This is a genomic window from Sphingomonas sp. 1185 (genome assembly GCF_040544655.1).
Lineage (GTDB): Bacteria > Pseudomonadota > Alphaproteobacteria > Sphingomonadales > Sphingomonadaceae > Sphingomonas.
The window spans coordinates 1-56013 of the sequence record NZ_JBEPKL010000014.1 but is presented as its reverse complement, the minus strand read 5'-3'; the positions used below and the strand labels follow the sequence as shown (position 1 = coordinate 56013).

54 protein-coding genes and 1 tRNA gene are annotated in these 56013 nt (G+C 67.9%); 24 read left to right on the top strand and 31 right to left on the bottom strand.

All coding sequences use genetic code 11. The features are described 5' to 3' along the window. Positions 1-17 precede the first annotated feature (17 nt). Positions 18-1511 carry a replicative DNA helicase gene (locus ABIC44_RS11180; protein ID WP_307100268.1) on the bottom strand — a complete coding sequence of 498 codons (1494 nt, stop codon included), beginning with the start codon at positions 1509-1511 and terminating at the stop codon, positions 18-20. 97 nt (positions 1512-1608) lie between these two features. On the opposite strand from ABIC44_RS11180, the gene ABIC44_RS11175 reads away from it, so the two are divergent. From ABIC44_RS11175 to ABIC44_RS11165, 3 genes are read left to right on the top strand one after another with little or no spacing between them, the layout of a single operon-like run. Then, entirely contained in the window at positions 1609-2091 is a 483-nt protein-coding gene (locus ABIC44_RS11175) for a UPF0262 family protein (RefSeq protein ID WP_307100270.1), read from the top strand. After that, positions 2091-2765 carry a GH25 family lysozyme gene (locus tag ABIC44_RS11170; RefSeq protein WP_309696864.1) on the top strand — a complete coding sequence of 225 codons (675 nt, stop codon included), beginning with the start codon at positions 2091-2093 and terminating at the stop codon, positions 2763-2765. Before ABIC44_RS11175 ends, ABIC44_RS11170 begins: the two co-directional genes overlap by 1 nt. Continuing rightward, positions 2762-3220, top strand: a complete 459-nt coding sequence (locus ABIC44_RS11165) for a cytidine deaminase (RefSeq protein ID WP_307100274.1) — start codon at positions 2762-2764, stop codon at positions 3218-3220. The genes ABIC44_RS11170 and ABIC44_RS11165 overlap by 4 nt, the downstream gene beginning before the upstream one ends. A 122-nt stretch (positions 3221-3342) precedes the next feature. Here the strand turns inward: ABIC44_RS11165 and ABIC44_RS11160 are convergent, their stop codons facing one another. After that, entirely contained in the window at positions 3343-4122 is a 780-nt protein-coding gene (locus ABIC44_RS11160) for a MerR family transcriptional regulator (protein ID WP_354295456.1), read from the bottom strand. A gap of 113 nt (positions 4123-4235) precedes the next feature. Between ABIC44_RS11160 and dcd the strand changes: the two genes are divergently transcribed. Both dcd and ABIC44_RS11150 read left to right on the top strand, forming a co-directional pair. Then, complete coding sequence (gene dcd / locus ABIC44_RS11155) at positions 4236-4790, top strand: dCTP deaminase (protein ID WP_007405039.1); 555 nt, start codon at positions 4236-4238, stop codon at positions 4788-4790. 74 nt (positions 4791-4864) lie between these two features. After that, positions 4865-5773, top strand: a complete 909-nt coding sequence (locus ABIC44_RS11150; RefSeq protein WP_354295455.1) for a LysR family transcriptional regulator — start codon at positions 4865-4867, stop codon at positions 5771-5773. A gap of 5 nt (positions 5774-5778) precedes the next feature. Here ABIC44_RS11150 and ABIC44_RS11145 read toward each other — a convergent pair whose 3' ends face one another. From ABIC44_RS11145 to ABIC44_RS11085, 13 genes are all read right to left on the bottom strand, one after another. Beyond that, on the bottom strand, positions 5779-6777 hold the full coding sequence (locus ABIC44_RS11145; protein WP_354295454.1) for a bile acid:sodium symporter family protein: 999 nt from the start codon (positions 6775-6777) through the stop codon (positions 5779-5781). Positions 6778-6805: 28 nt separating this feature from the next. Beyond that, positions 6806-7147: a hydroxyisourate hydrolase gene (gene uraH / locus ABIC44_RS11140; RefSeq protein WP_307100282.1), complete on the bottom strand. Its 342-nt coding sequence runs from the start codon at positions 7145-7147 to the stop codon at positions 6806-6808. Further along, positions 7144-8565, bottom strand: coding sequence for an FAD/NAD(P)-binding protein (locus tag ABIC44_RS11135; protein WP_354295452.1), 1422 nt, complete (start codon positions 8563-8565; stop codon positions 7144-7146). The genes uraH and ABIC44_RS11135 overlap by 4 nt, the downstream gene beginning before the upstream one ends. Next, the gene (gene uraD, locus ABIC44_RS11130) at positions 8562-9053 is read right to left on the bottom strand and encodes a 2-oxo-4-hydroxy-4-carboxy-5-ureidoimidazoline decarboxylase (protein ID WP_354295450.1); all 492 of its coding nucleotides are present in this window, start codon (positions 9051-9053) and stop codon (positions 8562-8564) included. Before uraD ends, ABIC44_RS11135 begins: the two co-directional genes overlap by 4 nt. Continuing rightward, positions 9050-9430 (bottom strand): oxalurate catabolism protein HpxZ, encoded by a 381-nt coding sequence (gene hpxZ / locus ABIC44_RS11125; RefSeq protein ID WP_309698226.1) that lies wholly within the window; start codon positions 9428-9430, stop codon positions 9050-9052. The genes uraD and hpxZ overlap by 4 nt, the downstream gene beginning before the upstream one ends. Positions 9431-9438: 8 nt before the next feature. Then, the gene (gene puuE / locus ABIC44_RS11120; protein ID WP_354295449.1) at positions 9439-10341 is read right to left on the bottom strand and encodes an allantoinase PuuE; all 903 of its coding nucleotides are present in this window, start codon (positions 10339-10341) and stop codon (positions 9439-9441) included. Next, positions 10338-11519 (bottom strand): pyridoxal-phosphate-dependent aminotransferase family protein, encoded by a 1182-nt coding sequence (locus tag ABIC44_RS11115; RefSeq protein WP_354295513.1) that lies wholly within the window; start codon positions 11517-11519, stop codon positions 10338-10340. Before ABIC44_RS11115 ends, puuE begins: the two co-directional genes overlap by 4 nt. Positions 11520-11556: 37 nt before the next feature. Then, the gene (locus tag ABIC44_RS11110) at positions 11557-12813 is read right to left on the bottom strand and encodes an allantoate amidohydrolase (RefSeq protein ID WP_354295447.1); all 1257 of its coding nucleotides are present in this window, start codon (positions 12811-12813) and stop codon (positions 11557-11559) included. Further along, on the bottom strand, positions 12807-14390 hold the full coding sequence (locus ABIC44_RS11105; RefSeq protein ID WP_502959843.1) for a gamma-glutamyltransferase family protein: 1584 nt from the start codon (positions 14388-14390) through the stop codon (positions 12807-12809). The genes ABIC44_RS11110 and ABIC44_RS11105 overlap by 7 nt, the downstream gene beginning before the upstream one ends. Beyond that, positions 14387-15745, bottom strand: coding sequence for an AtzE family amidohydrolase (locus ABIC44_RS11100; RefSeq protein WP_354295446.1), 1359 nt, complete (start codon positions 15743-15745; stop codon positions 14387-14389). Before ABIC44_RS11100 ends, ABIC44_RS11105 begins: the two co-directional genes overlap by 4 nt. Then, complete coding sequence (locus tag ABIC44_RS11095; RefSeq protein WP_354295445.1) at positions 15742-15906, bottom strand: hypothetical protein; 165 nt, start codon at positions 15904-15906, stop codon at positions 15742-15744. The genes ABIC44_RS11100 and ABIC44_RS11095 overlap by 4 nt, the downstream gene beginning before the upstream one ends. A gap of 30 nt (positions 15907-15936) precedes the next feature. Then, positions 15937-18270 (bottom strand): TonB-dependent receptor, encoded by a 2334-nt coding sequence (locus tag ABIC44_RS11090; protein ID WP_354295444.1) that lies wholly within the window; start codon positions 18268-18270, stop codon positions 15937-15939. A 173-nt stretch (positions 18271-18443) separates the two neighbouring features. Beyond that, the gene (locus ABIC44_RS11085; protein WP_354295442.1) at positions 18444-19991 is read right to left on the bottom strand and encodes an adenosine deaminase family protein; all 1548 of its coding nucleotides are present in this window, start codon (positions 19989-19991) and stop codon (positions 18444-18446) included. Between the two features lie 208 nt (positions 19992-20199). Here ABIC44_RS11085 and ABIC44_RS11080 point away from each other — a divergent pair, with 208 nt between their 5' ends. The 6 genes from ABIC44_RS11080 to ABIC44_RS11055 are packed head-to-tail and all read left to right on the top strand — an operon-like array spanning position 20200 to position 28638. Then, positions 20200-21555, top strand: coding sequence for an NCS2 family permease (locus tag ABIC44_RS11080; protein WP_354295441.1), 1356 nt, complete (start codon positions 20200-20202; stop codon positions 21553-21555). Positions 21556-21559: 4 nt separating this feature from the next. After that, positions 21560-22963 (top strand): xanthine dehydrogenase small subunit, encoded by a 1404-nt coding sequence (gene xdhA / locus ABIC44_RS11075; protein ID WP_354295439.1) that lies wholly within the window; start codon positions 21560-21562, stop codon positions 22961-22963. Continuing rightward, positions 22963-25275, top strand: coding sequence for a xanthine dehydrogenase molybdopterin binding subunit (gene xdhB, locus ABIC44_RS11070; protein ID WP_354295437.1), 2313 nt, complete (start codon positions 22963-22965; stop codon positions 25273-25275). The genes xdhA and xdhB overlap by 1 nt, the downstream gene beginning before the upstream one ends. A gap of 11 nt (positions 25276-25286) precedes the next feature. Continuing rightward, a complete protein-coding gene (gene xdhC / locus ABIC44_RS11065) occupies positions 25287-26222 on the top strand; it encodes a xanthine dehydrogenase accessory protein XdhC (protein ID WP_354295436.1) in 936 nt (311 codons plus the stop codon). 2 nt (positions 26223-26224) lie between these two features. Beyond that, positions 26225-27514, top strand: a complete 1290-nt coding sequence (gene guaD / locus ABIC44_RS11060) for a guanine deaminase (protein ID WP_354295434.1) — start codon at positions 26225-26227, stop codon at positions 27512-27514. Further along, positions 27487-28638, top strand: coding sequence for a nucleoside hydrolase (locus tag ABIC44_RS11055; RefSeq protein WP_354295432.1), 1152 nt, complete (start codon positions 27487-27489; stop codon positions 28636-28638). Before guaD ends, ABIC44_RS11055 begins: the two co-directional genes overlap by 28 nt. Here ABIC44_RS11055 and ABIC44_RS11050 read toward each other — a convergent pair. Then, the gene (locus ABIC44_RS11050) at positions 28620-29540 is read right to left on the bottom strand and encodes a LysR family transcriptional regulator (RefSeq protein WP_354295431.1); all 921 of its coding nucleotides are present in this window, start codon (positions 29538-29540) and stop codon (positions 28620-28622) included. The genes ABIC44_RS11055 and ABIC44_RS11050 overlap by 19 nt on opposite strands. A gap of 336 nt (positions 29541-29876) precedes the next feature. On the opposite strand from ABIC44_RS11050, the gene ABIC44_RS11045 reads away from it, so the two are divergent. After that, a complete protein-coding gene (locus ABIC44_RS11045) occupies positions 29877-32264 on the top strand; it encodes a TonB-dependent siderophore receptor (RefSeq protein ID WP_354295430.1) in 2388 nt (795 codons plus the stop codon). Between the two features lie 59 nt (positions 32265-32323). Continuing rightward, positions 32324-33415: a purine nucleoside permease gene (locus ABIC44_RS11040; protein ID WP_354295428.1), complete on the top strand. Its 1092-nt coding sequence runs from the start codon at positions 32324-32326 to the stop codon at positions 33413-33415. 26 nt (positions 33416-33441) lie between these two features. Here ABIC44_RS11040 and ABIC44_RS11035 read toward each other — a convergent pair whose 3' ends face one another. Beyond that, on the bottom strand, positions 33442-34806 hold the full coding sequence (locus tag ABIC44_RS11035; RefSeq protein ID WP_354295426.1) for a nucleobase:cation symporter-2 family protein: 1365 nt from the start codon (positions 34804-34806) through the stop codon (positions 33442-33444). Between the two features lie 278 nt (positions 34807-35084). On the opposite strand from ABIC44_RS11035, the gene ABIC44_RS11030 reads away from it, so the two are divergent. Both ABIC44_RS11030 and ABIC44_RS11025 read left to right on the top strand, forming a co-directional pair. Further along, positions 35085-36098, top strand: coding sequence for an adenosine deaminase (locus tag ABIC44_RS11030; RefSeq protein ID WP_354295424.1), 1014 nt, complete (start codon positions 35085-35087; stop codon positions 36096-36098). Positions 36099-36197: 99 nt separating this feature from the next. Then, complete coding sequence (locus tag ABIC44_RS11025) at positions 36198-36749, top strand: phosphoribosyltransferase (protein ID WP_307100324.1); 552 nt, start codon at positions 36198-36200, stop codon at positions 36747-36749. A 43-nt stretch (positions 36750-36792) separates the two neighbouring features. Here the strand turns inward: ABIC44_RS11025 and ABIC44_RS11020 are convergent, their stop codons facing one another. From ABIC44_RS11020 to ABIC44_RS10990, 7 genes are all read right to left on the bottom strand, one after another. Next, on the bottom strand, positions 36793-37794 hold the full coding sequence (locus tag ABIC44_RS11020; RefSeq protein WP_354295422.1) for an MBL fold metallo-hydrolase: 1002 nt from the start codon (positions 37792-37794) through the stop codon (positions 36793-36795). Positions 37795-37796: 2 nt separating this feature from the next. After that, complete coding sequence (locus ABIC44_RS11015) at positions 37797-38423, bottom strand: SOS response-associated peptidase family protein (RefSeq protein WP_354295421.1); 627 nt, start codon at positions 38421-38423, stop codon at positions 37797-37799. Between the two features lie 785 nt (positions 38424-39208). Further along, entirely contained in the window at positions 39209-39553 is a 345-nt protein-coding gene (locus ABIC44_RS11010) for a tetratricopeptide repeat protein (protein ID WP_502959842.1), read from the bottom strand. A 362-nt stretch (positions 39554-39915) separates the two neighbouring features. Beyond that, positions 39916-40341: an ExbD/TolR family protein gene (locus ABIC44_RS11005; protein WP_307100333.1), complete on the bottom strand. Its 426-nt coding sequence runs from the start codon at positions 40339-40341 to the stop codon at positions 39916-39918. A gap of 34 nt (positions 40342-40375) precedes the next feature. Continuing rightward, complete coding sequence (locus tag ABIC44_RS11000) at positions 40376-40849, bottom strand: ExbD/TolR family protein (RefSeq protein ID WP_307100335.1); 474 nt, start codon at positions 40847-40849, stop codon at positions 40376-40378. A gap of 102 nt (positions 40850-40951) precedes the next feature. After that, on the bottom strand, positions 40952-41743 hold the full coding sequence (locus ABIC44_RS10995) for a MotA/TolQ/ExbB proton channel family protein (RefSeq protein WP_307100337.1): 792 nt from the start codon (positions 41741-41743) through the stop codon (positions 40952-40954). A gap of 51 nt (positions 41744-41794) precedes the next feature. Continuing rightward, on the bottom strand, positions 41795-42475 hold the full coding sequence (locus tag ABIC44_RS10990) for an energy transducer TonB (protein ID WP_307100339.1): 681 nt from the start codon (positions 42473-42475) through the stop codon (positions 41795-41797). 214 nt (positions 42476-42689) lie between these two features. Between ABIC44_RS10990 and ABIC44_RS10985 the strand changes: the two genes are divergently transcribed. Next, positions 42690-43583, top strand: coding sequence for a hypothetical protein (locus tag ABIC44_RS10985; RefSeq protein WP_354295419.1), 894 nt, complete (start codon positions 42690-42692; stop codon positions 43581-43583). On the opposite strand, the gene ABIC44_RS10980 is transcribed toward ABIC44_RS10985, so the two are convergent. Both ABIC44_RS10980 and ABIC44_RS10975 read right to left on the bottom strand, forming a co-directional pair. Next, the gene (locus ABIC44_RS10980) at positions 43559-43846 is read right to left on the bottom strand and encodes a Rossmann fold domain-containing protein (protein WP_354295418.1); all 288 of its coding nucleotides are present in this window, start codon (positions 43844-43846) and stop codon (positions 43559-43561) included. The two genes, ABIC44_RS10985 and ABIC44_RS10980, sit on opposite strands and share 25 nt — an antisense overlap. 7 nt (positions 43847-43853) lie before the next feature. Then, complete coding sequence (locus ABIC44_RS10975) at positions 43854-44222, bottom strand: dihydroneopterin aldolase (protein ID WP_307100345.1); 369 nt, start codon at positions 44220-44222, stop codon at positions 43854-43856. A 134-nt stretch (positions 44223-44356) separates the two neighbouring features. Here ABIC44_RS10975 and ABIC44_RS10970 point away from each other — a divergent pair, with 134 nt between their 5' ends. The 4 genes from ABIC44_RS10970 to ABIC44_RS10955 are packed head-to-tail and all read left to right on the top strand — an operon-like array spanning position 44357 to position 47226. Beyond that, a complete protein-coding gene (locus tag ABIC44_RS10970; protein WP_354295416.1) occupies positions 44357-44869 on the top strand; it encodes a GNAT family N-acetyltransferase in 513 nt (170 codons plus the stop codon). Positions 44870-44915: 46 nt separating this feature from the next. After that, on the top strand, positions 44916-45488 hold the full coding sequence (locus tag ABIC44_RS10965; protein ID WP_354295414.1) for a DUF1285 domain-containing protein: 573 nt from the start codon (positions 44916-44918) through the stop codon (positions 45486-45488). Further along, complete coding sequence (locus ABIC44_RS10960) at positions 45485-46078, top strand: CoA pyrophosphatase (protein WP_354295413.1); 594 nt, start codon at positions 45485-45487, stop codon at positions 46076-46078. The genes ABIC44_RS10965 and ABIC44_RS10960 overlap by 4 nt, the downstream gene beginning before the upstream one ends. Further along, positions 46066-47226, top strand: coding sequence for a CCA tRNA nucleotidyltransferase (locus tag ABIC44_RS10955; protein ID WP_354295509.1), 1161 nt, complete (start codon positions 46066-46068; stop codon positions 47224-47226). Before ABIC44_RS10960 ends, ABIC44_RS10955 begins: the two co-directional genes overlap by 13 nt. Here ABIC44_RS10955 and ABIC44_RS10950 read toward each other — a convergent pair. The 3 genes from ABIC44_RS10950 to ABIC44_RS10940 all read right to left on the bottom strand — a co-directional run bounded on the left by ABIC44_RS10950 (position 47217) and on the right by ABIC44_RS10940 (position 51798). Next, positions 47217-48893, bottom strand: coding sequence for a putative bifunctional diguanylate cyclase/phosphodiesterase (locus ABIC44_RS10950; RefSeq protein WP_502959841.1), 1677 nt, complete (start codon positions 48891-48893; stop codon positions 47217-47219). The genes ABIC44_RS10955 and ABIC44_RS10950 overlap by 10 nt on opposite strands. Before the next feature lie 111 nt (positions 48894-49004). Beyond that, entirely contained in the window at positions 49005-51257 is a 2253-nt protein-coding gene (parC, locus tag ABIC44_RS10945) for a DNA topoisomerase IV subunit A (RefSeq protein WP_354295411.1), read from the bottom strand. A gap of 151 nt (positions 51258-51408) precedes the next feature. Then, complete coding sequence (locus ABIC44_RS10940) at positions 51409-51798, bottom strand: hypothetical protein (protein WP_354295409.1); 390 nt, start codon at positions 51796-51798, stop codon at positions 51409-51411. A 299-nt stretch (positions 51799-52097) separates the two neighbouring features. On the opposite strand from ABIC44_RS10940, the gene purC reads away from it, so the two are divergent. The 3 genes from purC to purQ are packed head-to-tail and all read left to right on the top strand — an operon-like array spanning position 52098 to position 53775. Continuing rightward, a complete protein-coding gene (purC, locus tag ABIC44_RS10935; protein ID WP_007405170.1) occupies positions 52098-52877 on the top strand; it encodes a phosphoribosylaminoimidazolesuccinocarboxamide synthase in 780 nt (259 codons plus the stop codon). Continuing rightward, positions 52877-53107 carry a phosphoribosylformylglycinamidine synthase subunit PurS gene (gene purS / locus ABIC44_RS10930; protein WP_042486357.1) on the top strand — a complete coding sequence of 77 codons (231 nt, stop codon included), beginning with the start codon at positions 52877-52879 and terminating at the stop codon, positions 53105-53107. The genes purC and purS overlap by 1 nt, the downstream gene beginning before the upstream one ends. Next, positions 53107-53775, top strand: coding sequence for a phosphoribosylformylglycinamidine synthase subunit PurQ (purQ, locus tag ABIC44_RS10925; protein ID WP_354295407.1), 669 nt, complete (start codon positions 53107-53109; stop codon positions 53773-53775). The genes purS and purQ overlap by 1 nt, the downstream gene beginning before the upstream one ends. A gap of 269 nt (positions 53776-54044) precedes the next feature. Here purQ and ABIC44_RS10920 read toward each other — a convergent pair whose 3' ends face one another. After that, a complete protein-coding gene (locus ABIC44_RS10920; RefSeq protein WP_354295405.1) occupies positions 54045-54779 on the bottom strand; it encodes a queuosine precursor transporter in 735 nt (244 codons plus the stop codon). An 83-nt stretch (positions 54780-54862) separates the two neighbouring features. Here ABIC44_RS10920 and ABIC44_RS10915 point away from each other — a divergent pair. Next, positions 54863-54939: transfer RNA gene (locus ABIC44_RS10915), tRNA-Arg, on the top strand. On the opposite strand, the gene ABIC44_RS10910 is transcribed toward ABIC44_RS10915, so the two are convergent. Further along, the gene (locus tag ABIC44_RS10910) at positions 54898-55998 is read right to left on the bottom strand and encodes a recombinase family protein (RefSeq protein ID WP_354295506.1); all 1101 of its coding nucleotides are present in this window, start codon (positions 55996-55998) and stop codon (positions 54898-54900) included. The two genes, ABIC44_RS10915 and ABIC44_RS10910, sit on opposite strands and share 42 nt — an antisense overlap. Positions 55999-56013: the final 15 nt, after the last annotated feature.

Here is a 56013-nt window from a genome sequence, read left to right as displayed (position 1 = left end):
CTGAACGGAGGTTGGAATCAATACCCCGCGAAGTCGGTGAACCGCGTGATCGTCGGGTCGAACTTCATCACGACCTTGCCGGTCGCGCCGTGACGCTGTTTCGCGACGATCAGTTCGGCCAGGCCGTAGACCCGCTCCACCTCGGTCGCCCATTTCGCGTGGTCCTCGAAGACCTTGCCATCATCGCCTTCCATCGGGCGCTTGGGCTCGCGCTGCATCATGTAATAGTCTTCGCGGAACACGAACCAGACCATGTCGGCGTCCTGCTCGATCGAGCCCGATTCGCGAAGGTCGGACAGCATCGGCCGCTTGTCCTCGCGCTGCTCGACCGCGCGGGACAGCTGAGACAGCGCCAGCACCGGCACGTTCATGTCCTTGGCCAGCGTCTTGAGCCCGCGCGAAATCTCCGAGATTTCCTGCACGCGGTTGCCCTCCGACGACTTGCCCGATCCGGTCAGCAGCTGGAGATAGTCGACCACGACCAGCCCGATCTCGTTGTTATGCCGCCGCTGCAACCGCCGGACACGGGTGTGCAGCGCGGAGATGGACAGGCCGCCGGTATCGTCGATGAACAGCGGCAGCTGCTCCAGCTCGGCGGCGGCGGCGGCCAGCTGCGCGAACTCGTTGCGGCTGATCTTGCCCATGCGCAGCGCCTCGGAGCTGATCCCCGACTGTTCGGCCAGGATACGCGTCGCCAGCTGGTCGGCGGACATTTCGAGGCTGAAGAAGGCAACCTTGGCGCCGACCGACTCGGACGGCGGGATGCCGTCCTGCATGTCACGCATCCAGCGCCGCGCGGCGTTGAACGCGATGTTGGTGGCGAGCGAGGTCTTGCCCATGCCCGGACGGCCCGCCAGGATCATCAAGTCGGAGCGGTGCATACCGCCGATCTTGGCATTGACCGAGTCCAGGCCGGTGGTGATGCCCGAGACATGGCCGCCCGAATTCAGCGCGCGCTCGGCATTCTTGACCGCCATGGTAGTGGCCTGGGCAAAGCTCTTCACCGCATTTTCGGAGCCGCCGTCCGCCGCGACCTTGAACAGCTCGTTTTCGGCCAGTTCGATCTGCGCGCGCGGATTGACCTCTTCGGAGGTATCCATCGCCCGATCGACCAGCGTCCGCCCCACCGTCACCAGCGCACGGAGCATGGCCAGGTCGTAGATCTGCGTCGCGAACTGCCGCGCGCCGATCAGGCCCGCGCCCGACCCGGTCAGCTGGGCGAGATAGGCCGGGCCGCCCAGCGCCTTCATCCCCTCGTCCGCTTCGAACATCGGGCGCAGCGTGACGGGGGTCGCCAGCATGTCGGTGGCGCGCAGATTCTTGATCGCGGCGAAGACGCGGCCATGGACCGGCTCGAAGAAATGGTCCGGGTCCAGCCGGTCGACCAGATCGTCGGCCAGCCGGTTGTCGATCATCATCGCGCCCAGCAGCGCGGCCTCCGCCTCGATATTGCGGGGGAGCTGCTGCGGCTCGGCGGCGGCAGCGGTGTTCGGAAATGCGAGGGTGGCCATTTCTTCGGCGTTAGCGCGGAGTGGCGCCGGATGAAAACGCATTGCGTCGATCAGCGGGGGATTTGCGGCGCACGCGCTTCGCGACTATCCCTGCCAGATGGCCGATCCGCGGATCATATCCATCGATCTCGACGAACGCAGCCTCGGCTGGCGGTCGGCCGATGTCGAGCAGGAGCGGCGGATCGCGATCTTCGACCTGATCGAGGAAAATTATTTCGCGCCGCAACGGCCGCAGGCGGACGGCTATGCCGGGCCCTATCGGATCAAGCTGGAGTCCGAGGAAGGTCGCCTGGGCATCCATATGTACCGCGAGGACGGCACACATATCGAGACGCTGGTGCTGGCGCTCGGCCGGTTCCGGCGGCCGATCAAGGACTATTTCGCGATCTGCGACAGCTATTACCAGGCGATCCGCGCCGCCACGCCGCAACAGATCGAGACGATCGATATGGCCCGGCGCGGCATCCATAACGATGCCGCCGAAATGCTGAAGGACAGGCTGACCGGCAAGATCGAGGTGGACTTCGATACCGCACGCCGCCTCTTCACACTGCTGTGCGTCCTGCATATCCGCAACTGATGGCGATTCTCTGGAAAATCGGTGCCGGGCTGCTCGCGCTCGGTGCGGCGGGCATGGGCGGCTGGCACTGGGCGACGCATTGGCGCCCCTCGGCCGACCATTATGCGTTGCAGGGCATCGACCTGGCCGAGAATCCGCCGCCGGTGGAGTGGCGGACGCTGCGCGCGGGCGGCGCCGACTTCGCCTATATCGTCGCCACCTCGGGCGCGGACCGCCGCGATCCCGCGTTCGAGGCGAACTGGGCCGCGCTGCCCGAGGCCGGGCTGCGGCGCGGGGCGGTCCATATCTATTCGCTATGCCAGCCCGCCGCGGCGCAGGCGGATGCCTTCAACATCTTCGTGCCGCGCGCCGGGGATGCGCTGCCCGCCGCGATCGACCTGTCCTTTCACGACGATTGCACCGCGCGGCCCGATCGCGCGACGCTGGTCGCCGACCTGACCCGGTTCGTGACGATGGTCGAGACGCATACGCGCAAGCCGGTGATGCTACGCGTCGCCAAGCCGTTCGAGTCCGAATACAGCATCACGACCGCGTTCGACCGCCCGATCTGGGCGGTCGGCAATATGTTCAAACCCGATTATGCCGCCCGCCCCTGGCGGATGTGGCGCGCGAGCGATTTCCGCCGGGTCGAGGGGGTGGAAGGCCCCGTCAACTGGGACGTCGTCACACCATGAGCCAGATCGATCCGACCGCCGCGCGCCTGATCGCCGCCGCCCGCGCCGCCGCGCGCCACGCCCATGCGCCCTATAGCCGGTTCGCGGTGGGCGCCGCCTTGTTGATGGAGGACGGGTCGGTCATCACCGGCGCGAACTTCGAAAACGCCAGCTATGGCCTGTCGCTCTGCGCCGAGACGGTCGCGATCGCCACCGCCTCGGCCGCCGGGCGGCTGCGCGAGATCGTCGCGGTCGGCGTGATCGGCGGCGCGATGGACGCGAACGGCGTGCCCACCGGTACCGCCCCGGTCGGCCCCTGCGGCCGGTGTCGACAGGTCATCAACGAGGCCGCCCAGATGGGTGGCCGCGACCTGCCCGTGCATTGCGGCGCGGCGGAAGGCGATGCGGTGCGCAGCTATCGGCTGTCCGAATTGCTGCCGGATGCCTTTGGTCCGGCGGATCTGGGGATCGGCTGAACTTCGCGCGACGCCGCGAAGACATGTTCACGCGGAGACGCAGAGAAGAGGTTCCGGCCTTGCCTGCCTCATCGCCATGAGCGGATGCCCCCTTCTTTTCGCCTCCGCGCAAACACATCGACTCAGTTGCCCGGCTCTTCTCCCCGCACCCGCATCGCGGCAGCGGCCGCCTGGATGAACTGCCACACATCGGCCGAAAAGCCCGGATCGGCCTGCCCATCCCACGCCGCCCGGTTTTCATGCAGCCGCGTCGCGCCCGCCCACATCTCCGGCGAGGCCACCGCGCGGAACGGCGCCAGCAGCGCGAACCACTCGCGCACAAAAGCCTGCGCCGCCTCCGAAACGGGACCGAGCGGCAATGCGGCGGCGATCCGCTGGCCCAGATCGGCCCATTGCGCCTGATAGGCGTCCTGATCGAAATCGGGGGCGAGCGCGGCCATCCGCTCGGCCCAATGGGCCTGTTCCTCCTTGGTGAAATGCTGGTCGGCCACGGCCTTCCATTGGGTCGTCGTCATGCTGTTTCCCTTTCGAATCAGCGAGCAGAGCGTCGCGACGTCGATGCGCTCGCCGGCATCGATGCGGGACTGGATGGAATGAAGCAGGGTCGCCGTATCGGCCAGCACGGCGGCTTGCGCCTCGACCACCGCCAGTTGCGCCGCGACCATCGGTCCCAGCCGTGCATCGGGCCGGTCGAGCATTCGCCCGATCGCCGCCAGCGTGAACCCGGCCCGTTTCAGCGCGACGATCGCGTGCAGCCGCTCGAGTTCCCCTGCACCGAAGATGCGCCGCCCGCCCTCGCTGCGCAGCGGCCGGATCAGCCCGCGCGCCTCGTAAAAGCGCAACGCCCGGCTGCTGAGCCCCGTGGCCTTCGCGATCTCGGCAATATCCAGCATCTTCGTCATGCGGGGCAGCCTACCGCTTGACGCAACGTCAACCGCAAGTCCCATTTTGCGTTTCCACGCTTGCCCTGTCCGGGCGATCCGGCAATGAGCGGCAACGCTTAAGGGGAATGAAGATGTCGATCCTGTCCGACCGCTGGATTCGCGAAGCCGCGCAGACCCAAGGGATGATCGAGCCCTTTGTCGAGAACCAGCGCCGCGACGGCTGTATCAGCTATGGCCTGTCCTCCTATGGCTATGACGCGCGGGTGGCGGACGAGTTCAAGATCTTCACCAATGTCGACAGCGCGGTCGTCGATCCCAAGGACTTCGCGTCGAACAGCTTCGTCGATCGCAAGACCGATGTGTGCATCATCCCGCCCAACAGCTTCGCGCTGGCGCGGACGGTCGAATATTTCCGGGTGCCGCGCGACGTGCTGGTCATCTGTCTGGGCAAGTCGACCTATGCGCGCTGCGGGATCATCGTGAACGTCACGCCGCTGGAGCCGGGTTGGGAGGGGCATGTGACGCTGGAATTTTCCAACACCACGCCGCTGCCCGCGAAAATCTATGCCAATGAAGGCGCCTGCCAGTTCCTGTTCCTGAAGGGCAACGAGCCCTGCGAAACCAGCTATGCCGACCGCGCGGGCAAATATATGGGCCAGCGCGGCGTCACCCTGCCCCGGCTGTGACCGGGCAACCGTAACGCTCCCAAAGCTCGCGGGCCTCGACCGTCGGTTGCGGCCCGGATGGCGATACGAGGACGATGATGGCCCTCATCAAGACCGGGTTGATCTATTTCGATCAGGCGATCCGCCACGGCTCGATCCGCAAGGCGGCGGAATCGCTCAACATCGCATCCTCGGCGGTCAACCGGCAGCTGTTGCAGCTCGAAGAGGAGCTGGACGTGCAGTTGTTCGTCCGCATGCCGCGCGGGATACGCCCGACCGCGGCGGGCGAGGCGTTGCTGGCCTATATCCGCCGCTGGAAGCGCGAGAGCGTCGCGCTGCGCCACGAGATGCTGCGGCTGCGCGGCGGGGAGCGGGGCCATATCCGGATCGCCGCCGCCGAGAGCCTGGCCGACGACCTCGTGCCGCGCACCATCGTCCGCTACAAGGAACGCTTCCCGCTGATCGAATTCTCGCTGCTGGCGGGCGACAATCACCGGGTGAAGGCGGAATTGCTGTCCAAGGAAGCGGATGTCATCTGCGCCTTCGACCTGACGAGCACTGCGCGCACCGCGACGGTGGCGCATGTCCAGACGCCGATCGGGGTCATCACCCCGCCGGGCCATCCCCTTTCCCTGCTCGACCGGGTGACCCTGTCCGACTGCGTTCCCCATGCGGTGGTGACGCCGCATGACGACTGGCTGAAGCAGAGCGTGCTGCACGATCTGTTCGACATGAGCGACGTGCCGCTCAAGCGGGTCGCCACGGTCGAGCGGATCGATACGCTGAAGAATCTGGTGCGCGCCGGGGTCGGCATCGCCTTCCTCTCGCGCATCGGGCTGGAGCGCGAGCTGGCAGCGGGCGAACTCTGCTGGGTTCCGCTGGCCGAGGGGATCGTCCGCCCGGCCAGCGTATCGATGCTGCTTCAGCGCGGCCGGGTGCTGCCCATCTATCTCAGCACCTTTGTCGACATGCTGAAGGAGGAGTTCGCCCGGCTGGGCGAATAGCCGACCTATCCCGACGCCACCGCGCGCGGCATGGTGGGCTCCGCCTCCACCGCGTCCGCCAGCCGCCGCGCGAGGAAGGCGCAGGCGATCAGCTGCAACTGGTGGAACACCATGACCGGCAGCAGGACGACGCCGACCTGCGCGGGCGGGAACAGCACGCCCGCCATCGGCACGCCCGTCGCCAGGCTCTTCTTCGACCCGCAGAAGCGCATCACGACCGCGTCCTCGGGCGCCAGCTTCATCGCCCGCGCCATCACGCCGGTCAGCACCAGCACCACCGTCAGCAGCAGCGCGCACCATCCGACGAGTTCCGCCAGCTCCAGCGCGCCGACCTGCGACCATAGCCCCTGGGTGACCGCCGCACCGAAGGCGGTATAGACGACCAGCAGGATCGATCCGCGATCGAGCGTCGTGACCAGCCGCTTGCGCGCCGCGATCCACGCGCCGATCCAGGGGCGCAGCATATGCCCCGCTGCGAACGGCACCAGCAATTGCAGGACGATCGCCCGCACGCTGTCGAACGACAGCTCGACGCCCCCGGTGCCCGGAAGCAGCAGGGCGGCCAGCGCGGGCGTGACGGCGATGCCCAGCAGGTTGGACAGCGAGGCACTGCACACCGCCGCCGCGACATTGCCGCGCGCGATCGCGGTGAAGGCGATCGAGGATTGAACGGTCGAGGGCAGCAGGGTCAGGAACAACAGGCCGGTGGTGAGGCTGGGCGACGGCAGGCCGCTGCCCGCGATGGCGAGCCCCAGCAGCGGGAACAGCGCGAAGCTGGTCGCCAGGATCGCCGCATGCAACCGCCAGTGCCGCGCCCCCGCCAGCAAGGCGCTGCGCGACAGTTTCGCGCCATGGACGAAGAACAGCGCGACGATCGCGGTATCGGCGGCAAGGTCGAAGACGCGCACGCCGACACCGCGCGGCGGCAGCAGCGTGGCGATCAGCACGGTCGCCAGCAGCATCAGGATATAGGGCTCGATCGTGGCGAGCAGGCGACGGATCATCGGGGCACTCCGGCGGGAAGGAACGGGATCAACTGCCCCGATAGGTGGAATAGCTGTAGGGCGAGACGAGCAGCGGCACGTGATAATGCCCCCCCTCCGGCGCGATGCCGAAATCGATCGTCACCCGGTCGAGAAAGGGCGGATCGGGCAGCTCCACCCCGGCGGCGCGAAAATAGTCGGCGACCGCGAAGCATAATGCATGACGTCCCGGCGAAACCGGCACGGCAGCCAGCGCGGGACAGCGCCCATCGGCATTGGTCACGCCGTCGAACAACCGCACCCCGTCGCCGTCGAGCAGCGTGACGGCGATGCCCGCCGCCGGCCGGCCATGCGCGGTGTCGAGGACATGGGTGGACAGGGTGGCGCTCATGCCACGGCCTCCGTGCGCGGCCATGCCCCGATGAATTCGGGCTCGTCATAGTCGAGATAGGCGGCGATCATCGCATCGCGGTCGTCGAGGAACAGCTGGTCGGCCACCCCCGCCACCAGCCGGGGCAAGGCGTGGCGCAGTCCCGACAGCGCGGAGGCCGACAGGCCGAGGCTGATGAGCCCCGAATAGTTGAACGCGAACAGCCCGTGCAGCGCCGCCGCGTCGTCGGGCGTGCGCGGCAACAGCTGGAATTGCGGCCCCAGATAGGGATGCGCATCGATCAGCGGATGCGACGCCTCCGCCGGGCGATAGCGGTCGGACCAGCGCGCGATGCCGTCGGCGACCAGCGCCAGTTCGGGGCGCAGTGCCGGATCGGTGACCAGCCCGGTCGACAGGACGAGGAAGTCGAACGTCTCGGTCCCGCGCGGGGTGGTGACCGCGACCGCGTCGCCGGTGTCCGCCACGTCCAGCCATGGCGTGCCGAGATGCAGGTGAAAGCCGGGCAGCGCCGACGCGCGGTCGAACGTGTCGTTGGTCGGCGGCTGGCTGCGGTCGAAAAAGGCGACCATCATCCGGTATTTGGCGGCATCGTCCAGCGCGGGGAAGCGGCCGATGATCCCGCTGCGCTCCATATGCCGGATCGGATTGACGCGCGGCAGTTCCGGGCGACGGACGAAGACATGCGCCTCGGCCACCCCAGCGGACAACGCGGCATGGGCATTGTCGAACGCCGAGGCCCCCGCCCCCAGCAGCGCGATGCGCTTTCCGGCCAGACCCGCATAGTCGATCGAAGCGGACGTATGGGCATAGCGGGTCGCGGGCAGCCGATCGCGCACCAGTTCGGGCACGTGCCAATTGCCGCCCCCCTGGATGCCGGTCGCCAGCACGACCTTGCGCGCGAACAGCGGCGCACCGTCCGCGAGATGGACGCGGAACCGCCCGCCCAGCGGCTCGATCAGCGTGACCCGCGCCTCGTTGCGCACCGGCAGGTTCAGGACGGCGCGATACCAGCGCAGATAGGCCATCCAGTCGCGGCGCGGAATCTTGTCCAGCGCCTCCCACCCGTCAGCGCCATGCTGCGCCTCCCAGAAAGCGCGGAAGGTCAGCGAGGGGATCCCCAGGTCGATCGCGGTCAGGTGCTTGGGCGTGCGCAGCGTCATCATCCGCGCATAGGTGTCCCACGGCCCCTCATAACCCGCCGGGTTTTCGTCGAGGACGAGGATATCCGACACGCGCTCGCGCAACAGCCCGAACGCCGCGCCCAAACCGCTCTGCCCGCCGCCGACGATGATGACGTCATGGACATGGCCCTCCGCCATGGGCTGCGGCACCGTCCAGGCGGGGCCGCCATGCGCCAGCCGTTCGAGATCGGTCGCGACCTGCTGGGCCAGGGCGGCCAGGCCGATGGGTTGGGTCATGCCAGGGTCTCCAGTCGCAGGCGGACGATATGGCCGATCTCGGCCAGCGCGGTTTCGACCTCGGGCTCGCGGTCGTTGGCCAGCCGCTCGGCCATGGCGCGCAATATGCCCGCCCGGTCGGTCCGCCGGACACAGATGACGAAGGGAAAGCCGAACCGCTCGCCATAGGCGGCGTTCAGCGCATGGAAGCGCTCGAACTCTTGCGGGGTCATGCGGTCCAGCCCGGCCGAGGCCTGCTCGCTGCGCGACTCCTCGGTCAGCGTACCCGCGATCGCCGCGCGCCCCGCCAGTTCGGGATGGGCGCGGATCACCGACAGCCGTTCCTCGGGCGTGGCGTCGGCGAGCACCGCCACGATCCCCTCCGCCAGATCGGCAAAGGGCCGCCGCGCCGCCGCACGTTCGACCACCCAGGGCGAATGCTCGACCACGCTCGCATAACGCGCGACGAAAGCATCGCTGGACATGGCATTGAAATCGCTATCGGTCATGATCCCGCCCCCTCGATCGAGACATGCGCGGCGACGACTTTCCACCCATCGGGAAAGCGCACCCAGGTCTGGCTCTGCCGCCCGCGCCGGGCATCGCCTTCGCGGAAGAATTCGGCGTTGGCGGTCGCATGGTCGCGGCCGAAGCTGTGGATCGCGACCGTTCCGAGCCGACGTTGCGGCGATCCGCCCCGCCCCTTGCGAAAGGCCCGAATGGCCTCCGCGCCATACAGCACCTCGCCCACGCCATAGCGGATCGTGGTCGGATGATCGTGGAACAGCCGGTCCATCGCGGGCACGTCATCGGCCATCAGCGCGGCTTCATAAGCGGTGAAGGCGGCCATGACCTCGGCCACCACCTGCGGATCGTCGATCATCATCTCGGGCGTCATGCCGGGTGCACCTGTTGCCAGTGTCGCGCGATATCGATGCGGCGGGCGATCCACGCGTCGCCGCTGGCGATCACATGGTCGACGAAGCGGGCCAGCGCCGCCGCGCGGGCCGGACGTCCCGCGATGCGCCCGTGCAAGCCCACCGACATCATCCGCCCGCCTTCGGCCCGCAACTGCTCGAACGTGTCGCGCAGATAGCGGAAAAAGGGTTCGCCATCGGCAAAGCCGTTATAGGCGACGAACTTCATGTCATTGGCGTCGAGCGTATAGGGCACGATCAACTGCGCCCGCCCGCCATTCGCCCCGGCATGGCGACGATCCCAATAGGGCAGGTCGTCGGCATAGCTGTCGGCGTCATAGACGAACCCGCCCTCCGCCGCGACCAGCGCGGCGGTCGCGGGCGAGGTGCGCCCCTGATACCAGCCCAGCGGGCGCGTGCCGGTCAGCCGGGTGTGCAGCGCGATCGCCTCGGCGATATGTGCGCGCTCCACCTCGGGCGGGACATATTGATAGTCGATCCAGCGATAGCCGTGGCTGGCGATTTCCCAGTCGGCGGCCAGCATCGCATCGACCGTCGCCGGATTGGCGGCCATGGCGGTGGCGACGGCAAAGGCCGTGACCGGCACCTGTCGCTCGGCGAACAGCCGGTGCAGCCGCCAGAAACCGGCGCGCGCGCCATATTCGTACAGGCTTTCCATCGCCATGGCGCGGGCGGGATGGCTGGCCGCGCCGACCATCTCCGACAGGAACGCCTCCGACCCGGCATCGCCGTTCAGGACGCTGTTCTCCGCGCCTTCCTCGACATTGACGACGAACTGCACCGCGACGCGCGCGCCACCGGGCCAGCGGGGATCGGGCGGCGACGCGCCATAGCCCAGCAGATCGCGCGGCGCGGTCATGCGGCATAGCTTTCGAGCGCGGCATCGACCCCGGCGCCGGAGGGCAATGTCATCCCCTCGGCCCGCAACACCGCCTCCAGAGCGGCGAGCGTCAGCAGCACCTTATGCTTCATGGCATTGTAGCCCATCGCGCCGATCCGCCAGACCTTGCCCTGGAGCGGACCGAAGGCGGTGCCGATCTCGATCTCGAAATCCTCGCGCATCCGGGCGCGCACCCGCTCGCCGTCGACGCCGGGCGGGATGACGATGCCGGTGACGTTGGTCATGCGGAAGCGATCGTCGCCGAACACCTCCAGCCCCAGCGCACGGGCCCCGGCCACCACCGCCCGGCCCGCCGCCGCATGGCGCGCGAACCGCGCCTCCAGCCCCTCACCGAGCGCCACGCGGGCGCATTCGCGCGCGCCGTAGAGCATCGTCGTCGCTTCGGTATGGTGGTTCAGCCGCTTCTCGGACCAATAGTCCATGATCATGGCGAGGTCGAAATAGTTGGTGCCGATCCGCACCCCGCCCGCATCGACAATATCGTCGCGGCGAATGCCCTTTTCGACATGACGACGCCCCAGGATGCGCTCGGCGGCGCGGGGCGAGACGGTGATCGGGGCCGATCCCGACGGACCGCCCAGGCATTTCTGCAAGCCGCCGGTGACGATGTCCGCGCCCCAGCGGTCGGCGGCGATCTCCATCCCGCCGATGGTCGCGGTCGCATCGACATAGAGATACGCGCCCGCCGCTTGTGCCAGCGCCCCCACCCCGTCGAGCGGCTGCGCCATGGTGGTCGAGGTGTCGCCATGGACGCAGGCGACCACCATCGGCGCGGTCCGCTCGATCGCGGCCGCGATGGCGTCGAGCGGCACCGTCTGCCCCCAGGGGACCGACAGCCGCTCGACCTGCGCGCCGATCCGCTCGCCAATCTCCTGCAACAACAACCCGAAGCGGCCGAAATCGACGACCAGCAGCCGGTCTCCCGGCGCGAGCAGCGACACCAAAGACGCCTCGATCGCCGCGCGCGCGGTGCCGTCGATCAGGAAGGTCCAGTGGTTCTCGGTCCCGAACACCGGCCGGTACAGCGCCATGACCTGGTTCATGTAACCGGTCATTTCCGGATCGAACTGGCCGAGCAGGTCCGCACTCATCGCGCGCAGCACGCGCGGATGGGCATTGACCGGCCCCGGCCCCATCAGCAGCCGCTGCGGCGGATCGATCTCGCCGAAAAGGTCAGGCGTCACGATAATCTCCTCCCAATCGGTCGATAAAGCCGCGCATTGCGGCAAAGGCGGCATCGGCATCGGCCGGGTCGACATGTTCGGCCGGGTTGTGGCTGATCCCCCCGGCACAGCGCAGGAACAGCATCGCGACCGGCCCCAGCGCGACCATCGCCATCGCGTCATGCCCCGCGCCCGACATCAGCCGACGCGAAACCTGTCCGGTGGCGACGACCGCCGCGTCGAGCAGATCCATCAGCCCCGGATCGCACGGGCATGGCGGCAGGTCGTGGACCGTCGCGACGGTGAGGGTCACGCCCCGATTGCGCGCGATGGCCTCCATTTCCTCACCGATCGCGGCGGCGGCGCGGTCGCGGCGGTCGGTCGCGCCTGCGCGAATGTCGACGGTGAAGCGCACCTCGCCCGCAATCACGTTCGCTGCCCCCGGCGCGACTTCGATCCGGCCGACCGTCGCGACCAGATCGGAGGCGGCGGCGACCGCGATGTCCTCGACCGCCGACACCATCCGCGCGGCGGCGGCCAACGCGTCGCGGCGCAGGGGCATGGTGACGGTCCCGGCATGGCCCGCGACGCCGTTCACCGTCACCTCGAGGCGGAGTTGCGCCGCGATGCCGGTCACGACGCCCAGCGCCAGCCCCTCCGCCTCCAGCACCGGCCCCTGTTCGATATGCGCTTCCAGATAGGCGAGCATCGTGTCCGGCGCGCGACGTGCCGTGGCGAGCGCGGCGGCCTGGCTGCCGAACTCACGCAGTGCGGTATCGACGCTGATCCCCGCCGCATCGGCCATATCGGCTGCGCCCGGCGCCAGCGTGCCCGCCACCGCGCGGCTGCCCAGCATCGCGGCGGGAAAGCGCGACCCCTCTTCGTCGCCAAAGCCGATCACCTCGATCGCGAAGGGCATGCGACGTCCCTCGGCATGAAGCGCGGCGACGCATTCGATGCCCAGCATCACGCCCAGCGGCCCGTCATAGGCCCCCGCATCGCGCACGCTGTCGAGATGGCTGCCGATCACCAGCGCGGGCGCGTCCGGGCGCGCGCCCTCATAGCGGCCGATCAGGTTGACGGCTGCGTCATGGCGGACCGTCATGCCTGCCGCCTCCATCCATACCCCGACGCGTTCGATCGTGGCGCGATAGGCGGGCGTCAGCCAGCCGCGAAACAGCCGGTCCGCCCGGTCGCTATAGGGCGCCCGCGACAGCTCGAGGCAGCGCGCCACCGCGCGCGCGCCGGACGCGCTCGTCGTCACCATGTCGCCACCATCCCGTCGCTGCGCGGATCAGCCGCGCCCTCGACCATCCCGCCGGGATGGCGCAGGATCGCCCCGGCATGACCCATCATCGACGACCGGCCGGGCACGCGTTCGACCGCATGGCCCGCCGCCGCCAGTTGGTCGTACAAGGCCGGGTCGAACCCCGCCTCGATCTTCAGCGTGGTGCTCTGGTCGCCCCAGGTCCGCCCGAGCAGCCAGCGCGGGGCATCCACCGCCGCCTGCAAAGGCTGGCCGAACAGCGCGTGGCGGGTGAAGATCGCCGCCTGGGTCTGCGGCTGTCCCTCGCCGCCCATCGTGCCATAAGCCATGACTCGGCCATCGTCGAACCGCGCCAGCGCCGGGTTCAGCGTGTGGAAGGGCCGCGCACCGGGTCGCAGCCGGTTGGGGCCGTCACCGTCGAGCGCGAAAGAACATCCCCGGTTCTGCCACACGATGCCGGTCCGGGGCAGGACGATGCCCGATCCAAACTCGAAATAGGTGCTCTGGATACAGCTGACGACCTGACCGCGCGCGTCGGCCGCGCCGAACCAGGTGGTGTCGCCCAGCGCCGGGGGATGCGGCCATGGCGCGGCGCGGTCGGGGTCGATCGCCCCGGCCATGCGGTCCAGCGCGGCGGTATCGCGCAGCAGCGCCTGCGCATCCTGCGTCATCGTCGCCGGATCGCCGACATGCGCGTCGCGCCAGCGAAACGCCTGCTTGGTCGCCTCGACCAGCCGGTGGATATGATCGAACCCGTCGGCCTCGGCCGCGCGCAGCCGGTCGAACAGTGCCAGGATCAGCAGCGATGCCACCCCCTGCGTCGGCGGCGGCAGGTTGAACAGCCGCGCCCCGGTGATCGCCACCTCCAGCGGCGTGACATTGCGCGCGTCGAAGGCGGCGAGGTCGGCCGCCGCAAGCGGACTGCCGAGCTGGGCGAGGTCGTCGGCGATTAGCTGTGCCAGCGCGCCGCGATAAAAGCCGTCCAGCCCCTCCCCCGCCAATCGCTCCAGCGTCGCTGCCAGCGCGGGCTGGCGGAGCAGGTCCCCCTCGGCCAGCGGACGGCCTTCCGGCTCGAAGACGGACGCATAGGCGCCGGGCAGGTCGCGTAGTGCGGGCGACGCGGCGGCTGCAACCTGCGCTCCGCCCGCCGTAACGACCACGCCGCTCCGCGCGTGATCGATGGCATCGCGCAGCAGCCGGTCGAGCGGCAGGGTCGCACCGCTCCGTGCCAAGGCCGCCTGCCACCCCGCGACGGTCCCCGCCACGGTATTCGCCGCCAAGGGTCCGCGCCACGGAATGGTCGCATGGTCGCGGTACAGCGCGCGGTCCGCCGCCATCGCGGCCGCACCGCAGCCGTCGATCGCCCAGGTCCGCCCGTCCGGCTCGGCGACCAGCCAGAAGCCGTCGCCGCCGATCCCGGTCATGTGCGGATAGACGACGGCGAGGCAGGCGGCCGTCGCCACCGCCGCCTCGACCGCGCTGCCGCCCTCGGCCAGTACGTCGCGCCCGGCCTGGGCCGCCAGATGGTGCGGGGCGCTGACCATGCCGCGCAGGGAACGGGGGGTCGCGCGCATCATGCCGCCTCCGCCAGATGAGGAACGGGCGGACAGGCCACCAGCCCCGCCGCGACCAGCGCTGCCGCCGTGTCGAACAACAGCGCCTCACGCCCCGGTGCGGCGATCAGCTGCACGCCGATCGGCAGCACCCCCTCGGCTTGGGCCAGCGGCACCGAGAGGATCGGCACGCCTGCCAGGCTCAGCGGCTGGGTGTGCAGGCCCAGATCGGCGCGCGCGGACAGGGTCTGGCCGTCGATGACGATCGTCGTCGCATCGATCCGGGGCGCGGGCATCGGCGTCGCGGGGGCCAGCAGCAGGTCATGCCCGGCCAGCGCGTCGGCGACCTCGGCCACGAAGCGCGCCGCGACCGCCTCGGCATCGCGGACAGCGGCGACCGGCTGAAGCGCCCCCGCGATCAGCCGGTCGCGCGTCGCCGGATCGAACGCCATCGCGTCGCGGCGCAGCGCGGGCAGGTGGCGATGGCCACCCTCGGCCCCGGTCAGCAGAAAACCGGCCGACCGCGCGGCGGCGGCATAGCGCAGCACGACCGGCGGCCCCGCCTGCAGATACGCGGCGATCCGATCGATCCCGGCAAGGACGGCGGCATCGGCTCGCCCGGCGAACCATCCGCCCAGCGCCGCGACGCGAGGACGCCCGCCCGCGAACGGCGGCAACGCCTCGCCGAGCATCACCGCATGGGCCAGCGCCATATCCTCGGGCGAACGGACGAAGCACCCGACCGTGTCGAGCCGCTCGACAAAGGGATAGACGCCCTCGACCGACAGCGCGCCGAAGCTCGGCCGCAATCCGAATATCCCGCACAGGCTGGCGGGCACGCGGATCGATCCGTTGGTATCCGATCCCAGCGCCAGCGGGACCAGCCCCGCACCGACCAGCGCCGCCGACCCGCCCGACGAGCCACCCGCCAGCCGATCGGGATCGTGCGGGTTGCGGGTGGTGCCGTAATGGGCATTCTCGGTCGAGAAGCCATAAGCGAACTCGTCCATATTGGCCGTCGCGACCAGCACCGCCCCCGCCGCGCAGAGCCGCGCGACGACCTCGGCATCGCGGACTGCCGCCGGGGCCTGCGCGCGTTGCCGGGCACCCGCCGTCGTCGTCTCCCCGGCAACGTCGAACAGGTCCTTGACCGCGAAGGGCACGCCTGCGAGCGGGCCGGGGTCGCGCCCGGCGGCGACTGCCGCGTCGACCCGCGCCGCATCGGCCAGCGCCCTCGCCCGCAGCAACCGGGTGGCCGCGTTCAGACCATCGTGCCGCGCGATGCGGTCGAGCGTGTCGATCGCGACCTGCCGGGCCGATAGCCTTCCCTCGCGAACCTGGGCGGCGATGGCGCAGGCGGTTTCGGGCACCGCGCTCATTCCGCGTCCTCCGCCAGAGCCTCGCGCACGACGGCATGATGCCGCGCCAGCAATTGCTGGTTGGCGGTGACGCCGTCCAGCGCCGCTGCCGGCAGGACCAGCCCCAGGCGTTCGGCCTGAAGGATGGCGGCGTTGCGTTCGGCTTCCGTCGGCTGCGTCATGCTATCGTCTCCCCATCGCTCGGCGCGCGGTCAGAAGCTGTACCGCACGCGACCGATGACGGTGCGCGGCGGGATCAGCTGGTCGAAGGTGGCGTTGACGCCGAACACGTCGGTGAAGCGCGTGCTGATGCCGTCGGTGTCGAACAGGTTCTGCGCGCTCAGGCTGACATCCCAGCCGCCGCCGAACCGGACGCCGCCGGTCAGGTTGACCTGGTTGTAGCCGGGGATGCGGTCGATCGCGGGATTGTTGAACACGCGCGCCTGCATCGCCCCGCGCCGGATGAACAACCCGGACGCATAGCCGCGCAGCCCGTCGCCGAACTGATGGTCCCAGTTCACGCCCGCCGTGGCGCTGAATGCGGGCGTCTTGGCGAGTTGATTGCCGTACAAATCGCCGATGACTGCCGCACGGGCCAGCGTCACGGCGGGCGCGAAGATGCTGAGCCGCTGGTTGACGACCAGATTGCGCTCCGCCGCGGTCGCATTCACGCTGTCCAGCGCGCGGGCATGGCCGCTGACCTTGCTGTCGAGCAGGGTCAGGCCGGTGTTGAACCGCAGGTCGCGGCTGGGTGCGAAGGTCACTTCGGCTTCCGCACCCAGGATGCGGCTGCGCGGGATATTGGCGACGCCGCTCGACCGGTTGCGCGGGTCGCTGGTCATATATTGCAGGTCGACATAGTCATAGCCGAACCCGGCCAGATTGGTGCGCAGCCGCCCGTCGAGGAAATCCGCCTTCAACCCCAGTTCATAGGCGTCGATGCGTTCCGGGCGGAAGGTGCGGAACACCAGATCCTCGGCCACGTCGGCAATACCATAGGTCAGGTTGTTGCCGCCCGGCTTGAACCCGCGCGTATAGGAGGCATAGCCCATGCGATTGCGGCCCAGGTCGAACTCCACCGCCGCGCGCCCCGTCACCGCCGTCCCCTGCGACGTGATCAGCGCGGTCGGTCGGCCGGTCGACAGGGTGAAGAAGTTATAGTTGCGGTTGGTCGCCCGGTCGTCGGTATAGCGCAGCCCGCCGGTCATCCGCAGCCGGTCGGTCGCATGCCAGGTCGCCTGTCCATAAAAGGAGAAGGAGCGGCGCTCGGGAAAGAAATCGCTCTGGAAGCCGATGTCCCCGGCGGGCGGCAGGCCGTTATTGGCGATCGCGTTGAACGGATCGAGCACGCCGTTGCGGTTGCGATCCACCCGCTCGAACGAATGCGCCTCGATCTTCTGCTGGAACCAGAAGGCGCCGAGCACCCAGTCGACGCTGCCGAACAAAGGCGTGCGCGACACGAGGTTCAGCTCGGAGGTATAGGAGCGATGCGCCTGGTCCTGCCGCTCATAGAAGCTGCGCTCGACGGCCAGCGGCCCCACCAGCGCCACATCGGAAAAGTCGTTGTCGCGATATTTGCGGACATCCTCGCGCTGGTGGCTGCCCAGATATTTGACGGTGAAGCCCGGCAGGTCCCAGGTCGCGACCAGGCTGTACAGTTGCGAGCGCAGGAACAGGTGCGACGGCGAGTCCTGCGCCAGTTGCCGGTGGCCGTCCGCGTCGCGGCGCGGGGTCGGATCGAGCAGACCGAAGCGCGCGGGTCCGTTGGTGTCGCTGCGGAATTGCTGCGCGGTCAGGTCGATATGGAAATTGTCGGCGGGTTTCCACAGCAGCTGGAACCGCCAGGCGGCGTCGTTGCGCTGGTCCAGCTTCTGCCCCAGCCGGATGTTCGTCGTGGTGCCGTCCTGCTTCAGCCAGCTTCCCGTCGCGCGCACCGCCATCGTCGATCCGATGGGCAGGTTCACCGCCGATCGCAGGTTGCGATAGTCGAACGACCCATAGGCCGCATCGACATAGCCCTCGGTCCGGTCGAGCGCGGGCGCGACCGTGACCAGATTGATCGCGCCGCCGGTCGAGTTCTGGCCGAACAGCGTCCCCTGCGGCCCGCGCAACACCTCGACCCGCCCCACATCCAGGAAGTTGCCGCCCAGCGCGAAGGGCGACACGATATAGACGCCGTCCTGGTGATAGGAGACGGACGGCGCGGCGACGTCATTCTGGTTCGCCTCCTGCCCGACGCCGCGAATGGACAGCGTGGTGCGCTCCCCCTCGGCATTGCCAACGGTCAGGCCGGGGGCCAGCGCGCTCAGGTCCTGGAAGGTGTTGATGTTGTTCGCGACCAGCGCATCGCCGGTCAGCGCGGTGATCGCCTGCGGCACCCGCTGCAACCCCGCCTCGCGCTTTTCGGCGGTGACGACGATGTCGGGCAGATATTCCTCCTGCGCCGCATCCGCCGATGTCGCCGGCGCGGCGACCTGCGCCGCGCACGGATCGGCCAGCAACGTCGCGCAGGACAGCAGCAGCGACCATTTCGTCCAGTTCATCATTTGCCCCCGCACCTGATTTCGCATGGGCCGGGCGCCGCTCCTCAACCGTCCGCCGGATGATGTCGCGCGGCGCCGCCCGCTTTCGAGGGCTGTGTTAGCGTCGACAAATGGGGCGGCAGAAGCGCAATATTCCGCCTCGAGCGCGCGCATTTTTCGCTCACCCTTTGGGCGGGTCAGTCGAAGCTCTGCCGCTCGAACCTGTCGAAATCGCGTTCGAGCCGTGCCTCCAGCCGCGCCTTGGCATGGGTCGCGGTAAAGGCGCGGCATGCGGGTGTATCGAGGCGATCGCAGGCCGCGACACGCGCCCCGCCCGCGCGGTCGCGCCACAGGCTGTCCCCCGGCAGGAAGGAATAGTGCAGCGAATCTCGCGCCATCTGCTTGAGGTCGGGGTAGCGCAGCTTCTGTTCGGTCACTCCGCGAAGATATTCGTTGGTCATGTCGCTGCGCGAGACGCCCTCGTCGTCGGTCGACAGGACCACCGGCACGCCCGCCTGGCGATAGAGCGACAACGGATGGTCGCGCCCCTTCACGCCCAGGATCACCGCGTTGCTGGTCAGGTTGATCTCCACCGCCACCCGGTCGCGCGCCATGCGGGCCAGCAAGGCGCGGGCGTCGGTTTCATAGGAAATGTCAACACCATGGCCGATCCGGCGCGCCCCCGCGACCTCCACCGCGTCCCGGATATGAAAGGCCAGCTCGCGCGGGGGGACCAGCCCCAAGGTCAGTTCGCCCGCATGCAGCGACAGCGGAACGGCGGGAAAGCGCGCCTTCAGGAAGCGCAGCATCCGCATGTGCAGCGCATAGTCGCGCAGCGCGACCGGGTCATGTTCGGGCGCGACGATATTGACCGCCACGAAGCGCGGATCGCCCTGCGCCAGCGCAAATCCCAGCGCGAGTTCGGCGAAGACCTGCACCGGCGGCCGGGTGCGGATGGCGGCATATTGATACCGGATTTCCGTGGCGCAGGCGGGCTTCGGGTTGGCCGTGGCGCAACCGTCGATCGATGCCATCTCCGCCTCATAGGCGTCATATTCCGCCCGCGTCGCCTGCACCGCGCGGGGCAGTTCGGGCGCGATCCTGGCATAGAGCGCGGCCAGATCACCCACATCGCCTTCCCCGACATTGGCCAGCAAGGGCTGTGTCGCGGCCGAACCGGTGCTCAACTCGGCATAGGACACACCATCGGCGGCGGCCTGCTCGCGCGCCAGGGCGAGCACCTTGCCGCCATGCCGTGCGGCGATCGGCCAGAAGGCACCGAAGGTCGCGAAGAATCGGTCATAGCCGGATATGCGCGGATCGCCGGTCCCCGCTTCGAAGCCGCGCGTGGAGAAGGCGTCGACAAAGGCGGCGTAGCGCGGATAGTTGCGGACCAGATCGGCCGCCGCGACCCGGCCGGGCGCGTCGCAGGGCGCGGGCGCCACGCCGACGGGATCGGTCGACAGGCACAGTCCCTCCGCCGCCGCCCATTGCAGCATATCCTCGGCATAGACCGCGCCGCCCGCGTGATTGTGCAGGTCGCCGCCCTTGGGCATGACTTGCAGGAACATGCGCAGCCGTGGCGGGCTGTCCGCGATACGGTCCAGATAGGCGGCGGTCCGTGCCTCGGGCGATGTCGGCTCGACTGCCCCACCGAGCATCGCCGCCGCCAGCACCAGCATCGCGCAGGTCGCACCGGCGCGCCCGCGCCTGCCCCTGCGACCGTCATTGCAACGGGCGTTCATTCGCTATCCCCCTTGATGATGCCCGCCTGTCTAGGGAGCGGATTCCGCTCCGCCCATCGCAATATCCGGCACGTCGCGTTGCCTTAAACCGCGCGCGGGGCGTACAAAGGGGTGCGCTCATTTTTGCAACGATCTATCCCGTTCATTGATGTAGATCGGTCGGGCAGTGAGTGGCATGACGCCCGTGAGGCGGATTTCGGGGGACGCAATGACAGATAGGGCAGCGACGGAAGGACCGGCATTGACCGCGCTGGAACGCCGTTTCCTGTTGCGCGAGCGCGGCACCTCGCTGCGGACGGAGGTGCTGGCGGGAACCACCACGTTCCTGACCATGGCCTATATCGTGCTGGTGAACCCCGCGATCCTGGGACAGGCCGGGATGCCGGTCGCGGCGGTCGCCGCCGCCACCTGCTTCGCCGCCGCCTTCGCCTCGATCCTGATGGGGATGGTCGCCAATGTGCCGCTGGCGCTGGCGCCCGGCATGGGCCTGAACGCCTATTTCAGTTTCACCGTCGTCCAGCAGATGGGCATCCCCTGGCCGGTCGCGCTGGGGTGCGTGCTGATCTCGGGCGTCTGCTTCCTGATCCTGACGCTGACCGGGGTGCGACAGCTGATCGTCTCGGTCATTCCGTCGCATCTGTTCGCGGCGGTGGCGGGCGGGATCGGGCTGTTCATCGGTTTCATCGGGCTGAGGAATGCCGGGATCGTCGTCGCCAGCCCCGCGACGCTGGTCACGCTGGGCCCGTTGACCCAGCCGGGCGCGGCGCTCGCGCTGCTGGGGCTGTTGCTGATCGCGATGCTGAGCATCTGGAACGTGCGCGGCGCGATGCTGATCGGGATCGTCGTCACCACCGCCGTCGCCTGGATGACCGGCCAGGTCACGGTGAAGCCCGAACCCTATAGCCTGACCATGCTGACCGAGACCGCGTTCCGCATCGACCTGCCCGGCGTGTTCGGGGCGGGCGGGCGGCACGGGCTGGGCCTGTTCGAGATATTGTTCGTGTTCCTGTTCGTCGACCTGTTCGACAATATCGGCACGCTGGTCGCGGTGACCAAGCGCGCCGGGCTGATCGACGCGGCGGGTCGTATTCCCGGCCTGAACCGCATCCTCCTGACCGATGCGGTGGCGACCATGGTCGGCGCGGTGGCGGGCACCAGCACCGTCACCAGCTATGTCGAAAGCGCGGCGGGGGTGCAGGCGGGCGGGCGCACCGGGCTGACCGCCATCGTCACCGGCCTGTTGTTCCTGCTGATGATGTTCGTCGCGCCCTATGCGCAGCTGGTGCCGCTGGCCGCCACCGCGCCCGCGCTGATCGTCGTCGGCGGGCTGATGCTGTTGCCGCTGGCCGAGGTGAAATGGGACGATCCGCTGGCGGCGATCCCGGCTTTCCTGACCGTCGCGATGATCCCGCTGACCTTCTCGATCGCCAACGGCCTGGCCTTCGGCATCACCGCGCACGCCATATTGAAGGCGGCGCGCGGACAGGCGACGCGGGCCGACTGGTTCCTGTTCCTGCTCGCCGCCCTGTTCGTCGCGCGCTTCGTCTGGATGGGAGCGGCGTGAGGCAATGACGATCCGCTTCCTTCTCGACGATGCGGTGGTGGAGGTCGCCGACGCGGAGCCGACCGCGACGCTGCTCGACCATCTCCGCTATCGCCTGCGCCGCACCGGCACCAAGGAGGGTTGCGCCGAGGGGGATTGCGGTGCCTGCACCGTCTTGGTCGGCGAGCTTGCCGGAGAAGGCATCGCGTGGCGCGCGGTCAATGCCTGCATCCTGTTCCTGCCTATGATCGACGGCAAGGCGGTGCTGACCGTCGAAAGCCTGTCGCGCGGCGAGACGCTGACCCCGCTCCAGTCGTGCATGGCGCGCAACGGCAGTTCGCAATGTGGCTTCTGCACGCCGGGTTTCGTCATGTCGCTCTATGGCCGCGCGGTGGGCGCGGCGGGGCACGCGCTGCCGGTTGCCGACGTGATCGCAGGGAATCTGTGCCGGTGCACCGGCTATGGCCCGATCCTCGCCGCCGCCGAGGACGCGCCCCGGATCGACCGCGACGATGCACGACTGGCCACTGCGCTGCGCGACCTTCGGACGGCCCCAGAGCCGACAGCAACGAACTGGTTCGCACCGCGATCGGCCGACGACCTTGCCGCGCTGCTGCTCGACCATCCCGATGCGCGGCTGATCGCCGGGGCGACCGATGTCGGGTTGTGGGTGACGAAGGGGCTGCGCGACATCGACACGCCGGTCTTCATCGGCGACGTGCCCGAGCTGCGCACCATCATGGAGGACGCGGCCGGGGTCACGCTGGGCGCGGCGGTGCGCTATGCCGAGGCGCATGACGCGCTCGGGCGGCTGCATCCCGATCTGGGCGAGCTGGTGCGGCGGATCGGCGGATTGCAGGTGCGCAATGCGGGCACGATCGGCGGCAACATCGCCAATGGCTCGCCGATCGGCGACGGGCCGCCCGCGCTGATCGCGCTGGGCGCGTCGCTGACGCTGCGTCGCGGGGACCGGCGGCGGACGCTGGCGCTTGAGGATTATTTCCTCGGCTATGGCCGCCAGGACCGGGCGCCCGGCGAGTTTATCGAGCGCATCCATATCCCCCGCCCCGCCCCCGATGCGATCATCCATATCGCCAAGCTGTCGCGCCGCTTCGACAGCGACATATCCGCGGTGTGCGGCGCCTTCGCGCTGACGCTGCGCGACGGCCTCGTTGCGGAGGCGCGGGTCGCGTTCGGCGGAATGGCGGCGACGCCGCGCCGTGCCCCGGCGTGCGAGGCGGCGCTGGCCGGCGCATCCTTTTCGCAAGCGACGATCGCCCGCGCCGTCGCCGCGCTGCGCGAGGATTTCGCGCCGCTGACCGATGTACGCGGCAGCGCGGCCTATCGCCACGAAGCGGCGGGCAATCTGCTGTGGCGGCTGTGGCACCGCGAACAGGGCGAGCCGGTTTCGGTCCGGGAGGCGGTCTGATGGCCGATCCCACTGCGCCCTATACCGCAGAGCCGATCGTGAAGCCCTCGCTGCCGCATGACAGCGCGGTCCTGCATGTCACCGGTGCGGCGCGCTATGTCGATGACGAGCCCGAGCCCGCCGATCTGCTCCACCTCGCCTTCGGCCAGTCGAGCGAGACGCATGCCGAAATCGTCGCGCTCGACCTGTCGGCGGTGCGCGCCGCACCGGGCGTCGTGGCGGTCTTCACCGCAGCCGACATACCGGGGCATAATGACGTCAGCCCGGTCGCGCATGACGACCGGCTGCTTGCGGACGGGGAAGTCCTGTATCGCGGCCAACCGGTCTTCCTCGTCGCGGCGACCAGCCGGGGTGCGGCGCGGCGGGCGGCGCGGCTGGGGCAGATTGCCTATGCCCCCCGCCCCGCGCTGCTGTCGATCGCGGACGCTCGCGCCGCCGCCTCGCTGATCGAGCCGACCCAGCGCATGGCGCGCGGCGACGCTGCTGCCGCCCTGGAAAACGCCCCGCATCGCCGGTCCGGCGGGTTCGCGATGGGCGGGCAGGACCATTTCTATCTGGAGGGGCAGGTCGCGCTCGCGCGTCCCGGCGAGGACGGGCAGATCCACATCACCAGCTCGACCCAGCATCCCAGCGAGGTCCAGCATCTGGTCGCCAACCTGCTGGGCGTGACGTCGGCGGACGTCACGGTCGAGGTGCGTCGCATGGGCGGCGCGTTCGGCGGCAAGGAGACGCAGGCGGCCCCCTTTGCCGCCGCCGCCGCTCTGGTCGCCGCCAAGACGGGTCGCCCCGCCAAATTCTGCTGCGACCGCGACGACGACATGGTGCTGACCGGCAAGCGCCATGATTTCGAGGTCGGCTATGATGTCGGTTTCGACGACGACGGCCGGATCGTCGGACTGGTGCTGCGGCTGGCGTCGCGGTGCGGGGCGACGGTGGACCTGTCGCCCGCGATCAACGACCGTGCGATGTTCCATGCGGACAATTGCTATTGGCTGCCCGCGATCGAGATCGTCTCCGAACGGCTGAAGACCCACACCGTCTCCGCCACCGCCTTTCGCGGTTTCGGCGGGCCGCAAGGCATGCTGGCGATCGAGCGGGTGATCGATGCGGTCGCAGCCGCGCTGGGCCGCGATCCGCTCGAGGTGCGCATCGCCAATCTCTACGGGCCGGGGCGCGACGTGACGCCCTATGGCATGACGATCGCCGACAATATCGCACCGGCGCTGATCGCCCGGTTGCGCGGCGACAGCGACTATGACGCACGCCGCGCCGCTATCCGCGAATTCAACGCCCGCCACACCGTACTGAAGAAGGGCATCGCGCTGACCCCGGTGAAGTTCGGGATCAGCTTCACCACCACCCATCTCAACCAGGCGGGCGCGCTGGTGCATGTCTATGCCGATGGCAGCATCCAGCTGAACCATGGCGGCACCGAAATGGGCCAGGGCCTGTACATCAAGGTCGCGCAGGTCGTGGCGGACGTCTTCGCCGTGCCGGTGACAAAGGTGCGCATCACCGCGACGCGCACCGACAAGGTGCCCAACACCTCCGCCACCGCCGCCTCGTCGGGGGCCGATTTGAACGGCATGGCGGCGTTCGAGGCAGCGCGCACCATCCGCGAGCGGCTGGCGGGCGTGGCGGCGTCGATCGGCGGCTGTGCGGTAGAGGCGGTGCGCTTCACCCCGGCCGGGGTCGTCGCGGGGGCGGAGACGCTCCCCTTCGACACGCTGTGCCGCAAGGCGCATCTGGCACGGGTGTCGCTGTCCTCGACCGGATTCTATGCGACGCCGGACATCGCCTATGACCGAGCGGCGCATCGTGGGCGCCCCTTTTACTATTTCGCCTATGGCGCGGCGTGCGCGGAGGTGGTGGTGGACACGCTGACCGGCGAGCATCGCGTCCTGGCGGTCGATATCCTCCATGATGTCGGCCGGTCGCTCAATCCGGCGATCGACCTTGGCCAGATCGAGGGCGGGTTCCTCCAGGGCCAGGGCTGGCTGACCACCGAGGAACTGGTCTTTGCCGAGGATGGCCGGTTGCTGACCCATTCGCCCGCCACCTACAAGATCCCGACCGCCGCCGACCGCCCGCACCGATTTCGGGTCGCGCTGTGGGATGGGGAGAATGTCGAGCCGACGATCAACCGCTCGAAAGCGGTCGGCGAGCCGCCGTTCATGCTGGCCCAGTGCGTGCTCTCCGCGCTGGGCGAGGCGGTGGCCGCCACCGCGCCCGAACGGCGCGGCTTTCCGCCGCTGAACGCGCCCGCCACGCCCGAGGCGATCCTGCGCGCGATCGCCGCCCACCGCGCATGAACGCCCTGTGGATGACCAGGCTCCGCGACGCCGCGCCCGGCGAGCGCATCGCGCTGGTCACGGTGCTGGCGACCGAGGGGTCCGCCCCGCGCGGCGCAGGCACCCGGATGGCGGTGACGGACGCCGCCGCGTTCGACACGATCGGCGGCGGCGCGCTGGAGCATCAGGCGATCGAACAGGCCCGCACGATCCTGGCCCACCCACCCGGCACCTGGCGGATACAGGATTATCCGCTCGGCCCCCTGCTCGGCCAATGCTGTGGCGGGCGTGTCCGGCTGTTGATCGAGCGGATCGACCCCGATGCGCTGGACTGGATCGAGACGGCTACCATCGGCGCGACGCTGACCACCCTGCTGCACCCGTCGGGCATCACGCGCACCGTCGATCCGGCGGCGGCAATCGTTGCGCTGTCCGCGCGCGGCGAACGTCCCGGCGCGGGCGCATGCTGGGCCGAACGGCTCGGCCAGTGGCATCGGCCGCTCTATCTGTTCGGTGCGGGTCATGTCGGCCAGGCCATCGCGCGTCAGGCGGTCGGCCTGCCGCTGCGGCTCGCCTGGTTCGACAGCCGCACGGCGATGCAGGAGTTGAAGGGCGTGACGATCGTCGACGAGGATCGCCTGCCCGCCTGTCTGGCCGACGCACCTGCCGAGGCGGCGGTGCTGATCCTGACCCATGACCATGGGCTCGATTACCGGCTGACCCGCGCCGCCTTGACGCGCCCGCCGCTGGCCTTTGTCGGGTTGATCGGATCGGCGACCAAGCGCGCCCGCTTCCTCGCCCGGCTGACCCGTGACGACGTGCCGGACGAAGCCCGCGCCCGGCTGACCTGCCCGATCGGGCTGGCGGCGATCACCGGCAAGGAACCCGACGTGATCGCGCTGTCGGTCCTGGCCCAACTTCTCGCGCTGGGCCGCGAGCCCGCCCCCTACCCCGTTATTGCTGAGTGACCATGACCCTACGCCTTTTCCGTGCCGAACTTTTGTCGATCGGTGCCGATCCCCGCGACGATCCGACCGCGATCCGGCATGAGGCCGACGGGCTGCTCGCGGTCGAGGACGGGCTGGTCGTGGCGCGCGGCGATTATGCGACGCTGGCGCCGCAGTTCGACGGCGTCGCCGTCGAGCAGCTGCCCGGCATCGTCGTCCCCGGCTTTGTCGACGCGCATGTCCATTATCCGCAGATGGACCGCATCGCCTCGCATGGCGAACAGCTGCTCGACTGGCTGGAACGCCATATCTTCCCGGCCGAAAAAGCCTTTGCCGACCCGGCCCATGCCGCCGCCGTCGCCAATGCCTTCCTGACCGAGCTGCTCCGCCACGGCACGACCAGCGCGCTGGTCTTCCCGACCGTCCACCCCGGATCGGTCGACGCGCTGTTCCAGGCGGCACTCGACCGACGGATGCGCATCCTGTCGGGCAAGGTGCTGATGGACCTCGGTCCCGAAGGTCTCCGCGACACGCCCGAGAGCGCCCGTGCGGATAGCGAGGCGCTGATCAAGCGATGGCGCGGGCGCGGGCGGCTGGGCTATGCGGTGACGCCGCGTTTCGTGCTGACCTCGTCCGACGAACAGCTCGTACAGGCCGCCGCGCTGCTCGACGCGAACCCCGATGTGTTGCTGCACACCCATTTGGCCGAGAACCGCCACGAATGCGCCGCCGTCGCCGAACGCTTCCCGCATGCGCACGACTATCTCGACGTCTATGACCGGTTCGGGCTGGTCGGCCCGCGATCGGTGTTCGCGCATGGCATCCACCTGACCGACCGGAGTTGCGCGCGGCTGGCCGAGGCCGGGGCGGGGATCGCGGTCTGCCCGACCTCCAATCTCTTCCTGGGGTCGGGATTTTTCGATTTCGGACAGGCGGACTCGCACCGGCTGCGGCTGGGCCTGGGCAGCGATATCGGCGCGGGCACGTCCTTTTCGATGCTCCACACCGCCGGGGTCGCCTATCAGGCGGCGCTCGCGCGCGAGTTGCGGCTCGATCCGTTCCGTGCGCTCTATCTCGCCACGGCGGGCAGCGCGGCGCTGCTCAACATCGGCGACCGGGTCGGGGCACTGCTGCCCGGACAGGAGGCCGACTTCGTCGTGCTGGACGAAGCCGCCACGCCGCTCCTCGCGCGGCGGACCGCGGGCGCCGACCTGGCCGCACGGCTGTTCGCGATGCAGGTGCTGGGCGACGACCGCACCGTGCGGCGTACCTATGTAATGGGCGAATGCGCCTGGGATCGGGGGACGGGCTGATGCGCAAGCTGGGGTTGCAGCTTCTTGGATGTTTAATGGCACTGCTTGCGGCGACAATGCCCGCGCAGGCGCAGGAGAACCGCCGCCTGGTCGTCATCGACGACGAAGGCTTCGGGCTGGGCCATGTCATGCTGCTCGACGCGCCCGATGTCGAGGTGCTGGGCATTACCACCGTCACGGGCAATGTCTGGGTCAATCGCGCCACCGCCCTGGCGCTTAAGGGCGTCGAGCGGATGGGCCGGAGCGTGCCCGTCGCACAAGGCGCGACCTATCCGCTGGTCAATTCGGAGGTGCTGACCGAACGCTGGGAGGCGCTGTACGGCAAGCTGACCTGGAAGGGCGCCTGGATGCGCCAATGGGTCGAGCCGACGAAACAGAGCACCCCGCCCTATCACCATGCCGATGACCCGGTCGACCTGCCCGGCGGCAATCCGACCACCCGCCCCTCGCCCGAGATCGCCGCCAATTTCCTGCTGCGCATGGTGCACGAGCATCCCGGACAGGTGACGATCATCGCGATGGGGCCGCTGACCAATCTGGCGCTGGCGCAGCGGCTCGACCCCGCCTTTGCCGGTCTGGCGAAGGAGTTGGTCTATATGGGCGGCAGCCTCAATCCCCGTCAGGTCAGGGACGGCGTGTCGGCCAGCCAGTTCGCGCGCGAATTCGTCCATTCGCCGCGCCGCGAGTTCAACGCGCGCTTTGATCCCGAGGCGGCGAGCATCGTGTCGCGCAGCCCGTGGCGGCACATCACCGTCGTCCCCGCCGACCCGTCCACCGCGACCGAGCTGACGCCCGCGCTGATCGCGCGGCTGCGCGCGGTGTCGCCGCCCGCCATGGCAGGCTGGATCGGGTCGCTCGAACCCGGCTTTCCGATGTGGGACGAGATCGCCGCCGCGGTCTGGCTCGAGCCCAAGATCGTCACCACGCGCGACACCGCCTTTGTCGATTACGATACGCAGTTCGGGCCGGGTTACGGCGATATGCTGTCGTGGAGCCCAGGCTATCAGCCGGGGATCGGCGAACAGCGCGCGGAGGTGATCCGCGCCGTCGATCCCGCCCGGCTGGAGGCGCTGATGCTGCGGTTGCTGGCCCGTCCGACCCGGCCTCAGGCCACGGGGGGCTGATAGGCGAACTGGGTGAAGCCCGCCTCGATCTCGCGCAGCACCATCGCGGCGGCATAGGAGGGCGTGCGCGCGGTCGCGGTGCACAGGGCCAGCGTCATCGGGCGCAGCACCTTGTCCGCGATGCGCGTGAACGCCAGCGATCCGGTGCGCACCTCGGTCGATACGTCCAGCGAGGTCAGGATTCCGACGCTGTCGCCCTGCTCGATCAGCGAGGCGATCATCTGGATATTGTCCGACGTCACGCGCCGGTTGAGCGTGACGCCCGACGTCGCCTCCAGCACCGCGACCTGCTGGTGCACGGCCAGCGGCGCGGCCGGGAGGATCACCGATTCGCCGTCGCAATCGGAAAAGCGAATCTCCGGCTGCCCCGCCAGCCGATGCCCCGGCGGCGAGACGATGCCCAGCACCACGTCGACAAAGGCGCGGACCGTCAGATCCTGATAGGATTGCGGGTCGAACAGGATGCCGAAATCGACGTCATTGGCGGCGATCGCGCGCCGCACCTGCTCGTTGCCCAGCACATGCACCCCCATGGTGATGCCGGGATGGCTTTGCTGGATCGCATGGATCGCGGCGGGCATATAGCCCTTGGACAGCGCGTCGATGACCGCGATGTCGACATGGCCGCGCTTCAGCCCGCGCAGGTCCTCGATCTGGGCCAGCGTGTCCCCGAGCTGCTTCTGCCAGCGTCCGCCCGCCGCCATCATCACCTCGCCCGCCGCCGTCAGCCGCAGGCCGGTGGACAGCCGTTCGAACAGCTGCACCCCCAGCCGCGCCTCGGCATTCAGGATCTGCCGGTCGATCGCCGAGGCCGACACCGCCAGCTCATCGGCGGCGCGCCGGATCGAGCCCAGCCGTCCGACCGCCATGAAATATCGAATGAAGCGCGATAGGGCGGGCATGCTCTAATTTATGCAACGGATCGTCGTCATCATTGCGTTTGAATGCAACGATCCCGGCCCGTAGGTCAACTGCCGGTTCGGTATGATGACGCGGCCACCGTGCGATTGCCGCGGAATACGGACCGGCGTGACGACGATGGCCAGACGCCGCCGCGATCACGGGGGAGAGATCAGGGACAAACAGCGACGGACCGGCCCAGGGGAATGGGCCGGACGTCACATGGGGGGCTGACACTGATGACGCTTGCTTGCTCGCTATCGACCATTTCGCGCGCGCCCGGACGAGGGCGCCGCACCGGGATCGCTTTGCTCTTGTCGCTGCTGTGCGGGACCGCGATGACCACGCCCGCCTTCGCCCAGCAGGCGACGACGGCCACCTCGCCCCAGCCCGCCGCGCAGGACGGAGCGGAGATCGTCGTCACCGGATCGCTCGACGCGCTGCCGGTGAAGGATGTCGGCTCGGTCTTCGGATTCGACAAGACGCTGGTCGAAACGCCGCGCTCCGCCTCGACGATCAGCGACGAACAGATCGAGCGGTTCGGCATCACCGACATCTATGATCTGGTCGCGCAGTCGCCCGGCACCTTCACCAACTCCTTCTTCGGGGTGGGCGGCGCGCTCGACATTCGCGGCACGCCGGGCGAGACCTATTTTCGCGGCGTCCGCCGGCTCGACAATGCGGGCAATTATCCGACGCCGATCGCGGCGGCCGATCGGATCGACATCGTGCGCGGCCCCGCCTCGCCCATCTATGGCCCGTCCAAGACGGGCGGCTATCTGAACTTCGTGCCCAAATCGGCGCGGGTCGCGGGCGGCGCGCTGCTGAGCGGTCCGACCGGCGAGGTGAGCTATACGGGCGGCAGCTGGGACCGGAACAACCTGCGCGCCGAGGTGCGCGGGCCGCTGCACCTGGCGGGCGCCGATCTGGGCTATAGCCTCTATGCCGAGGTCGAGGATTCGGGCAGCTATTACCGCAACATGTCGACCCGGCAGACCATCCTGCAGGGCGCGTTCGACCATCAGCTGACCGACCGGATCAAGATCGAGTTCGGCGGCCAGTATCAGAATTTCAAGGGCCAGCAGAATGGCGGCTGGAACCGCCTGACGCAGAAGCTGGTCGACAACGGCACCTATATCACCGGCACCGCCAAGCCGCTCGACACCAATGGCGACGGCCAGATTTCCCAGGGCGAGATCAACGCATCGATCCCCGGCGGCCTGTCGATCTTCGGCAATTACACCTGCCCCAACAGCACGCCCAGCCCCTTCGCCAGCGGCTTCACCAATGCCTGTTTCACCCAGACCTATCCGCAGCTGAACCTGGTCAACACCGGCACGACGACGCTCAGCCGCCGCAACGTGCTGACCGGGCCGAACGACAAGCTGGAAAACAAGCAGACCACGCTCTACTACGACATCACCTTCGATGGGCCGAGCGACCTGACCATCAAGAACCAGCTCTTCTTCGACCACACCCAGAACATCAACAACAATGATTACGGCTTCTCGCAGCGTGTCAAATCCTATGTGATCGAGGACAAGATCGTCATCGCCAAGTCGATCAAGACCGACATCGGCAAATTCTCCGGTCAGTTCTCGCCGTCGGTCCGCTATGTCAATTTTGATTACGGTGATGATTTCGATTACGAATATTTCAGCCGTGTCGACCTGACGCAAAGCTATACGCCCGCGTCGAACCGGCTGCTCGCGAACGAGTGCAATTGCGGCTATACCGACCGGGTCTTCGGCCACACCACCGACTTTGGCCTGGCCGCGCTGGTCGATCTGGATTTCGACTTCGGGCTCGATCTGCTGCTGGGCGGGCGGTACGACAAGGTGGACGCCGCGTCGCGCTATGATCCGACCGTCATGGACCGGGTGCCGACCCGCGTTTCGGCCAAGGGCAGCGACGATGGCTGGTCGTGGACCGCCAGCGCGTCCTACAAGCTGCCCTTCGGCCTGATCCCCTATGCGACCGCGTCGCAGCAGGCGACCATCGTCGTCGGCCAGGGCGCTGAGGTGCTGCCCGAGGCGGTGGCATCGGGCTTCATGTCGACCTCCCGCCTGTACGAAGGCGGCATCAAGGGAAGCTGGCTGAACGAGCGGCTCTATGCGGCGCTCTCGGTCTACAAACAGAACCGGACCGACTTCAACATCCAGTCGATCACCGTCAACCAGGCGGTCGAGACCAAGGGGGTGGAGGCCGAAGCCCGCTGGGCGGTCGACCGCCACCTGCTCGTAACCGGCGCCTATACCCATACCGAGGTCGTCAACCTGACCGGCCTGCAAGCGGGTTCGCTCTTCAGCTTCTTCGGCATCGAGGATCTGGTCAACGTCACCAACCCGACGCTGTATCTGGGCGGCCAGCCGATCGGTTCGGTGCCGATCACCAACCGCAATCAGGCGCGCCGCGCGGGCATTCCCGCCAACCTCTATTCCGCCACGGCGACCTATGGCTTCGACAATGGCCTGTCGGTCAGCGGCAGCGTGGTGAAGGTCGACTCGGTCTTTTCGGGCCAGTCGCAGGCGGTGCGGCTGCCCGGCTATGCGCTGGTCGATCTGTCGACCTCGTATCAGACCGGCCCCTGGCTGTTCCGCCTGGTCGTCAAGAACGCGACCAATGCGCGCTATTTCCGCGCCAACTTCACCGAATTGTTCGGCAGCACCATCGTCCTGCCCGAGCGTCCGCGCAGCTTCCTGGCCTCCGCCGTCTATAAATTCTGAATGGGCGGACGGAGATGCGAGCCGCCCGTTCGCGTCCCCGTCCCGCCGGAGTATCGATCATGAACCCTCTCGTCACCGGGCTGCTGCTCGCCGCCATGGCCCCCGCCCCGCAACCCGCTCCCCAACCCGCCCCACCGCCGTCGCTTTGCGCCATCGCCGCCCCCTGCCCCCGCCCCCTGCCGGTGCGGATGGTCGTCGTCACCATGTTCGAGATCGGCAAGGACGAAGGCGATGTCGCGGGCGAGTTCCAGCTGTGGAAGACGCGGCGCGATCTGCGCCAGCGCATCCCCTTCCCGCACGGCTATCACGACCTCTATTACAACCCAGACACGCAGATATTGGGAGTCGTCACCGGCGTCGGCTCGGTCCGATCCGCCGCCGCGATCACCGCGCTGGGCCTCGACACGCGGCTGGACCTGTCACGCGCCTATTGGCTGGTCGCCGGGATCGCGGGGATCGATCCCGAGGATGCCTCGATCGGCTCGGCGGCCTGGGCGCGCTACAGCGTCGACGGCGATCTGGCGCATGAGATCGACGCGCGCGAGATACCCGCCGATTGGAAGACCGGCTATTTCCCGATCGACCGCAAGGGCCCCAACGACCCCGCGCCGCCCCGGCCCGATGGCGGGGAGGTGTTCGCGCTGAACCCCGGCCTGACCGAATGGGCCTATCGGCTGACGCGCGACGTGCCGCTGCCCGACGATCCGGGGATCGCGCGCGAACGGGCCCGCTATACCGACCATCCCAATGCCCGAAAGCCGCCCTTCGTCCTGATCGGCGACCAGTTTTCGGCGATGACCTTCTGGCACGGCGCGCTGCTCAATCGCTGGGCCAATGATCACACCCGGTACTTCACGCAGGGCAAGGGCAGTTTCGTCACCAGCGCGATGGAGGAAACCGGTACGCTCCAGGCGATCGCTTATCTCTCGAAGATCGGCCGGGTCGACAAGGACCGCGTCCTCGTGCTGCGCGCGGGCAGCAACTACACCATGCCGCCGCCGGGGGTGACCGCCGCCGACTATCTGCTGCGCGAGAATGAGGGTTATGCCGGGCTGAACGCGTCGGTCGAGAGCCTCTACCGGGTCGGCAATAGGGTGGTGGAGGAATTGCTGACCCATTGGGATCGCTACGCCACGACCCCGCCGCGCTGATGCGCCGCCGCCCTGGCGCGGCACGGTCAGGCCACCGCGCCGTCGCCGCTCGTCCGGTTGCCGAAAAAGGCGTTCAGCCCGACCGCGCTGATCGATGCCAGCACGATCCCCGAATGCAGCAACGGGGCCAGCGCGGTCGGCATCGCCTGGAAGAAGCGGTCGGACAGGACCGGGATCAGCCCGACGGCGATCGACACCGCGATCGTCACCAGCCGCTCGAAGGTCAGCTCGACCGACCCCAGGATCCGGATGCCCGTCGCCGCGATCATCCCGAACATGACCAGCGCCGCCCCGCCCAGCACCGGCAAGGGCACCGCCGCGACCAGCGCCGCCAGCTTCGGACAGACGCCCAGCGTCAGCAGGATCACCCCCGCCCCCGCGCATACGAAGCGCGAGCGGACGCCGGTGATGCTCAGCAAGCCGATATTCTGCGCGAAGGAGGTATAGGGAAAGGTGTTGAAGATGCCGCCCAGCAGCGTACCGGCCGCATCGCCGCGCAGGCCCCGCACCATCTGGCGCTGGTCGATCGGCCGACCGACCATCTGCCCCGCCGCCATGAACATGCCGAAGGATTCGATCATCACCGTCATCATGACCAGGCACATCGCGATCGACGCGGGCAGGTCGAAGGTCGGCAAGCCGAACTGAAAGGGGCGCACCAGCGCGAACCACGGCGCCTCGCGAACCTGGGTCAGATCGACCTGGCCGGTCGCGCCCGCGATGATCGTCCCGACCACCGTCCCCGCCAGCACCGCACCGCTTCGCAACAGGCCGCGACCGAAGCGCATCAGGCAGAGCACGATGGCCAGCGTCAGCAGCGCCAGCAGCAGATGCGCCGGTGCGCCATATCCGGGATCGCTCGGCTGCCCGCCTGCCGTCCAGTTAATGCCGACCCGCATCAGGCTGAGCCCGATCGACAGGATCACCGTTCCGGTCACGGCGGGCGGGAACAGCCGCGACACCCGGCCGACGAACGGCGCGATCAGGAAACCGAACAGCCCGGCGACGATCACCGCGCCGTAAATGCCCTGCAAGACCATGGCGGGCGGCGTGCCATCGGCCTTGCCGGTGGCGATCATCGCCAGCATCGGGCTGATCGAGGCGAAGGTCACGCCCATCACGATCGGCAGGCGGATCCCCACCAGCGGCAGGCCCAGCGTCTGGATCAGCGTGGCGAACCCGCAGGCGACCAGATCGGCGCTGATCAGCATGCCCAACTCCGCAGGGGGCAGGCCCAGCGCGCGGCCGACGACCAGCGGCACCGCCACCGCCCCGGCATACATGACCAGCACATGCTGACAGGCCAGCGGAACCAGCCGCCGCGCGGGCAGCACCGCGTCGACGCCGTCCCCGGCCCGGTCGATCGCGGGCGCGACGGACGGATCGGACATGTCCTGGCCTGCCAGGGGCAACTTCCGTGTCGCCGATTGCATGGGCTTGGATCTCCGTCTGTCCATGAGGTGATGACGGTCATCGTATCGATATCGAAGCGGCCGCCACCAGCGCCGATTCTGGAACGGAGCGATCGAGAAAAGGCATCGCTCCCGACCCGCCATGCCGTTCCATCGCGAACGGCATCGGAAATCGCGCATCCGGGCTATCGCCTGTGTGCACGATTGCGCATGATGACGCCCGCGCCCGCCAATTCCGGCCGATGGAGCCTGCCCGCATGACCGACGACGACTTCATCACCGCGCTGCCCAAGGCCGAGCTGCATCTGCATATCGAGGGCAGCCTCGAACCCGAGCTGATGTTCGACCTCGCCCGCCGCAACCGGGTATCCATCCCGTTCCGTTCGGTGGAGGAGGTTCGGGCGGCCTATGCCTTTTCCAATCTGCAGGATTTCCTCGACATCTATTATGCGGGCGCCGACGTGCTGCGGACGGCGGAGGATTTTCACGATCTGGCGGTCGCCTATTTCGACCGCGCGGCGGCCGATGGCGTGGTCCATGCCGAAATCTTCTTCGATCCGCAGACGCATACCGATCGCGGCATCCCCTTCGACGTGGTGATGGAGGGGCTGCTGGCCGGGATGGCCGCGGCGAAGGAGCGCCATGGCCTGACGTCGAAGCTGATCCTGTGCTTCCTCCGCCATCTGGACGAGGAGGCCGCCTTCGCGACATTCGACCAGGCCGGGAAATGGCTCGACCGCATCGATGGCGTCGGGCTCGATTCGTCCGAGGTCGGCCATCCACCATCCAAATTCGCCCGCGTGTTCGCCGCCGCCGGGGATGCGGGCCTCAAGCGCGTGGCGCATGCCGGGGAGGAAGGGCCGCCCGCCTATGTCCATGAAGCGCTCGATCTGCTCGGGATCGATCGGCTCGACCATGGCAATCGCGCGCTGGAGGACCCGCTATTGACCGCCCGCCTCGCGCGGGAGGCGATGACGCTGACCGTATGCCCACTTTCCAACCACAAACTATGCGTGGTCAAGGACATGACGGACCATCCCATCGACCGGATGCTGCGCCTGGGCCTGCGGGCGACGATCAATTCGGACGATCCCGCCTATTTCGGTGGCTATGTCGGCGACAATTACAGGGCGGTCGCCCGGGCCCGGAACCTGTCCCGCGCCGATCTGGTGACGCTGGCGCGCAACAGCTTCCTCGGATCGTTTCTGGACGATGCCGCGATCGCGGCGCATCTCGCGCGGCTCGACACTTTCGCGCAGCGTTCCGGATAAGCGGCGACGGTTGCCCTGGCGACGCCAGGGGGTAGAAGACGAGCGCCGGCTTCGGGCAGGAATAGACCCGGTCGGCCCAACAAGGATGATGGAAGTTTCGTGGTCACCAAAGTCTATCTGTCCGCCGATCGCCTGCTCGAGGACTCGTTCCGCCTGGCCAATCTGGTGTTCGATTCCGGATTTCGCCCGACCCATATCGTCGGCATCTGGCGCGGCGGCGCGCCGGTGGGCATCGCCGTCCAGGAACTGCTCGAATATCGCGGCGTCCAGAGCGATCACATCGCGATCCGCACCACCTCCTATACGGGAATCGACCAGCAGGACCCGCAGGTCCGCATCTATGGCCTCGGCTATCTGGTCGATGTGCTCAACCCCGAGGATCGGCTGCTGCTGATCGACGACGTGTTCGATTCGGGGCGCTCGATCCGCGCGGTCCTGAAGGAACTGAAGGAGCGGTGCCGGAACAACATCCCGGACGAGGTGAAGGTCGCGACCGTCTATTACAAACCCTCGCGCAACGTGACCGACCTGAAGCCCGATTTCTTCGTGCACCAGACCAATGACTGGCTGATCTTCCCGCACGAGATCAACGGGCTGACCGAGGCGGAGATTCGCGAGCACAAGCACGGCGCCGACATCATCCTGCGCTGACACGAGATTGCCCCTCCCCTTCCGGCAAGGGGCTCATGTTGGTTCAGCGCGATGTCACCGGGGTCCTGCCGAAATGGTAGACGCCGCCCGGCTCGGCCGCGACGAAGCGATCGCGCGGGATGCCCGCGGCGTCGAGGGCCGCCGCCAGTTCCTCTACCGGCGCATCGCGGGCTTCGTCGGTGAGCTGGAACGTGCCCCAATGGATGCCGAGCGCCCGCCCAGCGCCGACATCGGTGAAGATCCGCACCGCGTCGGCCGGGTCGACATGCTGCGCGGCCATGAACCATCGCGGCTCATAGGCGCCGATCGGGATGAGAGCGACATCGGGCGCTCCCAGCCGCTCGCCCACCTGGCGGAAGATGGCCCCGTCGCCATAGCCGGTGTCGCCCACGAACCAGATCGTGCCCGCGCGCGTCTCCAGATAATGGCCGCTCCACAATGTCATCCGCGTGTCGCTCGGCCAGCGATTGGACCAGTGGTTGGCGGGCGTCAGCGTCGTCGCGACGCCGTTGCCCAGGTCGATCCGATCCCACCAGTCGCCGGTCACGCACCGCGCGCCCGGCACCGCGGCGCGAACGACCGTATCATTGCCCAGCGGCATCGCCATCAGCGGATCATGCACGGCGTGAAGGCGACGCAGCGTCGCGATGTCGAGATGGTCGTAATGGGCATGGCTCAGCAGCACGACATCGATCGGCGGGAGCGCCTCGAACGGGATTCCCGGCGCGGTGACACGCTTGGGCCCCAGGCGGCGGAAGGGGCTCGCACGCTCGGACCAGACCGGATCGGTGAGGATGTTCACTCCCGCCGCCTGAACCAGCATCGCGGCATGGCCGACCATGGTGACGGACAGGCCATCGACGCGCGGCCGTGGCATCGCTGGCGTGACCGGCACCGTCACCGGCCATTTGGCGGCAGCGCCCGCCAGCTTCCAGCGCAGGATCGCGCGCAGTCCGCGATCGGTGCTGGCCTGGCCCGGATTGAAGAAGCGCGTGCCGTCGAAATGGTCGCTCGACGGCCCATCGTAATAGCGGTTGCGGGCCATGGTCAGGCGACCCGCATCAATTGCGAGGGATAGGCGGTCAGCATGGCCAGAGCCTCCTCGACCGGCGCGGTCAGCCAGCGTTCCTGATCGTCGGCCGACAGGATGACCGGCATCGCCTTGGGATGCTTGGGCGCGACCAGCGGATTGGGCTCGGTCGTGCAAAAGGCATAGACCCGGTCATGATCCCGGTCGAGCTTCCACAGCCCGGCGAAGCACGGCACCGCCTGATCCTCGACGGTGAACCACCAATGGACGTCGCCCGGCCCCTGGCGATCGGCAGCGGCCTTGGGCTCGGAGAAACGGGTGAAGGGCACGAGACAGCGATGTTCGGCCTTCGCCATCCAGGGCTTCCACATGCCGCTCTGCATGTTGCGCGCATTGGTCCACCAGTCGTGGAGGAAGGGCAACTCCCCCTCGCGCGCAGGCCGCTTGCGCGGCTTGCGGGTCGGGAAACCCCAGCGCATCGTGCTCAGCACCCGCTGGCCCTTCTCCACTCGGACGACATAAGCGGGCTTGCCGGGAGCGGCGTAATCCTTCTCCACCGCCAGCACATTGGCCGCGTCCTCCGTCTCGGACAGCGCGTCGAAATAGGTTCGGGGGTCCACCTTGATGCTGTAAAGATTGCACATTCCGCTGTTCGATCACGGTCGGTGGCATCAGACAAGCCTCTTCCGCGCCGACCACCCTGCGTCGCGTGCGAACGCGAGCCTCATGGCAACGGACGGCGCGCTCCCCTGTCGAAAGACCGGATCGCGAGCCCCGGCTACGGATTGTTGGCTGGGAGATTCTCCGTCGGGCCATCGGCCTAATCATAGCCTGACTGCACCCCGGACTCCGCCGGGGTGGTATGCCCCCTTAGGCAACGGGCCGACTCTGGCGGAGCAACCCCGCCAAGGGCAAGACGACGGCGCAATTCGCAGGGATGATGGCGGACGCCGCCTATCCAGCAATACTTAGGCCGATCAACATCTGGGATCGCCCCTTCTTCCCTCTCCCCTGGACAGGGGAGAGGGTTAGCGAAGCTTGCCAGCCTGCTGGCTAGCGCAGCTTGGGTGAGGGGTCGAGCGAGCCCAAAGGCTCGCGCGCTCGCGAAGCGAGCGCCCACCCCTCACAAAGCTCCGACTAAGCCTTTGCTACGCAAAGACTAAGTCTGCGCAACCCTCTCCCCTCTACGAGGGGCGAGGGACGGAATGGCATCGCTGAATGGCGATCGGCCCTACACATCGTCGTTGGATAGGAATCCAGGCGCGGGGCGACAGAGCGCGTCAAACCCCACTATCGGAGATGCTGCCCCGCCCCGTTCGGCCGAGTGAGGTCGACGGCCGGGTCAGGCATGGCCCTCGAACTTCCCGCGATCGTCTCACCCGGCGCTCGACACCAAGGCAGATTCGAACCCGACCTGCCCTTTGTCGGTTCAGCGCAAAGCGAATGTCCGGTTCAATTGGCGAAGGCCCGTCTCCGCGACGCGGTGCGAGGAAATCACCGCGCCTGAAGGCATGTCCATGGCAATCGGCTTTTCCTGCAGGACCGCCGCATAGAGCGATCGCGCCTCGGAGGCGCGCCCGGTTTGGGCATAGACCGCGGCGAGGTTTAGCATCAGTTCCGGGCTGTCGGGGCTGGCTCGGCGCTCCTGGAGCAGGGTCCGCTCCGCCGCGACCAGCTTCCCGGCTGCGATCTCCTGATAGCCCGTCCGTTGCGGCCAGCGATCCTGCGCGATGGCCGGGGCTGCCATACCCACCGCCGCGACGATCAGAGCCAAAGACATGCCACGCATCGCCCTTCTCCATGTTTCATTTTTATGACGGCATGTTGTCATTTTTGTGAAACCACCGCAAGGGTTGAGGGCGTTGCCAACGGCCGCGCGAAACCGGATTTCCAACGTGGCTTCGAGAGTTCTTCCGGAAGAAAACGGGTGATGGCCACCTTCGCCTAAGGCCGATCATCGAAGGATAGCCCAGTGTGATCGTGGGCCTCTTGCCCCTGCTGATCTCCGGCACCAGCGCGACGCCCTCCGCAATCGGCCGCGCTCACGCCCTGCCTCTTAACCCCTGTCCCCCAGGCATAAAAAAAGGCGGCCTCCGAAGAGGCCGCCCTGGTCCGTCACGAACGGAATCGCGTCGATCAGAAGTCGTTGCGATACTGCTCGTTGCCGATGAAGCCGAGCTTGCTGACCGCCGAACGCTTGATGACTGCCAGGATCTCGTCGACCTTGACATATTTGGCGTCGGGGGCCGGCTGGAAGTGCAGTTCCGGCTCGGGGTTCATGGCGGCCGTCTGGTCGAGATACTGACGCAGCGTCACCTCGTCGACCGGCGTGCCGTTCCAGGTCACCGTACCGGCGGCGTCGATGCCGACCTTGTTCTTCTCGCTGTTCACGACGGGCGTGTTGTTCTTCGAGTTGACCGGCAGGTCGACCTTCACCGCGTGAGTCTGGATCGGGATGGTGATGATGAACATGATGAGGAGCACGAGCATGACGTCGATCAACGGCGTCGTGTTCATGTCCATCATCGGCTCGCCATCATCGGATCCGGCGCTCATTGCCATGGCGTGCTAACTCCTATTCTGTCCGCCCGGCCGATCAGGCGCGGGGGTTGCCGCCGGGGGGCGGCTCGGAGATGAAGCCGACACGGGCGAAACCGGCCTGCTGCATCGTGTAGATGGTGCCGCCAATGCACCGATACGGCGTATTCACGTCGCCGCGAATATGCGCCTCGGGCAGCTGATCGGGCGTGATGTTCGGCCCGAGCCGCTCGATCTCGGCCTTCAGCTTCTGAACCGCCTTGTCACGCAGCTCGGTCGAGGTCACGGGGCTGAGGCCCCAATACACCTTGCACTGACCATTTTCGCTGGTCACCGAAAGCGAGACGTTTTCCGGCTTCGTCGTCGTCGGATCGAAGCGGACGCTCGGCAGCTTGAGCGGAACGGTCTGAATCACGACCGGAACCGCGATCAGGAAGATGATGAGGAGAACCAGCATGACGTCCACGAGGGGCGTCGTGTTGATCTCCGACATCGGTTTCTCGGCGGAGTCCCCGCCAACGCTCATCGCCATGAGAGAGCTATCCTATCCATGCATTCTTTCGCCGTCCCGGAGCCGGGTCGACGGGGGGTGGCGGGGCCGTGCCGCGAACGGCCGGTCCCCGCCCCCTTAGGCTCAGGCGCGCGTCTGAACGCCACCGGCCTGACCGGCCGTGGTCGTCGCCGGGGTCGCCTTGACGGCGGTCGGCTTGGCACCGGCAACGGCCGGACGAACCGCACCGTTCGAGGCCAGGAAGCCCAGCACGTCGTTCGAGAACGACGACAGGTCTTCCGCAATGCCCTTGTTACGACGCTGCAGCCAGTTGAAGGCGAGCACCGCCGGAACGGCGACGACGAGACCCAGCGCGGTCATGATGAGCGCTTCACCGACCGGACCGGCGACCGCGTCGATCGACGCCTGGCCCGACGAGCCGATCTTGATGAGCGCGCGGTAGATGCCGATAACCGTACCGAACAGACCGATGAACGGCGCGGTCGCACCGACGGTCGCCAGGAAGGCGAGACCGCCGCCCAGCTTCGAGTTGATCGCGGCTTCCGAACGCGCCAGCGAGCCGTGCAGCCAGTCATGCGCTTCGACCGGATCGGTCAGCTTCGAATGCTGGTCCTGCGCGGCCAGACCGTCGTCGACGATCTGCTTGTAGGCCGAGTTCTTCTCGAGCTTGGCCGAACCTTCGCGCAGCGAGTTCGACGACCAGAAGCCCTGACGGACGCGCTTCGCCTGGTTGATGATCTTCTGCTGCTCGAACAGCTTCGAGAACAGGATGTAGAACGACACGATCGACATCAGGCAGAGGATGGTGAACACCGACTGCGAGATGAGGCCGCCCTCTTTCAGAGCCTGGCCGAGGCCGTACGGATTTTCGGCACCGGCCGCAGCGCCGCCCGCGGCGAGGATGGTGGTGAGCATGATTGGTTAGGTCCTCTGACTAAAGCGTTGGGTGTGATCGGCTTTTAGCCGTTATTCCTGTGGCAGCTGCCAACGGATGTTAAGCGTGTACGACGATGCGACGGGGTTGCCGGCCGCGTCCTGGGCGGGCGTGAAACGCACGCGCGCCTTGGAGATGCGGCAGGTGGCATCGTCAAGGGCCCGGTTGCCGCTGCCCGACAGGATCGTGCAGTCGGTGACGCGCCCATCGGTGCCGATCGACAGCTTGGCCGACACGCGGCCTTCCGCGCCTTCGCGCTGGGCCGAGGGCGGATAGGCGTCGGGACCGAAATACTGGCCCGGGTTACCGCGCAGACCGGCAGCCTTCGAGACCGTCGGCGCAGGCGGCGGCGCGGGCGGAGCCGGCGGCGCAGGCGGGGCCGGCGGTGCGGTCGGCTGGCTGAGCGGGATGATGCTCGTCGTCGAGATCGTCGGCGCCGGCGAGGGCACGTTGACGATCGGCGGCGGCGTCACCACCGTGGTCGGCGGCGGAGGCAGGTTGGGCTGCTCCGGCGGCGGGGGCGGCGGTTCATCCGGCGGTGGCGGGGGCGGCGGCTCCTCCACGTTGAACGTGTCGAGCTTTTCGGTCGCCTTCTTCACGTACTGGTATGCCAGTCCCGTGACGAAGGCGTAGCCCAGGGCAGCATGGATGAGCACGACGATAACGATCGCGACCACCTTGCCCCCGGACATCTTCTGGTCAGTATAGGCCATTCAGCAACGAAACTCCTCAGTCTGCCAGTTTCGCCTCGCCGTAGCGTGGGGACGTGGGAAACTCCTGCCATGCGCTCACGCATGCGGCAGAGCCTCGGACCCTATCGTCACGGCTGGCGCGGTGCAATCAGTTTGTCGGACGTAATAAACGTACAAGCACGCCATGACAAAATTATTTCTGTACCGTTAATACACGAAGGAGTAGCGCGAAGCGATGAAACCCCTCTCCCACGCCCTCCATGCTACCACCATCGCGGCCGCGATGCTATCGTTTGCAGGCCCGGTCGGGGCGCAAGTGGCGACCGCGCCGTCGGTGCGCGCGGGCGATCCGATGGTAGCGCAAACAGGCCCCGGCTATGCCGACCTCGCCGACCTCGTCCTGTCCGCCCCGGTGATCGCCGACGTGACGATCCGGTCGGCGGCCGCGATCAAGGGGCCCGAGGCCGCCGGCGTCGCACCCGGTCGGCAGCGTTTCTATGTCGAGGCGGATGTCGGCACGCTGATCCGCGGATCGGGCGGCCTGCCGGCACGCGTCGGCTATCTCTACGATGCGGCGACGGATGCGCGGGGCCGCGCGCCGCGGCTGAAGAAGATGCACGTGCTGATCTATGCACGGCGGGTGCCCAATGCCCCCGACCAGCTCCAGCTGGTCGCGCCCGATGCGCAGCTGCCCTGGACGCCCGAGACCGAGCAGCGCAGTCGGACCATCGCGCGCGATGCGCTGTCGCCGGACGCGCCGCCGGTCATCACCGGCGTCGGCAATGCCTTTTACGTGGCGGGCAGCCTGCCCGGCGAAGGCGAGACACAGATATTCCTCACCACCGCCAATAATCGCCCGGTCTCATTGTCGGTCCTGCGGCGTCCGGGCGAGGAGCGCCGCTATGCCGTGGCGCTGAGCGAGATCGTCGACGAATCGGCGGCGCCGCCCGCGCGCGATACGCTGCTCTGGTACCGGCTGGCCTGCGCGCTGCCCGAATCGCTGCCCGATCGCAGCACCGCCTCGCTCTCGCCGCAGGATGCCCAGGCGGCGCAGGAGGATTATCGCTTCGTCATCCAGAAGCTCGGCCCGTGCGTCCGCGAGCGTCAGTTGCCCAGCGTCAGCAACTGACCCGTGACGGCGTGCGCGGCGGCGAGATAGGCGACCGCCGCCGCGACCGCCTGATCGGACGCGGCATCCCGGCAAATCACGGCGTTGACCCGCGCATCGGGAGCGGCGGCGACCGCGAGCGGCCCGATCGCCGCCTCCGCCATCGCCTGCGCCACGGGATCGCGACCGGGGCGCAGCACCAGGATCAGGTCGCAGCCGGGATTCGCCGCGACGAGCGCCGCGACATCCTCCCCCGGCGCCACGTCGATTCGCCGCGCGGTCATGCCCGGATCAGCGACGGTGGCGGACCAGCGTGATGCCGATCGCCTCGCCATCCTCGGCGATGGCCAGCTTCACGATCTTCACCTTCACGCGCCGAACCCGCTTGTCCTGAAGGAACAGCGTGTCGCAGATATGGTCCGCAACCCCCTCGATCAGCGTGAAATGCACGCCTTCGGGCAACTGCGTCGCGGCATGTTTCAGGTCGAGATAATTCTTCGACTCGCCCAGCGGCGTGTCGGGCGCATAATGGGCGGGACAGTCGAGATCGACGGTCAGCGAGATGCGCAGCGGTTGCGGCAGATGCGTTTCCTCGGAGTAGATGCCGGTCAGCACCTGGACTTCGAGGTCGTGGACTTCGAGCTGGAGACGGTCTTCCATGCCAGGGCTCTAGCAGAGCCCGCGCGCAAGGGAAGTGGCGGCGCGGAGCCGCGGGGCTTTGCATCCGCCGAGGAGCGGATTAAGGGCGCGCGCATTCTCCCCTCTCCTTCTGCCGCGATCGGACCCCACCCGTTGTGACCGAGACGACTGCCCTTGTTCCGCTCGACAGGGTCGATCCCGCCGCCGTGGAGGCGCTGCTCGACCGCGCCTTTCCGCCGGGGCGCCAGGCGCGGACCGCCTATAAGGTGCGCGGGACCGTCGCGGCGATCGCCTCGCTCTGCTTTGCCGCGCTGGACGAGGACGGCGCGCTGCTGGGTTCGATCCAGTGCTGGCCGGTCGCGCTCGCCGACGATGCGGGCGGGGTGCATCCCATGGTGATGGTCGGCCCGGTCGCGGTCGCCCCCGATCATCAGCGGGACGGCCTGGGACGCCGCCTGCTGGCGCACATGCTCGCCGCCGCCGTCGAACAGGGGCTGGACCGCGCGATGATGCTGATCGGTGACCCGGAATATTATGGCCGCTTCTTCGGCTTTACCGCCGACCGGACGGCGGACTGGCGACTGCCCGGCCCGGTCGAGCGGCACCGGCTGCTGGCGCGCGGCCCCGATGTGCCGGCCTGTCCCGGCATGCTGAGCGCCGCGGGCTGAGGCCGGGCTTTACCTGCGCGCCTCGCGTCCCTAACTCAGACCGATCATGCCCATGGCGCCGCCCCCCGACCTGTCCTCGCTCAGCCTCGCCGAGATCGTGCGCGCGATGGAGGCGCAGAAGCTGCCCCCCGTCTCGCAATGGAATCCCACCCATTGCGGCGACAGCGAGATGCGGATCGCCCGCGACGGCACCTGGTATCATCAGGGCAGCCCGATCGGCCGCCCCGCCATGGTCCGGCTGTTCTCGACCATCCTGCGTCGCGAAGCCGATGGCCGCCACGTCCTGGTCACGCCGGTCGAAAAGCTCGACATCGCGGTCGAGGATGCGCCCTTCGTCGCGGTGACGCTCAAGGCGCAGGGCGAGGGCCGCGACGCGCGGCTGACCTTCCAGCTCAACACCGGAGACCTTGTCGCGGCGGGCCCCGCGCACGGCCTGCGCTTCGCCGAGGGCGAGGATGGCCCCCGCCCCTATCTGCATGTCCGCGACGGGCTGGAAGCGCTGATCGCGCGGCCGGTCTATTACGAACTGGCCGAACGGGCGCTGGCGGAGGGCGACACGCCACCGGGTCTGTGGAGCGACGGCGCCTTCTTTCCCATCGCGCCCGCGACCGACGCATGACGCTGGCCGAAAGGCTGGCACAGGCGATGGCGCGGATACCCGTTGCCGACCTGTTGACCGGCGACGGGGACATCCTACCCGAAACCGCCGCGACACCCACCGCCGCGGCGGTGCTGGTGCCCGTCACCGATCGCGCCGAGCCGGGCCTCGTCCTGACCCAGCGGACCGAGCATCTGCGCAACCATGCCGGGCAGATCGCCTTTCCGGGCGGCCGCGCCGATCCGGGCGATGTCGATCTGGTCGCCACCGCGCTGCGCGAGGCGGAGGAGGAAATCGGCCTGTCGCCGCACGCGGTGACGGTGATCGGGCTCGCCGACCGCTATCGCACCGTCACCGGGTTCGAGGTGACGCCGGTGCTGGGCGTCATCCCGCCCGACCTGACCCTGTATCCATCCGAGGCGGAGGTGGCGAACCTGTTCGAGGTGCCGCTCGCCTATGTCCTCGATCCCGCCCATCACCGCCGGGTCAGCGCACCCTGGCGCGGGCAAACCCGTCATTTTTACGAGATATTATGGAACGACCGGCGCATCTGGGGCGCGACAGCCGCGATGATCGTCAACCTGTCGCGGCGGCTGCAATGGGCGGCATGACGGCTGCGACCGCCCCCTGGACCGAGCGGACCGACCTGATCGCGCTGGCCGAGCGGCTGGAGGCGCGGTTCGTCGGCGGCGCGGTGCGCGATTGGCTGCTGGGCCAGGCGGTGGCGGACATCGACCTCGCCACGCCGCTGTCGCCCGAGACGGTCATCGCGCGCGTGCGCGAGGCGGGGTTCAAGCCGGTGCCGACCGGCATCGCGCATGGCACGATCACCGCCGTCCTGCCCGATGGCCCGGTCGAGGTCACGACGCTGCGCCGCGACGTGTCGACCGACGGCCGCCACGCCGTCGTCGCCTTCACCGACGACTGGCGCGAGGATGCGGCGCGGCGCGACTTCACGATGAACGCGCTCTATGCCGATCCGGTGACGGCCGAGCTGTTCGACTATTTCGGCGGACTGGACGATCTGAAGGCGGGGCGGGTCCGCTTCATCGGCGATCCGTTGCAGCGTATCGCCGAGGATCATCTCCGCATCCTGCGCTTCTTCCGCTTTCATGCGCGCTTCGGCCAGGCGATCGATCAGGCCGGACTCGACGCCTGTACGCAGCGCGCCAACGACCTGATGGCGCTGTCGCGCGAACGGATCGCGGCCGAATTGCTGAAGCTGCTGGTGGCGGCGCGCGCGGTGCCGGTGGTCGCGCTGTTGGTCGAACAAGGCATCTTCCGCGCGGTCATCCCCGAGATCGATAGCGCCGGGGCCGACCGGCTGGCCCGCCTCGCCGAAGCGGAAGCGGCGGCGGGGATCGCCCCCGACCCGATCCGCCGCCTCGCCGCGCTGCTGCCCCCCGAAGCCGCCGAACCGGTGGGCGCGCGGTTGAAGCTGTCCAACCTGGACCGCAAGCGCCTGATCGCCGCGACCGCCGGGCCGGGCGATGAGGGGCCCCATGCGCTGGCTTACCGGGTGGGCACGACCGGCGCGGTCGACCGGCTGTTGCTGGCGGGCGAATCGGTGGCGGCGATCCGCGACTGGACGCCCCCTGCCCTGCCGCTGACCGGCGGGGCGCTGGTCGAGCGCGGGGTGCGCAAGGGCCCCGATGTCGCGCGGCTGCTGCGTCAGGTGGAAACCCGGTGGATCGCGGAGGGCTTTCCGGACGCGGGCCGGGTCGCCGAGCTGGCCGATGCGGCGGTGGCTCAGGCCTGAGCCGCGATCATCGCCCAGGCCGCCTCGGGGTCGAGCGGCTTGGCATAGAGATAGCCCTGGCCATAGGTGCAGCCCAGCGCCGCCAGCGTCTGGCCGAGTTCGATCGTCTCGATCCCCTCGGCGGTGGTCTTCATGCCCAGCGCCTGCGCCAGACCCATGATCGCGCGGACGATGGCGATCTTGTCGCGGTCGGCCAGCATGCCGTTCACGAAGCTGCGGTCGATCTTGAGAATGTCGATGGGCAGTTTCTGGAGATAGGCGAGATTGGAATAGCCGGTGCCGAAATCGTCCATCGCCACCGTCGTGCCGAGTTCCTTCAGCCCCTCCATGATCATGGTCACGCCGTCGGGATCGCCGACGATCGCGCTTTCGGTCAGCTCCAGCGTCAGCCGGTCGCCCGCGATCCCGGCCTTGCCCAGCGCGCCGTCGATCACGGCCGGGATGGCATCGCGCTGAAGCTGGATCGCCGAGACGTTGACCGACATCCGCATCCCGCACGACCCGCCCGCGATGCGGTCCCATTCGGCCAGCTGCATCGTCGCCTGCTGCACCGCCCAGCGGCCGAGCGGCACGATCAGCCCCGATTCCTCGGCGACCGGGATGAAGTCGACCGGGGAATGATCGCACCCCTCGGCATCGCGCCACCGCGCCAGCGCCTCGAACGAGACCATGCGGCCCGTTGAGAGATCGCAGATCGGCTGATAGGCGAGATGCAGCTCCTCACGCTCGATCGCGCGGCGCAGCGCGGTCTCCATCGCGAACTGGGCGCGCGCGATGGTGAAGGCCTGGGGGTGATAGACCTCGGTCCGGCCCGCCGCCTTGGCGCGTTTCACCGCGAACTGGGCGTGGCGGATCAACTCCTCGGCATCGCCGTCGCCATCGTCGTCGGCGTTGAAGGCGATGCCCACCGACGCCTCGACATTCACCTCGTAATCGGTCAGCCGGAAGGGCGAACGCAGCGCGCGGTCGATCCGGTCGGCCAGGACATGCGCTTCGTCCTCGCTCTCGTCGATCATCATCAGGATGCCGAATTCATTGCCGCCGATCCGCCCGATCGAGTCGCGCGACCGCAGCGCGCCCTTCAACCGGCGTGCGACGGTGATCAGCAGCTCGTCCCCGACCAGCGAGCCCATACAGGCGTTCAGCCGACCGAAGCGGTTGAGATCGATGACCAGCACCGCATGCGAATGGCCGGTCGCCATCATCGCCTCGATCAGGTCGCCAAATCCCTGACGATTGGGCAAGCCGGTCAGGCTGTCGGTCGTCATCTCGCGCCGCAGGCTGCGCTCGGTATGATGCTGGGCGGTCTGGTCGACCAGCATGAGAACATATTGGTCCGCGCGTTCCTCCGCCGAGCGGGCGAGCGTGACCTGAAAATACCGGCAGTCGATGGCCTCGCCGAGCGCCAGCGGGAATTCGATCGACTTGCCGCCCAGGCTCTGGAGATCGCCGATTCGCTTCGTCACCTCGGCCATGATCAGCGCATCGGACCGCGCCTCGGTCAGACCGGCACGGCGATAGGGGGCGTTGACCGTGACGATGCCGGGCCCATCCGCGCGCATCGCGATTTCCGCCGCCGGGATCGCCATGATCTCGACCGCGCACGATGTCAGAGTCGCGATCGGGCGCGGCAAGGGTCGCGGGATTGGATAAGCGGTCGAAGCCATCTACCGACCATTTATCGGCCGATCGTTAAAACCCCCTAAAATTTCAGCGAAATTGACGCCGTAAACGGTTCAGTCCGCCATAATCGGAAACACGCCGTCGATCGGGGGCAGTCAATCGAAACGATTATCGCGGGGGAAGCCGGTCGGCGGCATCCGCCCCGCCGCCCCGCGCGCGGTCCGCCAGGCGGACAGATCGGCCTCGGTCCGCACGCGCCCCGTCTCGCCGCCCATCGGCCAGCTCAACCCGTCCTTGAAGACGAAGGTCGTCGCATCGGACAGGCCGCCGTCGCGATAGCGTTGCAGCTGGACCCCGGTGCCGCGCGACAGTTCGACGAACTCGGTCAGCGGGAAGACCAGCAATTTGCGATTGTCGCCGATCGCCGCGACATAATCGTCGTCCGCCCCGACCGGACGCACGACCTTCAGCGCCGCCCCGGCGCGCGGCGTCAGCACCGTCTTGCCTTTTCGCGTCTCGGCGATGGTGTCGGCGGTCGGCACGACGAAGCCGCGCCCGTCCGAGGCGGCGACCAGCAGCTTGGCCGCGCGCGCGGCGGGCAGGAAGCCGACGATGCCGATCGATCCGTCCAGGTCGATCATCGCGCGCACCGGCTCGCCGAAACCGCGCCCGCCGGGCAGCTTGTCGGCGGCCAGGGTGAAGAACCGCCCGTTTGCCGCCGCCAGCAACAGCTTGTCGGTGGTCTGCGCGTGGAAGGCGAAAGCGGGGCCGTCGCCTTCCTTGAACTTGGCGGTATCCGCCGAGGCCAGGTCGACATGCCCCTTCATCGCGCGAATCCAGCCGCGCTGCGACAGTATGACGGTGATCGGCTCGCGCTCGATCATCGCCTCCAGCGGGATGTCGCGGGTCGGCGCGGCTTCCTCGATCAGCGTGCGGCGCGCGCCCAGCGCGGTGTCGGGACCATAGCGGTCGCGTATCCGGCCCAGGTCCTTCTTCATCCGCGTCCGCTGGCGCTGTTCGGAGCCGAGCAGCAGGGTGAGCTGCTCGCGTTCCTTGTCGAGCTTGTCGCGCTCGCCGCGAATCTCGAACTCCTCCAGCCGCCGCAGCGAACGGAGGCGCATGTTGAGGATCGCCTCGGCCTGACGGTCGGTCAGACGGAATTCCGCGATCATCACCGCCTTGGGCTCGTCCTCGGTGCGGATGATCTCGATCACCCGGTCGAGGTTGAGATAGGCGACCAGATAGCCGTCGAGCAGCTCGATCCGGTCGGCGATCTTGCCGAGCCGATGTTCGGAACGCCGCCGCAGCACCACGAACTGATGCTCGACCCAGGCCGCCAGCGCCTCGCGCAGGGACATGACGCGCGGGGTGCGGTCCTTGTCCAGCACGTTGAGGTTCAGGCTGATCCGCGTCTCCAGGTCGGAGAAACGGAACAGCCCGTCCATCAGCACCTGCGGATCGACGGTGCGCGCGCGCGGCTCCAGCACGATGCGGACCTGCGCATCCGATTCGTCGCGGACATCGGCCAGGATCGGCAGCTTCTTGTCGTTGATGAGCGTGGCGATCTGTTCGATCAGCTTGCCCTTGGCGACGCCGTAAGGGATTTCGCTGACGACGATCTGCCAGCCGCCGCCCTTCTCGCGCTCAATCTCCCAGCGCGCGCGGACGCGGAAGCCGCCCCGCCCGGTGGTGTAGCTTTCGCGCAATATGGCAGGCGCATCGACGACGATGCCGCCGGTCGGGAAGTCCGGCCCCTTGACCAGCGACAGGATCGCATCGTCATCGGCATCGGGCCGATCGACCAGCAGGATCGCGGCCTCCAGCAACTCGGCGGCGTTGTGCGGCGGGATGCTGGTCGCCATGCCGACCGCGATCCCGCTCGCGCCATTGGCCAGCAGATTGGGGAACAGGCCGGGGAACAGCTCGGGCTCCTGCTCCTCGCCATTATAGGTCGGGCGATAGGCGACGGCATCCTCGTCCAGCCCATCCATCAGGTCGATCGCGACCTGGGTCAGCCGCGCCTCGGTATAACGATAGGCGGCGGCGTTATCGCCGTCGATATTGCCGAAATTGCCCTGCCCGTCGACCAACGGATAGCGAAGCGCGAAATCCTGCGCGAGACGGACCATCGCGTCATAGACCGACTGGTCGCCATGCGGATGATATTTACCGATCACGTCGCCGACGACGCGCGCGCATTTCTTGTAGCCCGCCGCCGGGTCGAGCTTGAGCAGCCGCATCGCCCAGAGCAACCGGCGATGTACCGGCTTCAGGCCATCGCGCACATCGGGCAGCGAGCGCGCCGTGATCGTGGACAGCGCATAGACCAGATACCGTTCAGACAGCGCACTGTCGAAGGGGGCATCGAGGATGCCGACGGGGGGATTGTCGCGGAGATCGATCGCCATGGGAGCGTCGCTTCTAGCAAGCGATGCGCGCAGGGGCAATCGGGCGGATCAAAAAGAGAACAAATGGCCGGAGACTGGCCGGAGACAGGATCGCCGGGGCAAGGCGGGCACGTTGGGAGCGCCGCGCCCGCCTGCCTTGCGGCCATCCCGGTCAGGCGTGGTTCGCCTGCGCCTGGTTGACGTCCTGGGTGAAGTGGTTGCCCGCCGCGACCGTGCAGTTCTGGAACGCGACGGGGGTGAAGGTCTCGACCCCGGCGACTTCCTCGTCGGTCACGGCCTTGCCCTTGGCATTATGGCCGGGCGCGAAGGCGATGGCCTCGGGACGGAAGGTGGCGAGGACATCGGCGGTATCGCGACAGGCGACGGTCCGCTCCGTCCTGCCGTTCTTGACCACCGCGATGGCCTCCATGCCATTGGCCAGCGGAACACGCGCCTGTTCATAGACCAGCGGCGCCTGCACCATGTGCATCGGCCGCGCCACGGCAGCACCCGCCGTCAGCATCAGAACCCCACCAACAACACCGATCATCAGCTTGTTCATGACTTCCTCCTTTGCAAGTATCGACAGAACCCATGACTTGGATTATCGGTTTCCTATACTTCATACCTTACCATTTTTTCATATTCTGTGAAAATCACGTCCATCATTGCCGGGACATTACGTGATCTTCATCTTTCATACGCCTTTCGTTGCTTGGGCGACGGAAGGAGCCTGTCCGCACCGCAAGGCCGCACGCCTCCATTGCGCCCGCCCGCACCTTCGATTATAGGCCGCGCCATCCCGCCTCGGGCCTCAGCATGTGGGGCACCGGGGCTGTACTCATTTCAGGGGACCGCCGCATGGCTCGCCGCCGCCAAATCTACGAAGGCAAGGCCAAGATCCTGTACGAGGGCCCCGAGCCCGGCACGCTGATCCAGTATTTCAAGGACGACGCCACCGCGTTCAATGCCCAGAAGAAGGGCACGATCAACGGCAAGGGCGTGCTCAACAACCGCATCTCCGAGCATGTCTTCACCATGCTCGACCATATCGGCGTGCCCACCCACTTCATCCGCCGCCTGAACATGCGCGAGCAGTTGATCCGCCAGGTCGAGATCGTGCCGATCGAGGTCGTGGTGCGCAACGTCGCGGCGGGCTCGCTGTCCAAGCGCCTGGGCATCGAAGAGGGCGTGAAGCTGCCCCGCACGATCATCGAATATTATTACAAGGACGATGCGCTGGGCGACCCGATGGTCACCGACGAGCATATCGCCTGCTTCGGCTGGGCCAGCCAGGAAGAGATGCACGACATCGCCGACCTGGCGATCCGCGTGAACGACTTCCTGTCGGGCATGTTTGCCGCGATCGGCATCCGCCTGGTCGACTTCAAGCTGGAATTCGGCCGCATCTGGGACAATGACTTCGGTCGGATCATCCTGGCGGACGAGATCAGCCCCGATGGCTGCCGCCTGTGGGACATGACCACCAACGAAAAGCTGGACAAGGATCGCTTCCGTCGCGACCTGGGCGGCGAGGTGGAAGCCTATCAGGAAGTGGCGCGCCGTCTGGGCCTGCTGCCCGAGGGGGGCGACACCGCTGTCCTCGACCTCGAAGAACACCGCAAGAGCCGGGGCAAGTAATGAAGCTGAAGATTTTCGTCACCCTGAAGCCCGGCGTGCTCGACCCGCAGGGCAAGGCGATCCACCACGCGCTGGAAAGCCTGGGCTTTGCGGGCGTGAACGACGTCCGCGCGGGCAAGCTGATCGAGCTGGAAGTCGCCGACGCGACCACCGACGCGCAGATCGACGAGATGTGCCGCCAGCTGCTCGCCAACACCGTGATCGAGAATTACAGGGTGGAGCGCGCCTGATGAAGACCGCCGTAATCGTCTTTCCGGGCTCGAACTGCGACCGCGACCTCGCCGTCGCGCTGGAGGCGGTGACGGGCGTCAAGCCGGCCATGGTCTGGCACGGCGACAGCGAACTCCCTGAGGGGTTGAGGCTGATCGGCGTGCCGGGCGGCTTTTCTTACGGCGATTACCTGCGCTGCGGCGCGATCGCGGCCCGCTCGCCGATCATGCGCGCGGTCGTGGAGTCGGCGAACAAGGGCACGCCGGTCTTCGGCGTGTGCAACGGCTTCCAGGTGCTGGCCGAAACCGGGCTGCTGCCGGGCGCGCTGATGCGCAACCGCTCGCTCAACTTCGTCTGCCGCGACGTGGATCTGGAGGTGGCCAGCACCGACAGCGCCTTCACCCGGCTGTATCAGCAGGGCGAGACGATCCGTATCCCGGTCGCGCATCATGACGGCAATTATTTCGCCGATGCCGACACGCTCGACCGCCTCGAAGGCGAAGGCCGCGTGGCCTTCCGCTATGCCGAGGACGTCAACGGCTCGGCGCGGTCCATTGCGGGCGTGCTGAACGAGAAGCGCAACGTGCTGGGCATGATGCCCCACCCCGAGCGCCGCATCGAAGCCGCGCACGGCGGCGACCATGGCCGACGCCTGTTCGAGGGCCTGCTGGAGATGGTGGGGGCCTAAACGCCCCTCCCCCGTTCAGCCTGAGCGAAGTCGAAGGCCACGGGATGAAATCTGAAAAGGGGGGGCGAGACGACTCGCTTCCCCTTTTTTGTTCGCGCCGAGGCGCGGAGGACGCAGAGGTGTCTGGTCTTGTGGAGGCCTTATCCCTTCCGCCTCATGCTTGCGGCAAAAGCATGCGGCTACCGCCACGTAGGGCAGCTCTGCGCCCTCTGCGCCTCTGCGCGAACCCATTCATGCCCCACTCCTTCGCGTCTTCGCGTGAACCCAAATCAAATCCGCGCCCGGAACGGCGTGAAGTCGGTCCCCTCGTCGAACACGTCCACCCCTTCGGCGCGCTTCAGACCGCCGACGATCAGATAGGTCAACGGGGTCAGCAATACCTCCCAGCCCACCTTCAGCACCCATTGTGTGAACAGCACGACGACCACCAGATGCATGGTCCACCCCTCCGCACCCAAGAAGGCGAGCGGATAGAAGATCAAGCTGTCGACCCCCTGCCCAATCACCGTCGAGCCGATCGTGCGCGACCAGAGATGCCGCCCGCCGGTCCACAGCTTCATGCGCGCCATGACAAAGGCGTTGGCGAACTCGCCCGCCCAGAAGGCACAGATGCTGGCAAAAACGATCCGGCGGACCTGGCCAAAGATTACCTCATAGGCGGCCTGGTTGGTCCAGCTGGGCGCTGGCGGCAACTTGACCACCACCCAGCTCATGAAGGCCATGAAGAGCAGCGCCACGGTTCCCGCCCAAATGACCCTCCGCGCGCGGGCATAGCCGTAAACCTCGGTCAACACGTCGCCGATGACATAGCTGAGCGGAAAGAACAGGATGCCCGCCCCGAACGGCCACTCACCAACGAACGGCAGGGTGATGACCGCCACCTTGCCCGCGCCGATGACGTTGGACAGCAGCAGGATGGTGACGAACGCCGCCATGACGAAGTCGAACCAGCGAAAGGCCGACCGCTCCAGATCGCGGCCCGCGACCATCCGTTCCCCGCTCATTACGATCCCCTCAAAGCCGTACGGACCGTTGTTTATCGCCATTCCCTTGGCGGTCAAACCACGCTAGGGACACCGCCATCCGCGCGTCCGTAGCTCAGTTGGATAGAGCAAGGAGCTTCTACCTCCTCGGTCGGGGGTTCGAATCCCTCCGGGCGCGCCATTTCTGTTCAGCTTTGGGCACTGCGGCACTCGGCGTCTGGGATGCTATGATCGCGCGTTCCAACATCGCGTTGCGCCCCGTGATCCGAACCTCGCGGTCGCCGACTTCGACGCGGTCCACGAGCAGGTGGATGTATTCCTTGCGCGTCCTGCCGTCCGACTCGTCCAGCTTACGGCGAAGCAGATCGCCGAACCGGGCGATGATTTCAGGCGTGATTCGCCGATCACCGGCGTCGAGCTGCCGTTCGAGGACGGCGATGTCGGCTTGGGTGCTGGCCTTCTGCGCACGGATGTTGCCGAGTTCACTGGCGACTTGCGGATCGTCGGGGCTCAGCGTGTTGTTACGGACCAGCCTGATTACGCTGGCGCTCTCGCCATCGAGTTGGGTCAGCCGGGCGCGTAGCCGCTTCAGTTCAGCGGCGCGCTCCGCGACGGCGGTTTCCGACCGGTCCAGCCATGTCTGCAGAAGCGCGGTCAGCCGTTTCGGCTGGACGAGATGACGGGTCACCGCGCCGACGACCAGATCGTCCAGCTGCCCCATCGGGACACGACGCCCCGTGCACGCGTCCGGCCCGCGCTTGATCCGCGCCGAACAGGCGTAATAGCGATACTGGCCGGACTTTCCGGTGCTCGTCATCATCCCGGCGCCGCAACCGTCCCCACCGCATCCGCAGACCGCGCGGCTGGTCAGCAGATTCGTATTCGTCTTCGCGGCCGCTTCGCCCATTCGCGGGTCGCGGTCGGCCATCTGCTGGCGGACCGCGTAGAAGGTGTCTTCGTCGATGATCGGCGGCACCGGGATCGGCACCCACTCGCTTTCCGGTCGCGTCTCACCGGTGCGAGAATTCCGGCGGTTGAAGATGACATAGCCTATATAGGCGGTGTTAGTCAGGATGTTGTGCAACGTCCCGATGCTGAACCGCTTGCCCCGGATGCGATAACCGCGTTCGTTGAGGTGATGCGCCAAACCCGTGACGCCAATCGGGCCGCTCGCCGTGCCTTCGCGATACGTCTTGAAGATGTACCGCACCATGTCGACCGTCTCGGGGTCGTGCTCCAGCTTCTTGCGGTCCTT

Coding starts and splice junctions, on each gene's coding strand:
- ABIC44_RS11180 (WP_307100268.1), bottom strand. CDS start 1,511: ATGGCCACCCTCGCATTTCCGAACACCGCTGCCGCCGCCGAGCCGCAG.
- ABIC44_RS11175 (WP_307100270.1), top strand. CDS start 1,609: ATGGCCGATCCGCGGATCATATCCATCGATCTCGACGAACGCAGCCTC.
- ABIC44_RS11170 (WP_309696864.1), top strand. CDS start 2,091: ATGGCGATTCTCTGGAAAATCGGTGCCGGGCTGCTCGCGCTCGGTGCG.
- ABIC44_RS11165 (WP_307100274.1), top strand. CDS start 2,762: ATGAGCCAGATCGATCCGACCGCCGCGCGCCTGATCGCCGCCGCCCGC.
- ABIC44_RS11160 (WP_354295456.1), bottom strand. CDS start 4,122: ATGACGAAGATGCTGGATATTGCCGAGATCGCGAAGGCCACGGGGCTC.
- dcd (WP_007405039.1), top strand. CDS start 4,236: ATGTCGATCCTGTCCGACCGCTGGATTCGCGAAGCCGCGCAGACCCAA.
- ABIC44_RS11150 (WP_354295455.1), top strand. CDS start 4,865: ATGATGGCCCTCATCAAGACCGGGTTGATCTATTTCGATCAGGCGATC.
- ABIC44_RS11145 (WP_354295454.1), bottom strand. CDS start 6,777: ATGATCCGTCGCCTGCTCGCCACGATCGAGCCCTATATCCTGATGCTG.
- uraH (WP_307100282.1), bottom strand. CDS start 7,147: ATGAGCGCCACCCTGTCCACCCATGTCCTCGACACCGCGCATGGCCGG.
- ABIC44_RS11135 (WP_354295452.1), bottom strand. CDS start 8,565: ATGACCCAACCCATCGGCCTGGCCGCCCTGGCCCAGCAGGTCGCGACC.
- uraD (WP_354295450.1), bottom strand. CDS start 9,053: ATGACCGATAGCGATTTCAATGCCATGTCCAGCGATGCTTTCGTCGCG.
- hpxZ (WP_309698226.1), bottom strand. CDS start 9,430: ATGATGATCGACGATCCGCAGGTGGTGGCCGAGGTCATGGCCGCCTTC.
- puuE (WP_354295449.1), bottom strand. CDS start 10,341: ATGACCGCGCCGCGCGATCTGCTGGGCTATGGCGCGTCGCCGCCCGAT.
- ABIC44_RS11115 (WP_354295513.1), bottom strand. CDS start 11,519: ATGGGGCCGGGGCCGGTCAATGCCCATCCGCGCGTGCTGCGCGCGATG.
- ABIC44_RS11110 (WP_354295447.1), bottom strand. CDS start 12,813: ATGGTGACGACGAGCGCGTCCGGCGCGCGCGCGGTGGCGCGCTGCCTC.
- ABIC44_RS11105 (WP_502959843.1), bottom strand. CDS start 14,390: ATGATGCGCGCGACCCCCCGTTCCCTGCGCGGCATGGTCAGCGCCCCG.
- ABIC44_RS11100 (WP_354295446.1), bottom strand. CDS start 15,745: ATGAGCGCGGTGCCCGAAACCGCCTGCGCCATCGCCGCCCAGGTTCGC.
- ABIC44_RS11095 (WP_354295445.1), bottom strand. CDS start 15,906: ATGACGCAGCCGACGGAAGCCGAACGCAACGCCGCCATCCTTCAGGCC.
- ABIC44_RS11090 (WP_354295444.1), bottom strand. CDS start 18,270: ATGATGAACTGGACGAAATGGTCGCTGCTGCTGTCCTGCGCGACGTTG.
- ABIC44_RS11085 (WP_354295442.1), bottom strand. CDS start 19,991: ATGAACGCCCGTTGCAATGACGGTCGCAGGGGCAGGCGCGGGCGCGCC.
- ABIC44_RS11080 (WP_354295441.1), top strand. CDS start 20,200: ATGACAGATAGGGCAGCGACGGAAGGACCGGCATTGACCGCGCTGGAA.
- xdhA (WP_354295439.1), top strand. CDS start 21,560: ATGACGATCCGCTTCCTTCTCGACGATGCGGTGGTGGAGGTCGCCGAC.
- xdhB (WP_354295437.1), top strand. CDS start 22,963: ATGGCCGATCCCACTGCGCCCTATACCGCAGAGCCGATCGTGAAGCCC.
- xdhC (WP_354295436.1), top strand. CDS start 25,287: ATGACCAGGCTCCGCGACGCCGCGCCCGGCGAGCGCATCGCGCTGGTC.
- guaD (WP_354295434.1), top strand. CDS start 26,225: ATGACCCTACGCCTTTTCCGTGCCGAACTTTTGTCGATCGGTGCCGAT.
- ABIC44_RS11055 (WP_354295432.1), top strand. CDS start 27,487: ATGCGCCTGGGATCGGGGGACGGGCTGATGCGCAAGCTGGGGTTGCAG.
- ABIC44_RS11050 (WP_354295431.1), bottom strand. CDS start 29,540: ATGCCCGCCCTATCGCGCTTCATTCGATATTTCATGGCGGTCGGACGG.
- ABIC44_RS11045 (WP_354295430.1), top strand. CDS start 29,877: ATGACCACGCCCGCCTTCGCCCAGCAGGCGACGACGGCCACCTCGCCC.
- ABIC44_RS11040 (WP_354295428.1), top strand. CDS start 32,324: ATGAACCCTCTCGTCACCGGGCTGCTGCTCGCCGCCATGGCCCCCGCC.
- ABIC44_RS11035 (WP_354295426.1), bottom strand. CDS start 34,806: ATGTCCGATCCGTCCGTCGCGCCCGCGATCGACCGGGCCGGGGACGGC.
- ABIC44_RS11030 (WP_354295424.1), top strand. CDS start 35,085: ATGACCGACGACGACTTCATCACCGCGCTGCCCAAGGCCGAGCTGCAT.
- ABIC44_RS11020 (WP_354295422.1), bottom strand. CDS start 37,794: ATGGCCCGCAACCGCTATTACGATGGGCCGTCGAGCGACCATTTCGAC.
- ABIC44_RS11015 (WP_354295421.1), bottom strand. CDS start 38,423: ATGTGCAATCTTTACAGCATCAAGGTGGACCCCCGAACCTATTTCGAC.
- ABIC44_RS11005 (WP_307100333.1), bottom strand. CDS start 40,341: ATGGCAATGAGCGCCGGATCCGATGATGGCGAGCCGATGATGGACATG.
- ABIC44_RS11000 (WP_307100335.1), bottom strand. CDS start 40,849: ATGGCGATGAGCGTTGGCGGGGACTCCGCCGAGAAACCGATGTCGGAG.
- ABIC44_RS10995 (WP_307100337.1), bottom strand. CDS start 41,743: ATGCTCACCACCATCCTCGCCGCGGGCGGCGCTGCGGCCGGTGCCGAA.
- ABIC44_RS10990 (WP_307100339.1), bottom strand. CDS start 42,475: ATGGCCTATACTGACCAGAAGATGTCCGGGGGCAAGGTGGTCGCGATC.
- ABIC44_RS10985 (WP_354295419.1), top strand. CDS start 42,690: ATGAAACCCCTCTCCCACGCCCTCCATGCTACCACCATCGCGGCCGCG.
- ABIC44_RS10980 (WP_354295418.1), bottom strand. CDS start 43,846: ATGACCGCGCGGCGAATCGACGTGGCGCCGGGGGAGGATGTCGCGGCG.
- ABIC44_RS10975 (WP_307100345.1), bottom strand. CDS start 44,222: ATGGAAGACCGTCTCCAGCTCGAAGTCCACGACCTCGAAGTCCAGGTG.
- ABIC44_RS10965 (WP_354295414.1), top strand. CDS start 44,916: ATGCCCATGGCGCCGCCCCCCGACCTGTCCTCGCTCAGCCTCGCCGAG.
- ABIC44_RS10960 (WP_354295413.1), top strand. CDS start 45,485: ATGACGCTGGCCGAAAGGCTGGCACAGGCGATGGCGCGGATACCCGTT.
- ABIC44_RS10955 (WP_354295509.1), top strand. CDS start 46,066: ATGGGCGGCATGACGGCTGCGACCGCCCCCTGGACCGAGCGGACCGAC.
- ABIC44_RS10950 (WP_502959841.1), bottom strand. CDS start 48,893: ATGGCTTCGACCGCTTATCCAATCCCGCGACCCTTGCCGCGCCCGATC.
- parC (WP_354295411.1), bottom strand. CDS start 51,257: ATGGCGATCGATCTCCGCGACAATCCCCCCGTCGGCATCCTCGATGCC.
- ABIC44_RS10940 (WP_354295409.1), bottom strand. CDS start 51,798: ATGAACAAGCTGATGATCGGTGTTGTTGGTGGGGTTCTGATGCTGACG.
- purC (WP_007405170.1), top strand. CDS start 52,098: ATGGCTCGCCGCCGCCAAATCTACGAAGGCAAGGCCAAGATCCTGTAC.
- purS (WP_042486357.1), top strand. CDS start 52,877: ATGAAGCTGAAGATTTTCGTCACCCTGAAGCCCGGCGTGCTCGACCCG.
- purQ (WP_354295407.1), top strand. CDS start 53,107: ATGAAGACCGCCGTAATCGTCTTTCCGGGCTCGAACTGCGACCGCGAC.
- ABIC44_RS10920 (WP_354295405.1), bottom strand. CDS start 54,779: ATGAGCGGGGAACGGATGGTCGCGGGCCGCGATCTGGAGCGGTCGGCC.